40 protein-coding genes, 4 tRNA genes and 2 pseudogenes are annotated in these 43209 nt (G+C 60.5%); 24 read left to right on the forward strand and 22 right to left on the reverse strand.

Annotated elements, in window-relative coordinates:
* The 3 genes from ctaD (at nt 1) to ACXIUA_RS02160 (ending at nt 3878) form a co-directional block, all read left to right on the forward strand.
* Nucleotides 1-1737 (forward strand): aa3-type cytochrome oxidase subunit I, encoded by a 1737-nt coding sequence (ctaD, locus tag ACXIUA_RS02150; RefSeq protein ID WP_457975983.1) that lies wholly within the window; start codon nt 1-3, stop codon nt 1735-1737.
* Nucleotides 1738-1863: 126 nt separating this feature from the next.
* Nucleotides 1864-3129 (forward strand): phosphoserine phosphatase SerB, encoded by a 1266-nt coding sequence (gene serB / locus ACXIUA_RS02155; protein ID WP_457975984.1) that lies wholly within the window; start codon nt 1864-1866, stop codon nt 3127-3129.
* A complete protein-coding gene (locus tag ACXIUA_RS02160; protein ID WP_457975985.1) occupies nt 3126-3878 on the forward strand; it encodes a peptidyl-tRNA hydrolase in 753 nt (250 codons plus the stop codon). Before serB ends, ACXIUA_RS02160 begins: the two co-directional genes overlap by 4 nt.
* Here the strand turns inward: ACXIUA_RS02160 and ACXIUA_RS02165 are convergent.
* Together ACXIUA_RS02165 and ACXIUA_RS02170 are read right to left on the reverse strand one after the other, a co-directional pair.
* Nucleotides 3841-5802 (reverse strand): ATP-dependent DNA helicase, encoded by a 1962-nt coding sequence (locus tag ACXIUA_RS02165; protein ID WP_457975986.1) that lies wholly within the window; start codon nt 5800-5802, stop codon nt 3841-3843. The genes ACXIUA_RS02160 and ACXIUA_RS02165 overlap by 38 nt on opposite strands.
* A 15-nt stretch (nt 5803-5817) precedes the next feature.
* The gene (locus tag ACXIUA_RS02170; protein ID WP_457975987.1) at nt 5818-7155 is read right to left on the reverse strand and encodes a nicotinate phosphoribosyltransferase; all 1338 of its coding nucleotides are present in this window, start codon (nt 7153-7155) and stop codon (nt 5818-5820) included.
* A gap of 118 nt (nt 7156-7273) precedes the next feature.
* Between ACXIUA_RS02170 and clpS the strand changes: the two genes are divergently transcribed.
* From clpS to rdgB, 7 genes are all read left to right on the forward strand, one after another.
* Nucleotides 7274-7573 (forward strand): ATP-dependent Clp protease adapter ClpS, encoded by a 300-nt coding sequence (gene clpS / locus ACXIUA_RS02175; protein WP_071565662.1) that lies wholly within the window; start codon nt 7274-7276, stop codon nt 7571-7573.
* Between the two features lie 24 nt (nt 7574-7597).
* Nucleotides 7598-8140, forward strand: coding sequence for a DUF2017 domain-containing protein (locus ACXIUA_RS02180; RefSeq protein WP_070361986.1), 543 nt, complete (start codon nt 7598-7600; stop codon nt 8138-8140).
* A gap of 4 nt (nt 8141-8144) precedes the next feature.
* Nucleotides 8145-8936, forward strand: a complete 792-nt coding sequence (locus ACXIUA_RS02185) for a rhomboid family intramembrane serine protease (RefSeq protein WP_457975988.1) — start codon at nt 8145-8147, stop codon at nt 8934-8936.
* 6 nt (nt 8937-8942) lie between these two features.
* Nucleotides 8943-9749 (forward strand): glutamate racemase, encoded by an 807-nt coding sequence (murI, locus tag ACXIUA_RS02190; RefSeq protein WP_070361988.1) that lies wholly within the window; start codon nt 8943-8945, stop codon nt 9747-9749.
* A gap of 95 nt (nt 9750-9844) precedes the next feature.
* The gene (locus ACXIUA_RS02195) at nt 9845-10621 is read left to right on the forward strand and encodes an MBL fold metallo-hydrolase (RefSeq protein WP_070361989.1); all 777 of its coding nucleotides are present in this window, start codon (nt 9845-9847) and stop codon (nt 10619-10621) included.
* 23 nt (nt 10622-10644) lie between these two features.
* A complete protein-coding gene (gene rph, locus ACXIUA_RS02200; RefSeq protein ID WP_070478462.1) occupies nt 10645-11376 on the forward strand; it encodes a ribonuclease PH in 732 nt (243 codons plus the stop codon).
* Nucleotides 11373-11996 carry an RdgB/HAM1 family non-canonical purine NTP pyrophosphatase gene (gene rdgB, locus ACXIUA_RS02205; protein ID WP_457975989.1) on the forward strand — a complete coding sequence of 208 codons (624 nt, stop codon included), beginning with the start codon at nt 11373-11375 and terminating at the stop codon, nt 11994-11996. Before rph ends, rdgB begins: the two co-directional genes overlap by 4 nt.
* Nucleotides 11997-12005: 9 nt before the next feature.
* Here rdgB and ACXIUA_RS02210 read toward each other — a convergent pair whose 3' ends face one another.
* Together ACXIUA_RS02210 and ACXIUA_RS02215 are read right to left on the reverse strand one after the other, a co-directional pair.
* The gene (locus tag ACXIUA_RS02210) at nt 12006-12374 is read right to left on the reverse strand and encodes a DUF3817 domain-containing protein (protein ID WP_256007924.1); all 369 of its coding nucleotides are present in this window, start codon (nt 12372-12374) and stop codon (nt 12006-12008) included.
* 13 nt (nt 12375-12387) lie between these two features.
* Nucleotides 12388-12873: a hypothetical protein gene (locus ACXIUA_RS02215; protein ID WP_070478458.1), complete on the reverse strand. Its 486-nt coding sequence runs from the start codon at nt 12871-12873 to the stop codon at nt 12388-12390.
* Between the two features lie 366 nt (nt 12874-13239).
* Between ACXIUA_RS02215 and ACXIUA_RS02220 the strand changes: the two genes are divergently transcribed.
* Nucleotides 13240-13320, forward strand: a tRNA-Leu gene (locus tag ACXIUA_RS02220).
* Between the two features lie 643 nt (nt 13321-13963).
* On the opposite strand, the gene ACXIUA_RS02225 is transcribed toward ACXIUA_RS02220, so the two are convergent.
* Nucleotides 13964-14182, reverse strand: a complete 219-nt coding sequence (locus ACXIUA_RS02225; RefSeq protein WP_071573756.1) for a hypothetical protein — start codon at nt 14180-14182, stop codon at nt 13964-13966.
* 18 nt (nt 14183-14200) lie between these two features.
* Nucleotides 14201-14692, reverse strand: a complete 492-nt coding sequence (bcp, locus tag ACXIUA_RS02230; RefSeq protein ID WP_070975250.1) for a thioredoxin-dependent thiol peroxidase — start codon at nt 14690-14692, stop codon at nt 14201-14203.
* 70 nt (nt 14693-14762) lie between these two features.
* Between bcp and ACXIUA_RS02235 the strand changes: the two genes are divergently transcribed.
* Entirely contained in the window at nt 14763-15038 is a 276-nt protein-coding gene (locus tag ACXIUA_RS02235) for a DUF3618 domain-containing protein (protein ID WP_070361996.1), read from the forward strand.
* Nucleotides 15039-15089: 51 nt separating this feature from the next.
* On the opposite strand, the gene ACXIUA_RS02240 is transcribed toward ACXIUA_RS02235, so the two are convergent.
* Complete coding sequence (locus tag ACXIUA_RS02240) at nt 15090-15653, reverse strand: isochorismatase family protein (RefSeq protein ID WP_256007926.1); 564 nt, start codon at nt 15651-15653, stop codon at nt 15090-15092.
* 131 nt (nt 15654-15784) lie between these two features.
* Nucleotides 15785-15860, reverse strand: a tRNA-Lys gene (locus ACXIUA_RS02245).
* 217 nt (nt 15861-16077) lie between these two features.
* Between ACXIUA_RS02245 and ACXIUA_RS02250 the strand changes: the two genes are divergently transcribed.
* Nucleotides 16078-17250 (forward strand): L,D-transpeptidase, encoded by a 1173-nt coding sequence (locus ACXIUA_RS02250; protein WP_457975990.1) that lies wholly within the window; start codon nt 16078-16080, stop codon nt 17248-17250.
* 544 nt (nt 17251-17794) lie between these two features.
* Here the strand turns inward: ACXIUA_RS02250 and ACXIUA_RS02255 are convergent.
* The 8 genes and pseudogenes from ACXIUA_RS02255 to ACXIUA_RS02290 form a co-directional block, all read right to left on the reverse strand.
* On the reverse strand, nt 17795-18226 hold the full coding sequence (locus tag ACXIUA_RS02255; protein ID WP_311475575.1) for a hypothetical protein: 432 nt from the start codon (nt 18224-18226) through the stop codon (nt 17795-17797).
* A gap of 103 nt (nt 18227-18329) precedes the next feature.
* Nucleotides 18330-18614 (reverse strand): annotated as a pseudogene (locus tag ACXIUA_RS02260) (transposase); the annotation flags it as partial.
* Between the two features lie 598 nt (nt 18615-19212).
* Entirely contained in the window at nt 19213-20301 is a 1089-nt protein-coding gene (locus ACXIUA_RS02265) for a DDE-type integrase/transposase/recombinase (RefSeq protein ID WP_457975991.1), read from the reverse strand.
* Entirely contained in the window at nt 20301-20504 is a 204-nt protein-coding gene (locus ACXIUA_RS02270; RefSeq protein WP_457975992.1) for a hypothetical protein, read from the reverse strand. Before ACXIUA_RS02270 ends, ACXIUA_RS02265 begins: the two co-directional genes overlap by 1 nt.
* Nucleotides 20505-21568: 1064 nt before the next feature.
* A tRNA-His gene (locus ACXIUA_RS02275) sits at nt 21569-21641 on the reverse strand.
* A gap of 43 nt (nt 21642-21684) precedes the next feature.
* Entirely contained in the window at nt 21685-22320 is a 636-nt protein-coding gene (orn, locus tag ACXIUA_RS02280) for an oligoribonuclease (RefSeq protein ID WP_457975993.1), read from the reverse strand.
* Complete coding sequence (cmrA, locus tag ACXIUA_RS02285; protein WP_457975994.1) at nt 22321-23127, reverse strand: mycolate reductase; 807 nt, start codon at nt 23125-23127, stop codon at nt 22321-22323.
* An 85-nt stretch (nt 23128-23212) separates the two neighbouring features.
* The gene (locus ACXIUA_RS02290; protein WP_457975995.1) at nt 23213-23833 is read right to left on the reverse strand and encodes a hypothetical protein; all 621 of its coding nucleotides are present in this window, start codon (nt 23831-23833) and stop codon (nt 23213-23215) included.
* 341 nt (nt 23834-24174) lie between these two features.
* Here ACXIUA_RS02290 and ACXIUA_RS02295 point away from each other — a divergent pair.
* Nucleotides 24175-24247, forward strand: a tRNA-Ala gene (locus ACXIUA_RS02295).
* A 20-nt stretch (nt 24248-24267) separates the two neighbouring features.
* On the opposite strand, the gene ACXIUA_RS02300 is transcribed toward ACXIUA_RS02295, so the two are convergent.
* Nucleotides 24268-25131, reverse strand: a complete 864-nt coding sequence (locus tag ACXIUA_RS02300) for an RluA family pseudouridine synthase (protein WP_457975996.1) — start codon at nt 25129-25131, stop codon at nt 24268-24270.
* 35 nt (nt 25132-25166) lie between these two features.
* Between ACXIUA_RS02300 and ACXIUA_RS02305 the strand changes: the two genes are divergently transcribed.
* Both ACXIUA_RS02305 and ACXIUA_RS02310 read left to right on the forward strand, forming a co-directional pair.
* The gene (locus ACXIUA_RS02305; protein WP_457975997.1) at nt 25167-25658 is read left to right on the forward strand and encodes a methylated-DNA--[protein]-cysteine S-methyltransferase; all 492 of its coding nucleotides are present in this window, start codon (nt 25167-25169) and stop codon (nt 25656-25658) included.
* Nucleotides 25642-26397 (forward strand): fructosamine kinase family protein, encoded by a 756-nt coding sequence (locus tag ACXIUA_RS02310; protein WP_457975999.1) that lies wholly within the window; start codon nt 25642-25644, stop codon nt 26395-26397. Before ACXIUA_RS02305 ends, ACXIUA_RS02310 begins: the two co-directional genes overlap by 17 nt.
* Here ACXIUA_RS02310 and nadE read toward each other — a convergent pair.
* On the reverse strand, nt 26394-27242 hold the full coding sequence (gene nadE / locus ACXIUA_RS02315) for an ammonia-dependent NAD(+) synthetase (protein ID WP_457976000.1): 849 nt from the start codon (nt 27240-27242) through the stop codon (nt 26394-26396). The genes ACXIUA_RS02310 and nadE overlap by 4 nt on opposite strands.
* Before the next feature lie 35 nt (nt 27243-27277).
* Here nadE and ACXIUA_RS02320 point away from each other — a divergent pair, with 35 nt between their 5' ends.
* The 4 genes from ACXIUA_RS02320 (at nt 27278) to ACXIUA_RS02335 (ending at nt 31452) form a co-directional block, all read left to right on the forward strand.
* The gene (locus ACXIUA_RS02320; protein WP_256022265.1) at nt 27278-28639 is read left to right on the forward strand and encodes a sugar porter family MFS transporter; all 1362 of its coding nucleotides are present in this window, start codon (nt 27278-27280) and stop codon (nt 28637-28639) included.
* Nucleotides 28640-28753: 114 nt separating this feature from the next.
* A complete protein-coding gene (gene ykgO / locus ACXIUA_RS02325; RefSeq protein WP_018020497.1) occupies nt 28754-28876 on the forward strand; it encodes a type B 50S ribosomal protein L36 in 123 nt (40 codons plus the stop codon).
* Between the two features lie 69 nt (nt 28877-28945).
* Entirely contained in the window at nt 28946-29785 is an 840-nt protein-coding gene (locus ACXIUA_RS02330) for a serine hydrolase (protein ID WP_256022263.1), read from the forward strand.
* Nucleotides 29786-30231: 446 nt separating this feature from the next.
* Nucleotides 30232-31452: an HNH endonuclease signature motif containing protein gene (locus ACXIUA_RS02335; RefSeq protein WP_457976001.1), complete on the forward strand. Its 1221-nt coding sequence runs from the start codon at nt 30232-30234 to the stop codon at nt 31450-31452.
* A gap of 18 nt (nt 31453-31470) precedes the next feature.
* Here ACXIUA_RS02335 and ACXIUA_RS02340 read toward each other — a convergent pair whose 3' ends face one another.
* From ACXIUA_RS02340 to ACXIUA_RS02350, 3 genes are read right to left on the reverse strand one after another with little or no spacing between them, the layout of a single operon-like run.
* Nucleotides 31471-35121 carry a putative Ig domain-containing protein gene (locus ACXIUA_RS02340; RefSeq protein WP_457976002.1) on the reverse strand — a complete coding sequence of 1217 codons (3651 nt, stop codon included), beginning with the start codon at nt 35119-35121 and terminating at the stop codon, nt 31471-31473.
* Between the two features lie 31 nt (nt 35122-35152).
* Entirely contained in the window at nt 35153-36703 is a 1551-nt protein-coding gene (gene crtI / locus ACXIUA_RS02345) for a phytoene desaturase family protein (protein ID WP_457976003.1), read from the reverse strand.
* Nucleotides 36700-37521 carry a phytoene/squalene synthase family protein gene (locus ACXIUA_RS02350; RefSeq protein WP_457976004.1) on the reverse strand — a complete coding sequence of 274 codons (822 nt, stop codon included), beginning with the start codon at nt 37519-37521 and terminating at the stop codon, nt 36700-36702. Before ACXIUA_RS02350 ends, crtI begins: the two co-directional genes overlap by 4 nt.
* Nucleotides 37522-37789: 268 nt before the next feature.
* Between ACXIUA_RS02350 and nrdH the strand changes: the two genes are divergently transcribed.
* The 3 genes and pseudogenes from nrdH (at nt 37790) to nrdE (ending at nt 40829) form a co-directional block, all read left to right on the forward strand.
* Nucleotides 37790-38017 carry a glutaredoxin-like protein NrdH gene (gene nrdH / locus ACXIUA_RS02355; protein WP_070361976.1) on the forward strand — a complete coding sequence of 76 codons (228 nt, stop codon included), beginning with the start codon at nt 37790-37792 and terminating at the stop codon, nt 38015-38017.
* Nucleotides 38018-38086: 69 nt separating this feature from the next.
* Nucleotides 38087-38509: pseudogene (nrdI, locus tag ACXIUA_RS02360) on the forward strand (class Ib ribonucleoside-diphosphate reductase assembly flavoprotein NrdI); the annotation flags it as partial.
* 208 nt (nt 38510-38717) lie between these two features.
* Nucleotides 38718-40829 carry a class 1b ribonucleoside-diphosphate reductase subunit alpha gene (gene nrdE / locus ACXIUA_RS02365; protein WP_457976007.1) on the forward strand — a complete coding sequence of 704 codons (2112 nt, stop codon included), beginning with the start codon at nt 38718-38720 and terminating at the stop codon, nt 40827-40829.
* 23 nt (nt 40830-40852) lie between these two features.
* Here the strand turns inward: nrdE and ACXIUA_RS02370 are convergent, their stop codons facing one another.
* Nucleotides 40853-41575, reverse strand: coding sequence for a FadR/GntR family transcriptional regulator (locus tag ACXIUA_RS02370; RefSeq protein ID WP_457976005.1), 723 nt, complete (start codon nt 41573-41575; stop codon nt 40853-40855).
* A 271-nt stretch (nt 41576-41846) separates the two neighbouring features.
* On the opposite strand from ACXIUA_RS02370, the gene nrdF reads away from it, so the two are divergent.
* Nucleotides 41847-42836: a class 1b ribonucleoside-diphosphate reductase subunit beta gene (nrdF, locus tag ACXIUA_RS02375; RefSeq protein ID WP_457976006.1), complete on the forward strand. Its 990-nt coding sequence runs from the start codon at nt 41847-41849 to the stop codon at nt 42834-42836.
* The last annotated feature ends 373 nt before the right edge of the window (nt 42837-43209 follow it).

A 43209-nucleotide genomic window follows, 5' to 3' on the forward strand; every position in this document is an offset into this window, starting at 1 on the left:
ATGACCGCTGCGGCGCCAAGGCTGGAGACAAAAGTCCAGTCGACACGTCCAGAGCCAACTGGCAATGGCCGGATCGGCTCTCAGATTTATAAGCAGCTCACCACGACAGACCACAAAGAGCTGGGCATCATGTACATCATCATGTCCTTCATCTGGTTCTTCGTTGGTGGCTTGATGGCTCTGCTGATCCGTGCTGAGTTGTTCAGCCCGGGCCTGCAGTTCCTGTCCAACGAGCAGTTCAACCAGCTGTTCACCATGCACGGCACCGTGATGCTGCTCGCATTCGGTACGCCAGTCGTATGGGGCTTCGCCAACTACGTCCTGCCTTTGCAGATTGGCGCGCCGGACGTGGCGTTCCCACGTCTGAACGCGTTCGGCTTCTGGATTACGTCCGTCGGTGTTTTCGCGATGCTGGCTGGGTTCTTGACCCCGGGTGGTGCGGCTGACTTCGGCTGGACCATGTACATGCCGCTTGCTGACGCAACGCACACCCCATCCGTATCCGCGAACCTGTGGATCGTCGGTGTGGGCGCAACCGGTATCGGTACCGTCGCATCCGCGATCAACATGCTGACCACCGTGCTCACCATGCGTGCGCCAGGCATGACGATGTTCCGTATGCCAGCGTTCACCTGGACCGTGTTCGTCACCTCGATCATCGCGCTGATGATCTTCCCGCTGCTGCTCGCTGCTGCACTGGGCGTGCTGTACGACCGTCTGCTGGGCGGCCACATCTACGACACTGCAAACGGTGGCGCAATCCTGTGGCAGCACCTGTTCTGGTTCTTCGGACACCCTGAGGTGTACGTCCTGGCGTTGCCGTTCTTCGGCATCATCTCTGAGATCATCCCGGTCTTCTCCCGTAAGCCAATGTTCGGCTACATCGGCCTGATCTTCGCAACGCTCGCGATTGCTGGCCTGTCGATGGCTGTGTGGGCACACCACATGTTCGCAACCGGTGCCGTTCTGCTTCCGTTCTTCTCCTTCATGACCTTCCTGATTTCCGTCCCGACCGGTGTGAAGTTCTTCAACTGGGTGGGCACGATGTGGAACGGACACATCACCTTCGAGACTCCGATGCTGTGGGCGATGGGCTTCCTGTTCACGTTCCTCTTCGGTGGTCTGACCGGTATTATGCTGGCTTCGCCACCGCTGGACTTCCAGCTGCATGACTCCTACTTCGTGGTTGCGCACTTCCACTACACCCTGTTCGGTACCGTGGTGTTCTCCGCAATCGCTGGTGTCTACTTCTGGTTCCCGAAGATGACCGGCCGCATGCTGGACGAGCGCCTGGGCAAGATCCACTTCTGGTTCACGTTCATCGGCTTCAACATGACCTTCCTGGTCCAGCACTGGCTGGGCAACATGGGTATGCCACGCCGCTACGCTGACTACCTGGATACCGACGGCTTCACGCTGCTGAACCAGATCTCCACGGTCGGTTCCTTCATCCTGGGCATCGGTATGCTGCCGTTCATCTGGAACGTCATCAAGTCCTGGCGTTACGGCGAGATTGTCACCGTGGATGACCCATGGGGCTACGGCAACTCGCTCGAGTGGGCAACCTCCTGCCCGCCACCGCGCCACAACTTCACCGCGCTGCCACGTATCCGCTCCGAGCGTCCTGCGTTCGAGCTGCACTACCCGCACATGGTGGAGCAGCTGCGCCGCGAGGCTCACAGCAACCACAAGGCTGATACCCCAGCAACGTGGAAGGGCACGAACTCCGGGAAGTAACCAGATGGTGAACCCCTCATCCTGACAGATCAAACCCCTCATCGGTTCTCCGATGAGGGGTTTTGTGTTGTCAAAAGGTGCTACCCTCATCACAGTCAGCCAGTAACACGAAGGAGTACACCACCAATGACGGCGTTTGAGGTAGAGCTGCAAGCAGGTCTCAAGCCTGCGGTTATCACCGCGTCGGGCCCAGACCGCCCAGGCGTATCGGGATCGTTCTTTACCACCCTGTCGCGCCATAACGTGCAGCTGCTCGATGTGGAGCAGACGGACTTCCGGGGAAGCATGATGCTGGCAGCCTTCGTGGGCATGGACCCAAACGACTTGGTGGACATCGAGCGCGAACTGCGCGTTGCCCTGTGGGACTACGGGCAGCGAGTCACAATCGAGACGGATGTGTCTGAACGCTCCGAGCGTCGCCCCCGCTCTACTCACGTGGTGGTGGTCCTTGGCAATCCGGTCACAGCGGAAGCGGTTTCCAGGTTGGGGACGGAGTTGGCGTCGGTAGGCGCCAACATTGACACGATTCGTGGCATCGCGCAGTACCCGGTGACGGGCCTGGAGCTGTGCATCACGATGCCGAATTACTCGCCGGGCGACGGGCAGGAGATTCGTAAGAAGCTTGCGGAGATTTCCGCTGAGCTGGGCATCGACATCGCGATGGAGCACGCGGGCCTGCACCGCAGGATGAAGCGCCTGGTGTGCTTCGACTGCGACTCAACCTTGATTACTGGTGAGGTCATCGAGATGTTGGCGGCGCACGCGGGCCGTGAGGCAGAGGTTGCCGCGGTGACAGAGCGCGCGATGCGCGGCGAGCTCGACTTTGAGGAGTCGCTGCGTGAGCGGGTGAAGGCGCTCGCGGGTCTCGACGCGTCCGTTATTGACCAGGTGGCGAAGGACATCGTGCTCACGCCTGGTGCAAGGACCACGATTCGTACGCTGAACTCGATGGGGTTCCGCACCGCAGTGGTGTCCGGTGGATTCATCCAGGTGCTGGAGGGGCTGGCGGGGGAGCTGGAGCTCGACTACGTGCGCGCGAACACTCTCGAAATTGAGGATGGGAAGCTGACGGGTCGGGTGATCGGCAAGGTGGTGGACCGCCAGGCGAAGGCGGAGTTCCTGCGCGAGTTTGCTGAGGACAGCGGCCTGCGCATGGACCAGACGATCGCGGTGGGAGATGGCGCGAACGATATTGACATGCTGTCGGTCGCTGGCTTGGGCATCGCGTTTAACGCGAAGCCGGCACTGAAGGAAATCGCGGACGCGTCGGTCAACCACCCGTTCCTGGACGAAGTGCTCTACATGATCGGCATTCCGCGCGACGAAATTGATGACTCGAACGAGCGCCAAGGTATCGACGGCCGCGTTGCGCTGACGAGCCCTGAAGCATGAGTAGAGAGCTAGCCTGGCAGCTTCTGCACGAATGCACCAGCGCTGACTACCGGCAGCGCAGCGAGGATCCGCGCAACCTTGAAACGGTGCAGGCGATGCAGCTAGTGATCAACCTGCCGAAGCAGGATCCGCCGCCGCGAAACGCCATGCTTGTCGACGCCGCCCGCGCCACCGTCGCCGTCTGCCTCGCGGAGCAAGCGGGCCAGGCTGGTCCGTGGCGGGAGCACCTGCGGTGCTGGTACGACCACCGCATCCGCAAGGTCACGCGCCGTGCTCGGAACAAGGCATGGCGGGACGTGCAGTCTGTCCCGGGTGTGACGGTTGGGTCGGTGCGGGCGTTCGTGCCGACCGCGGTGTGTGATGTGCCGCATGAGGTGGCGAAGCTGCAGATAAAGGGAACGGACCTGCCTCTGGAGTCCGTGGAGGGGCAGGTGGGGGCGTCGCTACCTGTGATTGTGGTGGATGCCGGGCTCGAGATGTCCGCGGGGAAGGCGGCGGCGCAGGTGGGGCATGCGTCGATGCTGCTTGCAGCGCAGCGCCCGCTCGAGTGGGTGCAGGCGTGGGCCGAGGACGGCTTCCCGTTGAGCGTCCGCGAGGCGGACAGCGACGTGTTCGCGGAGTGCCTCGCGTACGCACGCGAACACGACGGCGTGGTGGTTGCCGACGCCGGCTTTACCGAGGTCGCGCCAGGTTCGGTGACAGCGCTCGCGTTTAGCGAGCCGCCACTAAGCGTTGCAGCGCGCCTCTGACGGTATCTGGGTTCGTGGTCTCCCAGAAAGCTGGGAGACTGCGGCGCAGGAAGGACCCGTAGCGCTTCGTCACTAAGCGGTTGTCGAGCACGGCGACGACGCCGCGGTCACTGACCGAGCGCAACAGGCGGCCCGCGCCCTGCGCCATGAGGAGGGCGGCGTGTGTGGCGGAGACCTCCATAAACCCGGAGCGCCCGGCAGCATCCGCGGCGTTGGCGCGAGCCTGCAGCAGCGGGTCGTCGGGGCGGGGGAATGGGATGCGGTCGATGATGACGAGGGAGAGGGCGCGGCCGGGGACGTCGACACCCTGCCAGAGGGTCAGCGTGCCGAACAGACAGCTGTTCTCGTTGCGGGCGAACTTGTCCACGAGCGCGCCGGTCGAGTCCTCGCCCTGCAGCATGATGTCGAAGGGGAGCCGGGTGCGCATCGCCTCCGCGGCCTGCTGGGCGGCGCGGCGCGAAGAGAACAGACCGAGTGTGCGGCCACCAGCGGCGGTGATGAGCTCGGCGATCTCGTCGAGCGTCGCATCCGACAGGCCGTCGCGGCCCGGGGCAGGCAGGTGCTTGGCGGTGTAAAGGATGCCCGACTTCGCCGGGTCGAAAGGAGTGCCGGCGTCGAGGCTGTCCCAGGTCTTGTCCGGAAGCCCCCAGGAGGCCGCCATGGCGTTGAAATTACCGCCGACAGTCAACGTGGCGGAGGTGAGCACCACTGTGTGCTCACCGAAGAGCTTCTCCCGCAGCAGCGCAGCGACGGAAAGGGGTGCGACGGCGACGGAGTCGTCGTACTTGTCAGAGCGCGTCAGCCACACTACGTCGTAATGTTTGGCAGGGTCGTCCTCGTCGAAGACCTCGAGGATGCGGACGGTGGCGTCGTGCAGGTCCTCGAGGTGGTTCTTGAGGTTGCCGCGCTCGGCGGCGGTTTCCGGGTCGTTCGCGGCCTCGCCCTCGGGGGCGTCGGCGATGGCGTTGCGGGTGCGCCACAGTGCGTCGCGCACCCCGGTGAAGGCGCCGCGCGCGGGATCGGAGATGCGTTCCCAGCGGCCGGGCTCCTCCAGGGCGAGGGCTGCGCTGAAGTCGTCGGCGACGTCTTCGAGCACCGCCTTGTCCGCGCCGAGCTTGCCCGCACGCCGTGCAGCGAGCGTCAGCGCGCGGGCGGACAGTTCGTTGGTGGCCACGGAAGTGATACGCCCGTCGAGTTCGTGGGCCTCGTCGATGATGACGACGTCGTGCTCCGGCAGCACGTCCACGTCGGCGAGTGCGTTGATCGCCAACAGCGCGTGATTCGTCACCACCACGTCGACGGAGCGGGTCTTCTCCCGCGCAAGCTCCGCGAAGCACTCCTCGCCGTGCGGGCAGCGGCTGGCCCCCAGGCACTCGTTGGAGGTGACGGACACCTGGCGCCACGCAAGGTCGGGCACACCGGGCTCGAGGTCGTCGCGGTCGCCGGTCTCGGTGTCCTGCGCCCACTCGGCGACGCGCTTGACGTGCTTCCCCAGCCAGGAAATGTCGTCTTCCTCGATGAGCGCTTCAGGGGTCTCCTCGTCTAGCCCGATCTTGTGTAAGCAGACGTAGTTGTTGCGCCCCTTCTGGATGGCGAAGGTGGGGCGGCGCTCCAGAAGCGGTTCGAGGGCGTCGGCGAGCCGGGGCAGGTCACGCTCGACGAGCTGGCGCTGTAGCGCGATGGTGGCCGTCGATACGACGACCGTGCTGTCCGACTGCTGCGCGTGCCGAATTGCGGGGATGAGGTAGGCGAGCGACTTGCCGGTGCCTGTGCCTGCCTGGACGGCGAGGTGCCGGCCGGCGTCGATCGCTTTGGTGACGGCCTTCGCCATCGCGACCTGCCCGGGGCGCTCTGCGCCACCGAGAGCGGCGACGGCGGCCGCGAGCAGGTCTTCGGTCGTTTGGGCGAAAGGCTGGTCACTCACGTCGGGAAAGTCTACCTACTCGGTGGGCTCAGGGAAGCCGACGAAGCGCGTCGGGATCGCCGCGTCGCCCTTCGCCAACGCCAGGCCCTCCCACGGCAGGGTGGTGCGCGCGGTGTTGTGCAGCTCGCGGGCGGTCTCGAGCTCGTCATGCTTGTCGACGACCTCTCCATCCCGAATCAGCGGTACCACCAGGTCGCGGTACTCGAGGGCTGGCTTGGTGTCGATCTCCGCGCGCAGTGGGTAGATGAGCTCCGCCACCGCGACGCCGGAGGCGCGGTAGGCGCGCTTGGCCAGCTTTGCACCGCCGTAGGTGCGCTTCCCGGAGGAACGCTTGGCCACGGGGTGGCCGTCGACCTCTACAAGCTTGTACACCAGCGTGGCCGTCGGTGCGCCGGAGCCGGTGACCACCGAGGTGCCGACGCCGAAGCCGTCGACAGGGTCGCCGCGCAGGCCCGCGATGGCGAATTCGTCGAGGTCGGAGGAGACAATGATCTTGGTGTTGAACGCGCCGGCCTCGTCGAGCTGGGCGCGCACGCGGCGCGAGACGATGCCTAGGTCGCCGGAGTCGATGCGGATCGCGCCGAGCTCAGTGCCCGCGACCTCGAGCGCGTGCTCGATACCCTTGGTGATGTCGTAGGTATCGACGAGCAGCGTGGTGTCCTTGCCCAGGCTTTCGACCTGCGCCTTGAACGCGGAGACCTCGTCGGGGCGGCCCTCCTCGTCGACGTGCAGCAGCGTCCACGCGTGGGCGGCGGTGCCGGAAGCTGGGATCCCGTAGCGGTGGGAGGCTTCCATGTTGGAGGTGCCGACGAACCCCGCGATGTAGGAGGCACGCGCAGCAGAGACCGCTGCCTGCTCGTTGGTGCGGCGCGAGCCCATCTCGATGATCGGGCGGCCATCAGCTGCCGTGACCATGCGGGATGCAGCGGAGGCGACCGCGGAGTCGCCGTTGAGGATCGAGAGGATGACTGTTTCTAAGATCACGCACTCGGCGAAGGTGCCGCGCACCGTCATGATGGGGGAGTAGGGGAAGTAAATATCGCCCTCGCGGTAGCCGTCGACCTGGCCGGAAAACGAGTAGTCCCGTAGGTATTCCCTGGCCTCGTCGGAGAGGAAGTCGAGCGCCTCGATCTGGGCGTCGGTGAATCGGAAGTTCTGAATCGCGTCGACAACTCGGGCGGTGCCTGCGACGACGCCGTAGCGGCGGTCATTCGGCAGGCGGCGGGTAAAGACCTCGAAGGCGCACTGTCGGTATGCGGTGCCGTCTTGCAGGGCAGCGTCGAGCATCGTCAGTTCGTACATGTCCGTCAGGAATGCCGTCGAGTAGTTGGGGTGGGCCTGGTTTTGCATCATGTTCGATGAGTGTAGTGGGTCGACGGGCTTGGTTGGCGTATTAGCACACAATGCGGGCGGGCGTCGTGTTTCCGAAGCAGGTAAGGTGGTGCACATGAAAAAGACAGGAATTGTAGCGATGAGTTCGCCGATGGCGTCTCCTGAGCTCGACGAAGCCATCGACGTCGAGGTTGCGACGAGCGAAAACCTGCCGTGGATGTGCATAGTGTGGGACGACCCCGTCAACCTGATGAGCTATGTCACCTACGTTTTTCAAACAGTCCTGGGCTACGACCGCAAGCGCGCTCAGGAGCTCATGATGCAGGTGCACACCGAGGGGAAAGCGGTGGTGTCCTCTGGTGAAAAAGACAAGGTCGAGGGCGACGTGAAGAAGCTGCACACCGCTGGCCTCTGGGCAACAATGCAGCAGGCCGGATAGGCCAGGGCAAGGAGAGAGTAGCGAATGCAAGCTTGGCGGAAGAAGAAGGGCCTGTTGCGCTCAGGCATCAAATTTACGACGCTGTTTGACCCCCTCGAGCGCGAGATCATCGGGGACTTGACGGCGACGGTGTCCGAGGCGTTGATCGCTAGGGCGCAGTCCGCGCCGCGCGACGAGTTCTCGGAGATGATGGGGCTGTCTGTGGGCCACTCCGAGGCGCCGACGGACCCGAAGCTAGCCCGCCTGCTGCCGGACTTTGAGCGGGAGCAGGACGAGGAGTTCGAGGGCGACAACGGCCTGCTTCGCAGCTTGCACGAAAACGACATCATCAAGGCGAAGCTGACCAACCTGCAGGTGGTCAACGAGGCGCTGGGCCCAACCGGTGGCGTTGAGGTGACCATCGAGGAAGAGGAGGCACACCAGTTCCTGGCGGCGCTCAACGACATGCGCCTGTACGTCTCGGCCGACGACCGCGGCGGCGAGGCCGCCGAGCAGCAACGCGCGCAGCTCATCGAGTGGCTGGCGTTCTGCCAGGAGTCGCTGCTGCAGGCGATGATGGGCGAGTAAGCATATGACGCAACCTCCACACGCACCGAGGCCAGGCTGGGGCTACGGCCAGACTGGGCAGCCGGGTTACGGCAAGCCCTTCGACCGGCCGTTCTCGCACCCGGACCAGCAGCTTGCCGCGTTCGGCGTCGACCCTGCGATGGACCCCGCCGCGCAGCGCAAGAGCAAGTTCAAGCAGCAGCGCAGAACCGGGCTGCTGTTCGCCCTTGGCTACATCGCGATTATCTGGGCCGTGCACATCCTGAACATGGCGGTGTTCGGCGGGGCGCTCAACGACTTTGGCGTGCACCCGCTGGATCTGACCAGTATTTGGCACATCTTCACTTCGCCGCTGCTGCACGCTGACCTGGACCACTTGATCGGCAACACCGGATTGGGTGCGCTCTTCGCGTTCTTGGTGGGGTACTCCGGTAAGCGGGTGTTCTGGGAGGTCACGGCCTTCGTGGTGCTGATTGGCGGCATCGGAACCTGGTTGTTTGGCGGTATCGGCACGAACCACATTGGTGCCTCGGGCCTGGTCTACGGGTGGCTGGCGTACCTGCTGGTGCGCGGCTTCTTTAATAGGTCGGCGGGCCAGGTGTTGCTTGGTGTCATCCTCGGGTTTACGTACTCGGGTCTGATGTGGGGTGTGCTCCCACTGGTCGAAGGCGTCAGCTGGCAGGCGCACCTCTTTGGAGCGATTGGCGGCATGGCGGCGGGCATGATTATCACCTCGGACGACCCGCCGGAGCTTGCGATGAAGAAAGCGCAGAAGAAACAGCGCAAGAATCCGAATCAGCCCTATGGGCTAGGATGATGTGACGTGAAAACGCTCGAGAACAATGCTCCTATCGGTCTTTTCGACTCTGGCGTGGGCGGACTGACGGTAGCCCGCGCCGTCATAGACCAGCTGCCCAACGAGTCGATGATCTACATCGGCGATACCGCGAACAGCCCGTACGGCCCGCAGCCGATTGCGCAGGTGCGCCAACACGCAATGCGTATCGCCGACGAACTCGTCGCCCGCGGCTGCAAGATGCTGGTCATCGCCTGCAACACGGCCACTTCCGCATTCTTGCACGACGCCCGCGAGCGCTACGACATCCCAGTTGTTGAGGTGATTCAACCAGCGGTGCGGCGCGCAATCGCGACGACGCGAAATAACAAAATTGGTGTCATCGGTACGCAGGGCACCATCACCTCCGGGGCATACCAGGACCTGTTCGCGCTCAACTCAAATTTGGAGGTGACGGCCACTGCCTGCCCGCGGTTTGTCGAGTTCGTGGAACGTGGCGTGACGTCGGGCCCGGAGATCCTCAGCATTGCCAAGGAGTACTTGGCGCCGCAGCGCGAAGCGGGCGTCGATACGCTGGTGCTGGGCTGCACCCACTATCCGCTCCTCTCTGGCATCGTGCAGCTTGCCGTAGGGGACGACGTCACACTCGTGTCCTCAGCGGAGGAGACTGCGAAGGACGTGCTCCGCATCCTCACTGAGCGCGACTTGCTGGCGGATCCTGAGGTGGAGCCAACGAGGACTTTCGAGTCCACCGGCGACCCGGCAGTGTTTGACTCCCTCGCGACGCGCTTCCTTGGGCCGATGGTGCACGCCGTAAACCACCCCATGAGCTAGGCCACAGCTGCCGGTTTTTACTGACATGGCTACAAAACTGAGCGTTTTTAGTGGAAACGTTAGAAATTGCGTAGTTTTCATGGCACAGTAATTCCATGAAGTTGACCATTCTCGGGTGTTCAGGGAGTTTAGGCGCCCCCGGTAATCCCGGCTCGTCCTATGTGATCAGTACTCCGGGCAACCCGGACATACTGATGGACTTTGGGCCAGGCGCCTTGGCTGCGATGCAGACGCGCGAAGAAATGGATCCTTCCAACGCGCACCTGATTTTTTCGCACCTGCACGCGGATCACTGCTCTGACGTGCCCTCGCTGCTGGTATGGCGGCGCTACCACCCGGAGAAACCCGCGGAGTGCGCGCATAAGCTGTACGGCCCAGGCCACGCTGCGACGCACTTTGGCCGCATGGCCGCGAACACCGCCGACGAGGTCGACGACATCAGTGACACCTTTGACGTACACACGTGGAGCCCACGAACCCCGGTTGAGATAGATGGCGTGCAGGTCACCCCGTTCCCGGTGGATCACCCGGCGCAGGAATCGCACGCGCTGCGGGTCACGTGCAAGAAGACCGGCGCGACGCTGGTCTACTCGGGCGATAGCGGGGTCACGCCTAACCTAGTCGAGGCGGCCCGCGACGCAGATCTCTTCCTCTGCGAGGCCGCCTGGGGTCCGACATCCGAGGGGATGGCGCCCGGCATGCACCTGTCTGGTGAAGAAGCGGGGCGGATTGCGCGCGAAGCGGGCGTCAAGAAGCTCGTGGTTGTGCACATCCAGCCGTGGGCGGACCAGCAGGCCACGCTTGAGGCCGCTGCGCGCGAGTTCGGCGGGCCGACGGTGCTCGGCGAGCCCGGCGCCTGCTTCGAGCTGTAACGCAGTGCGTTACCCTGGAGGGCATGACAACTTCTGATTTTCTGCGCGCAGACGGGCGCGCGCTCGACGAAATGCGCCCGGTGCGTATCACCCGCTCATTTACCTCGAACCCGGCAGGTAGCGTCCTTGTAGAGTTCGGCAACACCCGCGTCATGTGCACCGCCTCCATCGAGGAAGGCGTGCCGCGCTTCAAGAAGGATTCCGGCGAAGGTTGGCTGACCGCCGAATACTCCATGCTCCCGGCCGCAACCCACGAGCGCATGCCACGCGAATCGATGCGCGGCAAGGTGAAGGGCCGCACCCACGAGATCTCCCGCCTGGTCGGGCGTTCGCTGCGCGCTGCGGTGGACCTGCGCCAGCTGGGGGAGAACACGATCCAGCTCGACTGCGACGTCCTCCAGGCCGATGGCGGTACCCGCACTGCCTCCATCACCGGCGCGTACGTCGCGCTTGCGGACGCCATCTCCGTCCTCAAGGAGCGTGGCGTCGTACCGGGTGAGCCGCTGCTCGCACCAGTCGCCGCAGTCTCCGTAGGGATTATCGACGGCCGTGTTTGCCTCGACCTGCCGTACGAAGAAGACTCCCGCGCTGAAGTTGACCTCAACGTAGTCATGCAGGAGGGCGACAACTTCGTCGAAATTCAGGGCACCGGCGAGCACGGCCTGTTCGGCCGCGAGGAGCTCAACCAGATGCTCGACGTGGCACAAAAGGGCTTGAACGAGCTCATCCAGGCGCAGAAAGCCGCGCTAGCATGACGGTAAGGGTGCTGGTTGCGTCCAATAACGCAAAGAAACTCAAAGAACTCCAGCAGGTGCTCGACGACTGCGGCATCGACGGCGTGGAACTCGTCGCGCTCGGCGAGGTGGAGCCGTACCCGGAGCCGAAAGAAGACGGGCTGACGTTTGAGGAGAACGCGCTGATCAAGGCGCGCGCCGGGGTAGCAGCCACCGGGCTGCCGTGCGTGGCGGACGATTCCGGCCTGGCCGTCGCCGCGCTCAACGGGATGCCGGGTGTGCTCTCCGCCCGCTGGTCTGGGCATGCTGGGCAGCACGGCGCCGTAGACACCGACACCGCGAACAACAACTTGTTGCTCGCACAGATGGCGGACATCGCTCAGCGTGACGCGGCGTTCGTGTCCTGCTGTGCGCTCGTGACCCCGCAAGGTGAGGAGTTCACCGCCGAGGGCCGCTGGGAGGGTAGCCTGCTCGAAGCGCCGAAGGGCGAGCACGGCTTCGGCTATGACCCGATCTTCCAACCAACCGACACCCCCGGTCGCTCATCAGCGCAGCTCACACCGGAAGAGAAAAACGCCCGCTCACACCGTGGGACGGCGTTGCGGGCGCTGGCACCGCGCATCGCGGCGCTTTGTAGCTAGCGTGGGCAGCTAGCGTAGCTGGAACGTGCGCGTGACCTCCTTGCGGCGCTTCGCCTCCACCCAGAAAGACAAGAAGGGGACGACGCCAGAAATCGCGGTCACCGCCCACGTCTGCGCAGCCCAACGGGCCTTCAGCCCCAGGTTCAGCGATGTGACCAGGAACAGGATGTACGCCAGGCCGTGCACGCGCGCCACCCACTCCAGCATGGACACGTCCATGTGCAAGAGGTACTGCATGATCATGCGCGCACACAGGAGCAGCAGCAGGATGCCTGTTGCCCACGCTGCGACAGAGAACGCCGTGAGTGCCTGCTTTACTCGGCGCTGGCGCTCCGGGTGAATCTTGGGTGCTGCTGCGTTTGGCTGCGGCTGGGTCATGCTTTCAGGCCTCTCACTTTCTGTTCGGTTCGCTCTTCGGCTCGCTGTTTGGTTCGCTGTTTGGATCCGCCGAACCACGACGGCGTGGTGCGAGCATTGAGTTGTATTCTTCCACATCGAGAGTAGGACGCTCCGGCAGGAAATCCTCATCAATCTCCACCGGATCACGGTTGCCGTCCGCACCGTAGCGTGCAAGGTCCGCCTCGTAGAGCTCATCCATCGACCCCGATGCGTTCAGCGCATCAATCTTTTCGTTCTCCATCTTTAACCCCGCCTTGTAGGCGTAGACGAAAAACGCACCGAAGAACGGCCACTGCAACGCGTACCCCAGGTTCTGGAACGTTCCTGTCCCAGACTGGTAGCGGGTCCACTGCCAGTACGCCAGCAGACAGCACGTAATCACCGCGGCGAAGAGCAACACGACGTGCCATGCGCGAACCCGAACGTGCCGACGCTTCGGCGCGCCCTCTTCACCTGGGAAACTGTTTTGCTCGCTCACAGTGCTTCAGTCTAGCAACAACACTTATCGACGCCCCCTCCGACAAGTTTTGCGGCCCCGATACTTGTTCTGCGGTTGCGTGTGTCCGCGGGGCGGAAACATTTGGCGTCTTGCCGCTGACAGGTGGAGCAGATCGCGTGTCCGCGCGGCGGACAACGGGGGAGTGGATCCTGTGTCCGCGGGGTGGAAGATGAAAAGGGGGTTGTGTGTCCGCGCGGCGGAAACATTTGATGTCTTGCCGCGGACAGGTGGAGCAGATCGCGTGTCCGCGCGGCGGACACCTCCGCCAACCTGGTAGCAGCAGCCCCGGTCCTTCCTGCTAGTTTGTGCCCACTTGTGCAGTGTGTAGGATGAAAGGCGCTTTATGCGCCCGTGGCGGAATTGGCAGACGCGCTGGATTTAGGTTCCAGTGTCTTTGACGTGTGAGTTCAAGTCTCACCGGGCGCACAAGAGGAAAGAGCCTCCGGGATTGCAAATGACGCAGTGTCGGAGGTTCTTTTGTGCGCGCCGCAAAAGCCAAAAGCTGGGCTTAAGGGACATTTTGTGTGTAACTAACTGTGTCCAGCCCACCCTTTTCTCACGCCTAAGCTGGGGTTCCACTGATGATCAATGCCGGTACCGAATTCTTTCGGTCCGTCGACCTTTTCCCGTTGACCTCTTCCGGTCGACCTACTCCGGTTTACCAACGCAGGTCAGCGCAAAATCGGCAAAATAGCCCCAAAACCATCCAAATCGGGCTGACCTGGGTTGGTCGACGCAATGAGGTCGACCGGAACACCCGAGCGCCTCGATGCGACCAGAATTGTGCACGTCAAGGGCTTTGCGCGTCCCCCTGGCTATATGTGGCCGCGCAACGCGCAGGCGGCTGGTTCTAGTCCCCTAGAGCCCTCGATGCCGCGGGTCCCTGCGCTACCCGCAGACTCCAGATCACACACCAGGCGTCATTCGGTGTTGATTTCTCAAAACGGGCGAATGGAACTGTTTTGAAAACCATATCTGGTTGTTGGCCGAGGTCATCCCGGGAAACCAGATAGATTTATACACACAAAATGTCCCTTAAGCCAAAAGCTGAGTAGCGGAAGCCGCAAAACTACGGCGCGTCGATCGGGAACTGGACGGAGCCGTCCGTCGACTGGGTGGGTGCTTCGTCCTGCTCCGGCCCGTAGATGAGCCAGCCGCCGAGGGCGACCAAGGCCGCGATCGCGATGGTCGCGATGACTGCGCGCTGCTTCTTGGGCTCGGCAGGGCGGTCGGGGTTGTACTCGTCTTTGAGGTAGGGGTCTTGGTTTGGCGTCGTATTCTTATCCACGGCGCCAAAGATATCATCTTATGCGCCGGTGGTTGCATTCAGGTCCCAGTCGCGCAGGATGCGCTCGACGTGGCCGGTTGCACGAACGTTGTACTGTGCCTGCTCAACCTTGCCGTCGGCGCCAACGAGAATGGTGGAGCGGATGACGCCCTGCACGATGCGGCCGTAGTTGTTCTTCTCGCCGAATGCGCCGTAGGCGGTCATGGTTTCCTTGGACGGATCGGAAAGCAGGGTGATCTTCAGATCGTGGTCTTCGCGGAACTTCGCCAGCTTTTCTGGCTTGTCGGGGCTGATGCCGACGACAGCGATGTTGGCGTCGTTAAACACTTCGAGGTGCTCGGTGAAGTCGCAAGCTTCCTTGGTGCAGCCCGGGGTGTTGGCGCGTGGGTAGAAGTAGACAATAACGCGCTTGCCGGCGAAGTCTGCAAGCGAAACGGTTTCGCCTTTGTCGCTGGTCAGGGTGAATGCGGGGGCGGTGTCGCCTTGTTCGAGTCGAATGTTGTCAGTCATAATTCCCCGTTTTACACTAGATTGGTTGGAAGTTCTGTAAATAGTTAACACATCTAGGAGTATGTAGATCGTGGCACGAGATATTCATGACATTGAGCGCAGCCTTGCAGAGACCCGCTCGAAGCTCGCTAGCACCCTCGATGAGCTCGCAGACCGCGCTCAGCCATCCAACCTTGCAGACAGCGCGAAGAGCGAAGCTGCTAACTGGCTGCAGGATGAGACCGTCCAGAAGGTCCTGATTGGTATCGGCGTTGGTGTCGCAGCACTTGTTGGCATCAAGGTGTTTAACAGCCGCAAGCGCAAGAGCGAGCTGAAGAAGCTGCAGGAGCTGCTCTCTCAGCGCTAAAACGCGCAGAAGAGTGCCCCGCCCTCCACGTTGGAGGAGCGGGGTTTTCTGTTACTTGGCGACGATCGTCGCACCTGCCGCTTCCATCTCACGCAGTGCGGCCTGCCCACGCTCCTCGTCGACGGGGGAGCACAGGTCGGCGAGGACGCGGACGTCGAAACCCTCCTTGCGGGCATCAAGCACCGTGGCGCGCACGCAGTGGTCCGTAGCGATGCCGCACACATCAATGGCAGTGACGCCGTGCTCGCGCAGCCAATCGCCGAGCAGTACATCGCCGTCAGTGACGCCCTCAAACCCGGAATAAGCAGCGGTGTAGTGCCCCTTCCGGAAGTACTTGTCAATACTTATCGACGCCAGCGGCGCGCGCAGCTGTGCGCCATCGGTGTCAGCAACGCAGTGGACTGGCCACGTATCCACAAAATCCGGGTCCTGCGAGAAGTGGGTGCCAGGGTCGATGTGCCAGTCCTGCGTGGCGAGCACGAAGTCGTAGTCGTCTCTGTGTTCTTCGAGCAGTGTGTGCACGCCTTCGGCGACGAGATCACCCTTCGCGGTGCCGAGGGAACCGCCGGGGCAGAAGTCATTTTGGATATCAACAAGGATGCAAGCGACAGTCATGCCGATAGCCTAGCCGGTGGCGCGCCTGCTCGGGGCGTTTCAAAGTATGGGGGAATTTATGGGGGATTTGGGTTAAGATACGAAAAAGCCCCTGGCCTGCGGTACTGTTCCCGCTGGTCAGGGGGTTAAGGTGGTGCGCCATCAGGGAATCGAACCCCGAACCCACTGATTAAGAGTCAGTTGCTCTGCCAATTGAGCTAATGGCGCTTGTTGTCTTGGAGGCTGTCCTCGTTGGCAACGTTGAATACAGTAACACTAAGGTTTGCAAGGTGTAAAATCGCCTGGTCAAGGTGGTTATTTTCGATCGTTATGGAACGGTTATCGTTTCGGGTCGTTGTAAAGTAGCGTTTCGTTGTGCTGGGGCGATAGTGTTGTTGGTTGCTAAAACTTCGGGTGTTGTGAGGAAGCGAGAAACGTGACAAGCATGCGGCGGTCTCTCATTGGTGTTGGCCTTGTCGCTGTGTTGGCGGCGGGTGTAGTTGGGTGCTCGTCGGAGGCGGGCAAAGGCATCAACCAGGTGGCGGAAACCACTGGTCAGACGACCGTCAAACCAGAGCCCCCGGCGTTTTCGGTGAAGGACGAGGCGACAGACGTCGAACCCCTCGACCCGATTACGGTGAAGTCCGAAGCCGGGCTCGAAGAAGTCGAGATGACCAACGAGGCAGGCAAGGTTATCGAATCGTCCTTCAATGATGACCGCACCGAGTGGGAGGTCACCGAACCGCTTGGGTACGGCCGCTACTACACCATCGTGGCGAAGGATAAGGCTGGCCAGAAGAAGACCGTGAGCTTTTCCACGGTCGTCCCAGCGGCAACTACGAACGTCTACATGGGCCCGCTTGAGGGATCGACTGTTGGTGTTGCGCAAGCAATCACGTTCCGTTTCGACGTCCCCATCCAGGACACGAAGGCGCTTGAGGAGCTCATCGACGTTGAGACCTCGAACGACACCGAGGGCGGCTTCTTCTGGCTGGACCCATACGAGCTGCGCTGGCGCCCGAAGGAGTTCTGGGAGCCAGGCACCACGGTGAAGGTGACGGCCGACCTCTACGGCAAGGACCTCGGCGGCGGCGTCTACGGCGCGCAGGATAACGAGACCACCTTCGAAATTGGGGACGAGGTGAAGACAGTCATCGACAACAACGAAAAGGTGCTGCGCGTCTACCAAAATGGTGAGCAGATCCGCTCGTTCCCGGTATCGCTGGGTACCGACTTCCAGTACGACACTCCGAACGGCACCTACGTCGTCGGTGACGAGCACACCTCACTCGTGATGGACTCCCGCACCTTCGGCCTCGGGCTGGGGCAGGGCGGCTACGTCACCCCGGTCGACTACGCCACCCAGCTGTCCTACTCGGGCATCTACGTCCACTCCGCACCGTGGGCGGTATGGGCGATGGGGGCCACGAACCAGTCGCACGGCTGCGTCAACGCTACGTATGCGGACGCGCAGTGGTTCCAAGAGACCGTGAAGCGGGGCGACCCGGTCGTTGTGAAGAATACGAACGGTGGCACCCTCAACGGCTACGACGGCCTTGGCTACTGGAACCTGGACTGGGAGCAGCGCTCCGGCGGTTCAAAGGACCCGAACGCTTAAGTCGGTCTGTTAGAAAAAGTTCCCGAGCAGGACTCGAACAAGATGCACCTACCCTACAAGGCAGCGGAATCGCTGGAGGTAATGACTACACTGATGACGTGGTGCTGTCTACTCGGGACAGGTGCGGGACCCCTGTGGTACTACGACGCGGTTGGTACACCCCGGATGCTAAAAGGGGAAAAGGGGGTCCTTGGGGCTATGGCAAGATCAGGCATAAGCACGGAATTTGGAACCTATATACGATAAACAAGTACTTTAAAGGGCTCTGCGAAGCGAGGATGGAAGGTACCGACCGTATCTATGAAACTCCTATCTATGAGGCTGTCCGCACTAATGATAGAAAAAGGTTGGAACTGGAAGATCATTTGAACTTCGAGCAGTAATAGAAACTACAGTGTGGGTCCCTGGAGGACTAGAGCCACGTGGAGTGAAGACAATGTTCCCGCTACGTGAGTCCAATGATGGCAGCGACGTGGTTCCCCAGTGGTTCAATATGGAGAAAAACATAGATTAAAATAGGCGCGGTGAGGCAGGGGGTAAATGATTAACCGTGGCCGGTTCGTGGAATATAAAGCTCTGTGCCCATCTTTTTGTCTGCCTTCGCTCTCCTCAATTCTATAAAGCGTTGAGGCGTGTTGTCGCTAACGGTTCCGAGCCATTTTATTTTATCTCCGCAACCGTAGTCTAAATCCCCGGCGAATGGATCACCGGCAAGCTGATCTGCCCAGGCCTTGACAGCAGTATCTTCTTCCGATGAGACTCCCCCAGTACTCGGTATTGGGGGCATTTCCATGCCAACATACGCAAGTCCTTTCGTGGACATTACTGAGAATACGCAGTAGACGTACTGAGCCGTTCTCCAAGCTGCCCGTAGCTCGACAGCTCCGGAAGAAATGAGGTTTTCTTGAGCAAAATACCGCTTTAAAAGCGAATTCATGTAATAGGCAAAAGACGTTATGTTCCAATTGTCTACCATGTTTTACTCCTCGTATTCGCGCTACTGACAGTCAATGCAGCTTCCGCAGTCCATACCAACTGCATAGTACCTCTGAGTACTTTAGTGCCCAGAGGCTTATCTACATGGTACGTTCGCTACAGGTTCGTCGTTCTAACAGCCAGTCAGACAAGAAGGAACCGTGGCGTAGTTTCGGGATAGCCACATCGACGGTGCTGACCCGTGTATCCAGTAGTCGGTGGCGGTAGCCGTTGCGGTGGTTGACGCGGTTGTCGCTGGTGGTGCCGTAGTCAGCGCTGCCGACAGTATCGTCTTGGGAAGATAGAATTTGGTTGATGAAATCACCGAGCATCTGACGCGTCAGATCGGGTGATGCTTGAGTGAGTAGCTCTTCGAGGTATGCTTTTGGTTGCCAGTTGTGTCGGCACCGGGGGCTTAACTGTGAGAAGCGGGTCGAATAGCGGAGTTCTCCGCTAGGAGGTGTAAAAATTCCTCTGGGTCTTTAACCGTCAAGCGAATGGGTCTTCCGATATTGCGGTGTAGGAGGATATTTGCAGAACCGGCATGGAATGAAATAGTGCCATCCAGGAAGTGAACCCCAAACGTTTGGGATTCGAGTATGGGGCCCGAGGGAAGGATCTCCGCCCCCTTCAGAGATTCCAAACGAACGTTGCTAACTGGAATGCCAAGAACTGAAATCCGAAGGATTTCATCATTCAGCAACACCCCGACATTAAAGAAAATTGCCAGAGACACTAAAAGACCGCATGTGATAAAGGCGGTTTGATCTCTTCTGGTCAAGAAGTAGACACACAATAAGAGTACTGCGAAGATAAGTACGATCCGACTAAAATTATATCCAAATACTCTTGATCGATAACTTGAACCAGTCATGAATATCACTCAACTTCCTTCCAACTATCTTCATGGGTAGTAAGGCGAAAATCACCACTGCGCCGCCCGCCGTTGAGTTGTGAACCCCCGCCAACTCGTTCGAATAAAACTTACTATACCCGCTGGTAAACGGCAAGATCACGCCCTATATTAATCCCCACCAACTGCGGTGGGGCCTTATAGGCTGATACCGCCGGGCGCTGAGTCGGGTGCGCCTGATAGTACCGCTGCTCCTTCGCACGGCGGTGTGCAAGGATCTGTTTCCACTTACCCGTATACACCTCATCAGGCGTGTAATAGTTCAACCCACTGTGACGATCCCGGTGGTTGTACGCCTCAATAATCCTGGCAACCACCTGCTCTGCTTGAGCGATATCACGGTAGGACTCCAACGCGTAACGATGATGCTTCAAGGTGCGATGTGATGACTCCTCATACGGGTTATCGTTTGAAACATTCGGCCTGATCAGCGAGAGTTCCACACCGTTTTCATCCAGCATCGTGCGCATCGAATGCGACGTCATCACACCACCATTATCAGTATGAACAACCCGCACATCATGACCATGCAATCGCTGATCTTTGATAACAGCCTTGATTAAGTCTGTGGCAACCGATTTAATCTGACGCGGCTGGATGGTCCAGCCAACAATCTTTCGCGAAAACAAATCCAACACCGTATACAGGTGAAACCCCTTCGACATAAACGATGCTGGCAACCAAGTAATATCCCAGCACAACACCTGACCAGGCTTACTTGCTGCAACAACAGGCACACCACGCGTGCTATGTCGCGGGGTCGGCACATAGGCAATCGGGTTTTGTGCACGCAGTTGAGCATGCACCCGGTAGAAGGTCCGAAGACTTGCCACCATCTCACCATCGCCATCAAGGTGATCGAAAAAGATCCTGGCAACACTATGCTGCTTGCGTTTGCCAGCAACAAGCAGTGAGGCAACCGTCTTGCGCTGCGCAGCAGTTAACTGCTTCGGGCTGACATGACAAGCACTACCATCGTCGCGTTTACGCCGACGTGGGTGATGCCGGTAATGCCAGCTTGATTTGGATAACCCGACAATTTCCAACGCGGCTTTCAGCGTGTACTTGGCAGCAACTAACGCATCAACGATGCTGTTTTCTGCGGCGATAAACGCCTCGTAGTCGTGTTTTTCATCCCCGGTTAAACGTCGGCCACCACGCATTACTTGTCGGTATATTTTTGCATGATGGCGATGGCTTTTCCCAAGGAATCCACCGGTCTAGCATGTGCAGCATTTTGTTCGTCTTTAATGCTGAGTTGTTTGTCTTTTTCTTCGAGTGCGCCTTCAAGTTCGGCTACTCGTTGTTCAAGGGACTTCGTCAGATCCTTCAGGCGGCGGATCTCGTTGACGTCAGAGGAATCCATACGCACATTCTTCCTTGGGGTAAGTCCTGTGTCGATATCACCTGCGATGAATTGTTTGTTCCACCGGTTTAAGACTTTGTAGGTGATGCCGATTTTTGCGAGGTATTTTCTTTTTGCCTCCGTAGGGTATCTGCGCGTAGGTCATGATGATTTCGCGTTTTTGTTCTGTGGTGAACTCCTCTGATGCGCGGTTGGTGGGAGGTATGACTACCGTCATTGCTGTGTGTCCTTCCTACCCGGTGTTACACCGGGTGACCTGGGGAGTTCACAAGTTCAACGGTACGAGGGGAGCCCGGGAACTTTTTGGGTTTCAGGCCCATTTCGGTCGACTAGTACATGTGTTTTCCCAGGTCGCGACGCCTGTCCATGAAGAACGCTCCCCGCTCATCGAAAGCTCCGGGAACAATTCTTGGCTTAACGTACCTGCCGAAGAAAGGGCTTAAGGGACATTATGTGTGTATAAATCTATCCGGTTTCCCGGGATGACCTCGCCTAACAACCCGATATGGTTTCCCAAACAGTTCCATTCGCCTGTTTTCAGAAATCAACACCGAATGACGCCAGGTGTGTGGTATGGAGTCTGCGGGTAGCGCAGCGACCCCAGCAAGATCGAGGGCTCTAGGGGGCAAGAACCAGCCCGCCTGCGCGTTGGGCGGTCGCATACGGTCAGGGAGACGAACAAAGCCCTTGACGTGCACAATTCCGACCACGTCGAGGGCAGGGCTGGGTATTGCCACCCTCCGTGTACCTACAACAGCCCCTATACCGTTTAACGGTAAGAGCGGCTTCTAGGCATGTCCTTGAGCGAGCTGGCATACAGCTTGGGGCGAGAGGTGAGCTTGCGTGCGCGGTGTCCTGGATGGGCGGTCGAAAGAATTCGATACCGGCATTGATAGTCAGTGGAACCCCGGCGTAGGTGTGAGAAAAGGGTGGGACGGACGCAGTTAGTTACACACAAAATGTCCCTTATCGCGACACGCCGTGTTTACACACAAAATGTCCCTTAAGCCGAAGAAAGCAATGTGCCCCGCAACCTATTTGTACAGGTCACGGGGCACTCTCGGGGTGGCTGACGGGGCTCGAACCCGCGACACCCAGGATCACAACCTGGTGCTCTACCAGCTGAACTACAGCCACCATCGCTGTTTTTCAACAGCGGGAACTACTTTACAATGAAAGCCTAGGATTGCAAAAACCGCTGGTAGTGGGCGTGTGCGGCGGCTGCGGCGTCGACAGCTTGCTCGGAATCCGGGCCTGGGTCCGGCGTGAACACGGAACGGCGGTAGTAGTCGAGCTCCTGGATGGATTCCACGATGTCGGCGAGCGCGCGGTGCGCCAGACCTTTCTCGGGCTGGTTGTAGTAGGCGCGCGGGAACCAGCGGCGTGAGAGCTCCTTGATGGTGGAGACATCGATCATGCGGTAGTGCAGGGCGGCGTCGAGACGCGGCATCTGCTCCCGGATGAAGGATCGGTCGGTGGCGATGGAGTTGCCCGCAAGCGGCGCCGGGTGTTCCGGGTCGCAGTGCTTTGCAATCAGCGCGAGGACGGCGTCCTCGGCCTCCTTGATGGACACTGAGGAGGAGCGGATCTCGTCGAGAAGCCCGTTTTCGGTGTGCATGTTCAGCACGAAGTCGTCCATTTCGGCGAGCTCATCCTCGGTGGCGTGGACGACCAGGTCCAGGCCTTCGTCGAGAATCTCAAGCTGGGCATCAGTGACGAGCGCTGCGACCTCCACGATGACGTGGCGGGACGTGTCTAGGCCCGTCATCTCCAGGTCGACCCACACGATGCGGTCGTTTTTTGCAGGGACATCCATCTATTCTTCTCCCATCTTTGCGTAGAACCGCCCCATGATCGGGGCGAGGGCGCCGCGCGGAGCGTACGTCGATACGAAATCCATCACCTTGGAAAGCGGGCCCGGCACCACGCGGCGCTTGTTGCTACGCATCGCGCTGATGGTGTCTTTCGCGCAGGACTCGTACGTGGTCCAGAGGAAGTCCGGCACGACCTTGTCCACGATCGACTGCTCCTCCTCAGGAACTTCTGCCTCTCGCACCGGCCCCGGCGCGAGCAGAGTGCAGTGTACGCCGCTGTCCTTGAGCTCATAGTGCAGGGCCTCCGTAAACGTATTGACGCCCGCCTTTGTAAACACGTACGTGGCATTGTTCGGGATCGGCGTGTTGCCCGCTGCCGAGCCGACGTTGCACAGCGCGCCCGCGCCGCGCGGCACCATTTGGTCGAGCACCGCCTTCGTGATGCGGAACACCGCCGTGGCGTTGAGGTTGAACTGGTCCGTCTCGTAGTTCCAGTCCTGCTTCATAAACGGTCCGAACGAAGCGATGCCAGCGGAGTTCACGCAGATGGTGATCTTCTTCTGCCCGATGTAGTCCAGCAGCGCGCTCACGTCGCGCTCCTTGGACAGGTCTGCCGCGAAGACTTCGGCGTTGATACCGTGCGCATGCGCCAGCTCTTCGGCAAGCTGCATCAGCACCGCTTCTCGACGCGCCACCAGCAGTACGTTATATCCAGCAGCAGCAAGTTGGCGCGCAACTGCCTCACCGATGCCCTGTGAAGCGCCGGTAATCAGCGCGAACGAATCAGTAGTTGGGGAGGGAAATGTCATGCACCTCAGGGTACCCGACTGCCCGACTCCGCAATCGAGCGCAACTCCTCGATACAGTCCTGGTATGCGCGGGCACCGGTAGCGGTCAGAGAGACCCAGTCCACGTTCTTGTCCGGGTTCGCCTTGCGGTCCGTGTCAAGCCAACCACGTCTACAAAGTCGGAGCCGAGCACGACTGCGGAGCCGGAGCCAAGCGTGAAGCCGAGCACGACTGCGAAGCCGGAGCCAAGCGTGAAGCCGAGCGCGACCGTGAAACCGGAGCCGACGGTGGTGAAGCCGGAGCCGACGACGACGGTGAAGAGTTCTACAAAGGCAGTGCCGTCACCGAGCACGTCTGTCAAGCCAACCACGTCTACAAAGTCGGAGCCGAGCACGACTGCGAAGCCGGAGCCAAGCGTGAAGCCGAGCGCGACCGTGAAACCGGAGCCGACGGCGGTGAAGCCGGAGCCGACGGCGGTGAAGCCGGAGCCGACGACGACGGTGAAGAGTTCTACAAAGGCAGTGCCGTCACCGAGTGCGTCTGCCACACCAACCACGTCTGCCAAGCCGGAGCCAAGCACGAGCGTGGAGAGTTCTACAAAGGCAGTGCCGTCACCGAGTGCGTCTGCCACACCAACCACGTCTGCCAAGCCGACGCCAACCACGAGCGCTAAGCCTGACTCGAGCAGTAATTCAAGTTCCGAGTCACGTGGAATATGCTCCAGCAATTCTTCCAGCCAAAGTAGTAAGGGAGACAATGGGAGCAGCACTGGTGCAGCCGTGTGTGGAGTGGTCTTTACCGGGCTCCTGCTGATCGCACTGGGCATCCTTGCCACAGTGCCCCCACTGAAGGACCAAATCGATCGGTGGTTGCGTAGTTTGTGATGCATTGAACTGCCTAGAGATGGCAACCTAGGTAGTTTTCACGCTGTACCAATTTGAGTGATTTGTTCCCGCTCGCTTGAAGGAGAGGCTGTTTCCTCAGGAGAGCGGGAAGGTCCTCTGTATGCATTTGCCTCACATTAAACGCACGGTATAAGCTGGCACCTACGCGTGTTTTAGCGTGCGCGGGGCTATGGCGCAGTTGGTAGCGCACCACACTGGCAGTGTGGGGGTCACGGGTTCGAATCCCGTTAGCTCCACAGAAAAGACCGCAGGTTGCTTAAGACCTGCGGTCTTTGTGTTCCCGGACCGGCGCCGTCACTGCGACGTGCTCGCCGTTGCGCAGCGTGAACTCCAGCTGGTACGCGTGCAGGAACATGCGCTGCGCGCCCGTGCGCGAGCCGTACGCGCGGTCGCCGACGATGGGGTGGCCTTCGTGGGCGGCGTGTACGCGGATTTGGTGGCGTCGTCCAGTAATGAGCTCGGCCTCGACGAGCGTGTTCGGCCCGCGGTTTTCCACGCGGCGGAATCGTGTGTGGGCGTCGTCGCCGTCGGCACGTACGACCATGGTTTTCGGTGTTCGCGCGATCGGGGCCTTTACGTCGCGTGTACCCGCCCAGCGTCCCTCCACGACTGCGCGGTAGATGCGGATCACGTTCTGCTCGCGGAAGGCTCGCTGCAGGTGGCGCAGCTCTGCATGGTTGAGCGCGATCAGCAGCGCCCCGGACGTCTCCTTATCGATGCGGTGCGCAAGCTCAGCGTCGGGGTATACGTCGCGGATGCGCTCGATAACGCCCCGCCGCGTCCCGGTTCCCGCATGCACCGGCACCCCCGCCGGCTTATTTACTACCAGTGTCGTCGGCCCCTCCCACAACACTTCAAACCCGTGGTTTTTGCTTTTCGACGCCCTCTTCGTTTCCTGACAGAACTCACCCGGCAACGTGATCACGTCCCCAGCTCGGACGCGGTAATCCTGCTTGATTCGTTTCTGGTTGACCCGCAGCGCCCCCTTGCGTGCGAGCTTGAACAGCATGGTCGCCGGGCACGTGGTGTAGCTGGCGAGGAACTTGTGTATCCGCCGACCGTCGTGGTCCTCCGGGACCGTGATCGCCGTGTAGTCGGGTGGGGGAATGTAGGTGGTCATGGCTGGCACCATAGCAAGGTGCTAGTACTGGTGCCATGTGTGAAACATCATTCGCTACCGTCGAGACGCAGGTAGGCCCCTTGACAATCGTCGTTTCGCCGCGCGGAGTACGCCGGATCGCGTTGCCGACGGACGACCCCGCTGAGGTAATCCACGCCACAGGCGCGCGCCCCGGACCGATTGGTGCCGTCCGCGGGCAGCTCGAGGAATACTTCGCCGGGGCGCGAACGTCTTTCGATGTCCCGCTCGACCTTGAGGGCCTCCCGCCGTTTCGGATGAAGGTGCTGGGCGCGCTCCAACACGTGCCGTTCGGTGAGACGATAACGTACAAGGAGCTTGCTGTGGACGTCGATAATCCGGGGGCGGTGCGTGCCGTCGGCACTGCGTGCGCGCGCAACCCGCTGCCGCTGCTCATTCCGTGTCACCGGGTCGTGCGTAGCGACGGCCACCTCGGGCGCTACCGTGGTGGGGAAGACATGAAGCGATTCTTGCTTGCATTGGAGGGTCACCATGAACGATTTCAGTAAGCGTTGTACCGCGCCGGGCCAGGCGAGCAGCGAGGCCGCCGGCCTGCGCTGGCTGCGCGAGGGCAGCGAGGCAGTCGTGGAGGTCTGCGGCGTGGACGAGGAGCAGCGGACGCTACGGATAGAACGCGTCGAAACCGTGCGTCCCACCCGCGACGCAGCGCGCCGGGCTGGGGAGGAGCTGGCGAAGATTCACGCGATGGGCGCGGAAGCCTTCGGTGTGCCGCCGACCGGTTGGGATGGCCCGAACTTCATCGGCCGGGTTGAGCAGGACTGCGTGCCGGAGCAGCGGTGGGCGAAGTTTTATACAGAGCAGCGCGTGCTGCCGTTCGCTAGGAGCGCACATGTGGCGGGAAATATTTCGAAGCAGCAGCTAGAGCTCGTGGAACGCGCCTGCGCTGCGCTTGTTGAGGGGGACGAGGACGCCCCGCTGGCGCGTATCCATGGGGATCTTTGGGCGGGCAACCTGCTTTTCGACGAGTCCGGCCCGAGGTTCATCGACCCGGCGGCACACGGTGGGCACCCGTTGACGGACATCGCCATGCTGGCGTTGTTCGGCGCGCCGTTTTTGGAAGATATCCTTGCGGGCTACGAGTCGCGGGCAAGCCTGGGGGAGGACTGGCGTCGGCGCATCCCGATTCACCAGCTTCACCCGTTGGCCGTGCACGCGTTGACGCACGGCCCGGCGTACGCGGGGGAGCTTGCCAACGCCGCGCAAGCGACGTTAGACGTGACGGGCTAAGCCTTCCACCAGGAGGAATCTGGCCCTGGCGGCAGGTGTCGTTTGTGCTGGCCGATGCGCCACAGGTGCTCGATGCGTTCCGCCGCCGCGGACGGAACGGTTTTGCCTTCGAGGTAATCGTCGATGTGCTGGTAGGTCACGCCGAGCGCTTCTTCATCGGGCAAGGCCGGGCGGTCCTCTTCCAGGTCGGCGGTGGGGACTTTCTCCCAGAGGCGAGGGTCGGCGCCGAGCTCGCGGAGGAGAGCTGCGCCTTGGCGTTTGTTGAGGCCGGCGAGGGGGGTGAGGTCGGCGGCGCCATCGCCGAACTTGGTGAAGAAACCGGTGACGTTTTCCGCCGCGTGGTCAGTGCCGATGACCAGGAGGTTGCGCTCGCCAGCAAGCGCGTACTGCGCCACCATCCGAAGTCGGGCCTTCACGTTGCCCTTGTTGAAGTCGCTGAGGGGCGCCCCCAACGCGTCAGCGGCCTCGTCGCTGAGCGCTTTCGTTGCAGGTGCGATGTCGACGGTCACCGTCTCATCCGGTTCGATGAAGCGGAGCGCCAACTGGGCGTCGTCCTCGTCGACTTGGACACCGTGGGGGAGGCGGACGGCGAGGAAGTGGGCGTCGACACCCGAGTCCCGCAGCCGCTCGACAGCGATCTGCGCGAGGCGACCTGCGAGCGTCGAGTCCTGGCCCCCGGAAATGCCGAGCACGAAACCTGCTGAGGAGGCGGAGCGGGCGTAGTCACAGAGGAATGCGACGCGGCGCTCAATTTCTCGCGCGGGATCAATCGAAGGTTGGACCCCGAGCGTGTCGATGATCTCTTGCTGTTTGCTGCTAACTTGCGGTGAATCTGGCCGAGACATAGGAACCAGCGTACCCACGGTGCATATTGGTATGCATGCAACAACTCACCACTGCCCAACGAAGCTACGTCCGGAAAGTTGCGGGCGTCGCCGCGCTGGGCGGGCTGCTCTTCGGCTACGACACCGGCGTGATGAGCGGCGCGCTGCTCTACATCACCCCCGAATTCCAGCTCACCCCAGGGCAAGAAGGGCTTGTGACCTCGATGTTGCTCGTCGGTGCCGCGGTCGGCGCGCTCAGCGGCGGAGCGATCGCGGACAGGCTCGGCCGCAAACGCACCTTAATAATGGGCGGCCTCGTGTTCATCGCGGGCTCGCTGTGGTGCGCGCTTGCGGGGTCGGTGGAAGCACTCGCGGCGGCCCGAACGTTCTTAGGGGTCGGCGTCGGCGGAGTGTCTATCGTGGCGCCGATGTACATCTCGGAGATGGTGCCCGCCCGGGTGCGCGGCAAGATGGTGTCACTGAACACGCTGATGATTGTGGTGGGGCAGCTGCTCGCGTACTCCGTGAACTCGGTGCTTGCGTCCACCGGCAGCTGGCAGCTGATGCTTGGACTCGCCGCAGTGCCCGGAGCCGCGCTGGCCGTCGGCATGGCATTCCTGCCTGAAACACCCCTGTGGCTCGCCCGCCACCAGCGTATCGACGCAGCCCTCACCATCGGCGACCGCGTCGGCATGACCCGCGAAGAACTCACCCTCGAAACCACCGAAGACGCCGAGCTTCGCGCCCAGCGCGGCGGCGAGTGGGCACGCCTACGCAACGTTCGGTGGCTACGCATGACCGTGCTGATCGCCGCGCTGCTCGGCATCACGCAGCAGGTCACGGGCGTGAACGCCATCGTCTACTTCGCGCCAACGATGATGAACAAAGTCGGCCTCTCCACCGAAAACGCCGTCTACACCTCTATGGTGATCGGGCTCGTCTCCGTCGTCGCGTGCTGGGTCGGACTGCAGGTCATCGACAGGATCGGCCGCAAACGACTACTGCTCATCGGCCTGAGCGGCAACGTCATCTTCCTCTTCGCGCTCACGCTCACGTACCGTGCCGCGGAAAACAACGCCGCACTCGCGTGGGTCTCACTCGCCTGCATGGCGCTGTTCATTGCGTCGCAGCAAGCAGCAGTTTCGCCCACGACCTGGCTGCTTATCTCTGAGCTGGTCCCGCCACAAATCCGCGGCGCCGGCATGGGCCTCGCAGGGCTTGCACTGTGGGTCATGAACTGGATCGTCGCCCAGTTCTTCCTCCCACTTGTCGACGCCCTCTCCGCCACCGCCACCTTCTCCATCTTCATCATCTGTGGCATCCTTGCAGCAGGATTCGTCCGCTACTTCGTCCCCGAAACAATGAACCGGAGTCTGGACGAAGTGGCGTCGGAAATGGAGCAACGCTACACCAAGTAGCACCGGCGTTTTGGTTTCCCCACGTGATGGGGTAATATAACGCGACGTGTCGCGACCAGACTGTTTCCAGTGGTCGCACGAAGATGAAGATCCTCGATTAGAAAGGAGCGCCCGATGAAGGTCCGCAAGTCGCTTCGGTCGCTGAAGAACAAGCCGGGCGCCCAGGTTGTGCGCCGCCGTGGCAAGGTTTACGTCCTGAACAAGAAGGAGCCACGCTTCAAGGCTCGTCAGGGCTAATTCAGCACTCGTGAAAACCCGCACCTCGTGTGCGGGTTTTTTCGTGCCCGGGGCACTAGGGTGGTGGAGGTGAAACGAGCATGCTGCGCCCTCCTCGCCGTGACCGCCCTCGGGGCCTGCGGGACACCCACTAACGACGCCCCGCCGACCATCACCGTCACCTCAACGACAACGCACCCGAACGCTCAGCCGCCTGCACCAGTTGACGAACCGGTGGGCGAAGAGGACGTCGATAAGCTGCTTTCCGCCATCGCTGATGCTGTTGCCAACCAGTTCGGAGGCACCGTCGCAGTCGCCGCGGGCGGGGTCGGCAGCAGCGACGACCCAGCGATGCCTGCCTGGTCAACCATCAAAGTCCCCCTCGCAGTTGCCGCGTACCGCGTGGCGCCCGACACCGCGCAGCTCGCAGCACCCGCCGCGATCACCGCCTCAGACAACGACGCCGCGCTGCAACTCTGGAACGCCCTGCCACCCGGCGCCGGCGATACCGTCTTGGCCGAGGGTGGCGTACCAAAAACCATCAACACCGAACGCATCCGGCCCGAGTTCTCAACCTTCGGCCAAACCATGCTCACCGCCGCCGAGGAGTCCACCTTCATGTCCAATCTGAGCTGCCTGAGCGACGCCGACCCCGTCCTTGAGTTGATGGGGCAAATCGTGCCCGGGCAGGACTACGGCCTCGGCCAGCTTCCCAATGCGCGGTTCAAAGGCGGGTGGGGGCCCTCGGAGACTGGTGGATACGAAGTGCGCCAGATGGGACTCGTGTCAAATTCCGTAGAGCAGGACGTTGCTTTGGCTTTGGTCGTTGTCCCCGCCGACGGCAGTTACCAAACCGGCCAAGCCATGGCCAACGCCGTTGCAGAACAGCTCCGCGGCCGACTGGATCAGCTGCCGGTTGCGGCCTGCTGATTGTTTGATGAGGGTGTCCGCGGGACGGACAAACAGCTGGCGAAGCTTGGCTCAACCCACCTCTCAATAAGTAAGGTTTCCGCGGCGCGGACACCGCTTCGTGATTTGTACGGACGATTCCCGCATTCCGCGGGGCGGACAATCTATCCGTTGTTACAACCCAACCTCCCGCACAGTCCGCCGCGCGGACTCCAACGAAGCTTTAGTCGACTCCAGTAGCATTCCGCGGCGCGGACAGAGCGAGTTCAGCTCAAGACCCCAACGATTGCATCAAGGTGTCCGCCGCGCGGACACCCACCCACACACCCGTGCTCGAAAGTGGCGTCGCAAAGCACCCCGCGCACTGTCCGCCGCGCGGACACCCACCAACAAATATTTGAATAAACCTCTTGACACCACTATTCGAACACGTATACTAAACAACAACCAAAACACCAGGGGGAACCATGCACACCACCATCGACGCCGACACCATCATCAACACCATCGTAGAAAGCGCACGCCTGTTCGCATACTCACACGCAGAAATACTCACTGCGATCGCCGAATTCGACACCCACAACCTCGCCGAAGCCTACGGGTGTGCCTCAACCGGGGCATGGCTTGCCAGAGTGCTAAAAATGAAACGCACCCGTGCCTACGAATACGCCGCCGTCGCACGCAAACTCACAAGCTTTCCCACCATCCTCGACGCGCTGCGACAAGGAAGCATCGACTACACCAGTGTGCGCTACATGCTCGACTACGCCACCGAGGCAAACCAACACGAACTCGTAGAGATAGCCGCCGAATCTGGCTACCAAGGCCTCGTACACGCCCTGGCAGGCGCAACCCCCACCGACAAACAGCCCGAGGATGCTGGTGCACACTGCGGGCTGACCATCCGCGAAGACGGCCAATACCTACGCGGCTGGTTTTGCATGAACGCGACCGACGGTGTGGCCTTTCAAGCAGCCCTGCGCGCAGGAGCACACGCCTATGCGGATGACAACGCGATGGATGAGGCGGATGCGCAGATGATGCGCTCGACCTTCGGGCTGCCACCGGCACGATTAATGCTGCAATCACTCATGGGGATGGTGCACATGGTGCGCACCGGGGCCGCCACACACGCCACGATGGCGCCGGCGGCACAGGTGATGGTGCATATGACATCAGATGGGCGAGCATTTTTGCCGAATCACATGGCGGCGCCTGCCACACGGCTTGCCAACTTGGTAGATCATGCAGATTTGATGGGTGTGCTCTATGACGCCCAGGGGCAGGTGATTAGGTTTGGGCGCAAACGCCGTTTGGCAAGTAGCAAGCAGGTGCAGGTGTTGTTGGGGATGTGGGGGCATAAGTGTGCGGTGCCGGGGTGTGGGCATACCAGGTTTTTGCAGATGCATCATATTAGGGATTGGGCTGAAGGTGGTGCGACGGATGTAGAGAATTTGGTGCCGTTGTGCTCGAGGTGTCATTCGTTGGTCACGGATGGGTTTATTCGGGTGGTCAAGCCGGGACCTGTGTTGTATTTCCGGTTTGCCAGTGGTGAGCAGTGGGTGTGTGAGCCTGGTCGGGTGGGGTATCGCGATGATGCTGCCGAGATTGAGTTGGATGGGTGGGGTGTGGATTCGTTTGCGGATGAGATTGCACCGACGTGGGACTGGGACCGTCCCACAGTCTAAGCACGTCGGTGCATCTTCCTACGGCAGCATTGACTGAATCTGCTTCATCAGCTGAGGGTTCGTAGCGACGACGCCACCAACCAACGCGATGATACCCAGGATTACCAGTGCTGCGATTCCGCCTTTCGAGGAACCGGAGGCGCTGCCACCTTCTTCAGTTGGGGGCTCGGACTGCGTGCTAGCCGCCGGAGTTGTTTCGGACGGGGCTGTAGGCGTTGTTGCCTCGTCGGACGGCTTGGCTGGGACCGAAGTTTGACGCGGAGACTCGGCAGCTGGGGTCGTCCCCTTCGGCTTCTGCGGGGCTGACGTAGCTGACGTCGAGGGCACCGTCGTCTTAGATGGTCTTGCCGGGACCTTTGTTTGCGTTGACGGAGCTGCGGGAGCTGTCGTCTTGGCTGGGCGAGGCTTCGGCACTGAAAGGGTGATCGTCTCGGAAGCTTGATTGCCGGCTTCATCCGTGGCGGTGATGACTACACGGTGTGTGCCCGAATCTTTGGTCGAACCAACAATCCGGTTCCCTTTATGTCGCAGTCCGGCTGGCAGGCCGGTCACGGACAACGCGGTCTTGGTTGCGTCCTCGACTCGGATCGGCAGGTCGAACTTAGTTGCCGCAGGCGGGTTGTGGTCAACCAAGATGCGAGGCAAGACGGTGTCCACCACGCGGAATTCGATGACACCGTCTCCAGTATTTCCAGCCCTATCAGAAGCTGTGACAAAAGCTTGGAAGTATCCAAGCGATGAAGGAGTACCGCTGATTGTGCGAGAGTTTTCGTCGAAGCGCAGGCCGTGAGGGAGGCCCGAAACGGTAACCCGCTTTAGTTCCACGCTGTCTGTTGCATTAACAACATACGAAAACGGTGAACCGACTTCGGACGAAAACTCAGCGTTTTGCACTGTTGGGGAGGTGGTGTCTTCCACAATCAATTCGAGCCCAGCTTCGGACGTATTGCCGCCGGCATCGGTAGCGATGACGGTGACGGAATGCGTACCAACCGCGTCGGTGACGCCATCGATGGCTCTGTTGCTTTCGTCATAGAAAAGTCCGCGGGGAAGACCCTCGACGCGTACGTCGACAGGTGTTGCGTCGTCAACCTCAATGCTGATGGAGTCATTGAATTCCGAATTGGCTTCCCAGCGAGCGTTGCTCCGCACGTTGATGGTCGGCTTCTTCGTGTCGCGCACCTCGAGCTGAACTGTTTCCGTTGCAGTATTGCCAGCGGGGTCCGTGGCGGTTACGTAGATGTCGTGCGTTCCGACTGCGTTGGTCTGCCCGTGAATGTGTCCCTCATATGACGTGAGGTCATCGGGGAGAGCGCTGACTGTCACGTTGGGGGAATAGCCGCTGTTGTCGGTTACTGGAATCTCAAGGTCGGCGTACTCGCCGGCCTCCAAGATCAACGGAGTGGTATCGATGACGGGCGCAGTGGCGTCGGCAATCCAGAATTCGAGGTTGCGTGAGGTCCCGTTCCCGAGGGCATCTCGCGCTGTTACATTCGCGTATTGCCAACCAGGCTTCGTCGGTGTCCCTCGAACAGTGACGGTGGCGCGGAGCCGTGGTTCGTCGTACTGAATGTCCGCATACAGACCTTCTGGCAGGTCGGTTACCTCGACGGTCAGCTCGTTGTACTCGTCCGTGATGGTGAATTCGAAGGGTTCAATCTCGGCATCGGAGTCGAATTCTTTCTTTTCGACGTCCTCAACCACGGGAGCGGTCTTGTCAGTTGCCTTCGCGTATTCGTAGAGAAGGTTTTCCTGCCAGCCCTCTGGAAGCTCAATCGGATTAGTCTCGAGAAGGCTCTGAACTTCAATGCCTTTCACGTTGCCGTTCTCGTCGTAGTAGATCCCGGAAACAAGGCCGGCAACGTTGTCGCCGATGGTAACTGGTGTGTTGATCTCTGGAGCGAAATCGCCATAGGGGAGAAGTAGGATCGCGTCGCCGACTGTGCCTGCCACCGTCAATGAACGCCAGTCAACGCTAGCTGCGTCACCCAGGTGTACCTGGCCGGTCGATAGGAGCGCTCCAGGAGCACCAGGGTTTTCGCCCAACCGTGTGCCATTTGGGGCCTGGATGTAGGGGAGCTGCGCATCATAGAAGCTACCGATTTCGGCCAGTGCCCAGTGCTTGGGCCACCCGTATGTCGTAGAAACTCCGCGCGCCCCGCCCGGCCCGGTGCACGCGGGGCTGGTGTAGATCCGCTGGTGGACGTGATCGATGTATTTCGCTGTGCACTCCTGGTCGAGGAAGAGGTCGCGGTCATTGTCGTCGAGACCCACGGTGTCGCCCTGGTTGACTGGAACGGGTTGCTCGGCCTCTTTCTGTGCCTTTTGGTATGCGTCCCACTGTTGCATCGCGAGGCCCGAGTAGTTGACGTACTCGTCGCTAGTTGGAGTTTCTTCCCATCCGACAGCTATCCCATACCGCTCGGCCTCGCCTTCGTTTACTCGTTCGTTTCCGGAGTTCACGCCGATAAAGTGACGCTTGCCGTCTTCATCAATGACCCAGTTCGGCCCACCGGAATCTCCCTCATGCATCGGGCTTTGTTGTGTGAGGAGGATGACGTTATTAATCACGCCCATGACGTAGTTCTGCATCACGTGGCCGGTTGTTTGACCGAAGCCGTACACCATCTGACCGACCCGGAGCATTGACGGCAACAGAACGCTGTCGGAGGAGTAGCGATTCTCCCCGAGCAATGCCGAGCGGTTTTCTGGGATATCGATATAGCCCCAGTCTTTGCTCATGGTGCTGTTGGTGAGACTTCCCTCGAAGTCGAACTCAGTCACCATCGCGCCCAGGTAATAGTTCCTGTTTTGTGTGTCGGTGAAGTAGAGAGGGCCGCCATCGCTGCAGTGACCAGCTAAGAAAATACGGCTGTTGGGCTTATCGATGTATCCGACGGTGCAACGATGACCGTTGTTAAAAATTTTGTCACCTTGGTTAATCGTGCTTACTTCGCCCGGAGCATATGACAGCATGGATTCACGCTCGAGGAGTAACGACACTTTGTTCGGTTCGCTTGTCGGAGGAACTTCTGGGTCTGCGAGGAGGACGAGTCCCTGTCTGTGGTCGTCGTTGCTAAAGACGCTCTCATACATCCCGAGGTAGCGGCCGCCGACTGAAACTGGGGCGCCATGTGTCAAATACGCATGGCTCGGAAGCGTAATCGCCAGGAAACCATCGGTGGTGTTCTCAATCGTTGCATCGTAGTCTTCCCGTGGGCCGTGAACGGTCACGGTATTCCCGGCCGAGAGGTACGAACCGAGAACTGGCTCAGCTGACTCACCGACTTGTGGAAGCAGCGAGTCCGGGATCGCGTAGGAAGCGAAGCGATTCAGGAAGAGATCTTTGTTGCGAGAAAAATCGGTCTGCCTGTCCTCGAAGTAGTGTATGGAGCCCTCGGAGTCGCGGTAGTACAGGGAATGCCCTTCGCCGCAAAGCGCGTCGGTATACACACGCCCATCCGCGATGTGGGCAACCTGGCAAAAGTACTCAGCGCCACCCTTTGAGAATGAGAGCTCATCCCGCTGCTCGAACAGCTCCTCATGCTGATCGGGCACCCACTGACTTGTCGTCTGGGCTGTGGCGTCGGGCGGGGAGAAGACAGTGGCGCTCATCGCGAAGGCTGTGAAAAGGGCGATAAGCGTCTTACCAGGTCGGAAGCTTCGCATGAATTAAATGTACAGAATCTTCACGAGCTTCTCACAGTTTTGGTATAGGAGATGCGTCACGAAGTCCGAGCATGCGCTTGACCACGTTCTCGGCAGAGATGAGGCACATGGGCACACCGACGCCAGGAACGGTGGTTTGCCCCGCGTAGTACAGGTTGTCCACTTTGGCGGAAATGTTGCGACCGCGGAAGAACGCGGATTGCCGCAGGGTATGTGCAGGCCCGATGGCGCCACCTGCGAAGGAGTAGTAGCGTCCGGCGAAGTCGGCGGGGCCGATAGTTCGCTTCACGACGACCCGTTCCCGCAGGTCAGCGACACCAGTGCGTGCGACGATGAGGTCCAGTGTCGCGTCAACGATGGCGGCGACGCGCGGGGACTCTGCAGCGCCGTACGCGTCCCCGTGACCGATCGACGGGTCAGCCGCAACCGGGATGAGCACGAACAGATTCTCACACCCGGCGGGCGCGACAGTCGGGTCCGTGGCGGAGGGCTTGCACACGTAGATCGAGCGCGATGCGTCGCGCGAGCCGCTGCTGTCAGCAGGGAACACGGCGTCGAAGTCTTCGCCCCACTCCTCGGAAAAGAACAGCGTGTGGTGAAGCAGTTCCGGCAGCGCACCGCGCACACCAATGAGCGCGAGTACGCAGCTCACACCTGGGTTGTGGTGCTTAAAGTGCGCCTCGGAATAGGTGCGAGCAGACGCGGGGAGCAACGAAGTCTCGGTGTGGTGCAAGTCTCCGGCGGCGACGATGGCGTCGGCGGGCAGGAAGCGTGTCCCGCTTTCGCTGAGCACGTGGACGCCGGTGGCGGAACCGGCGATAACTTCGATGCGGGTCGCCTCGTGCTCGAGCAAAAACTCGACGCCGTGCGCGCGGGCGAGCCGCTCGAGCGCCGTGACGATGCCGCTGAATCCGCCTTGCGGGTAGCGCACGCCGAGAGTCAGGTCGGTATGGCTCATCAGGTGGTACAGGCTCGGGGTGTCGCGTGGTTGCGAGGACAGGAACACTGCCGGGTACTGCAGGATCTGGCGCAGGCGAGGGTCGCGGAATCGTTTGTTCACGTAGCGCTGCAGCGGCTGGAGCAGCAACACCGCGAGGGTGAATGCGCGGGAGACGACGTCGCTGTGCAGGAACGGCCGCAGCGAACTGAACGTGGTGTAGAGGAAGCGGTCGAGCGCGATGTTGTAGACGTCGGCCGCGCTGGCGAGGTAGTCGCGCAGCGCGTCGCCCGCGCCGGGCTCGAGGGACTCGAAGAGGTCGGCGACGGCGTCGGTACCGAAGGGGACGTCGAGAAGCGGGCGGTGTTCGGGGTAGATGCGGTAGCCGGGGTCGAGAAGTTGCAGGTCGAGCTCTGCCGCGGTGGAGGTGCCCATGAGCTCGAAGAAGTGGTCGTAGGCCTCGGGCATGAGGTACCAGGAGGGGCCGGTCTCGAAGCGGAAGCCGTCGATGCGCAACTCGTCCGCGCGCCCGCCGAGGTGCCCATTCTTCTCGACGACCACCACCGCCGCACCGCGCTTCGCCAGCAGGCACGCTGTTGCCAGGCCTGCGATTCCCCCGCCGATGATGACAACGCGCTCCGTCACTGCAGCCTCCTTCCCGTCGCCGCCGTCCGCGCGATGATGGCTGCTTTCCGCGGCGCGGACACCCGGACTCGTTCGGTGAGGATGGCTTCTGGTGGCGTGTCCGCGAGCAAGTCGGTGAGCGCTTCGAACAGGTTCGCCGCTACCGCGACGGCGACACCGCAGCGCTTGGGCAGCGCGGGGATGGCGGACCACGCGGCGTCGAAGTCGTGGCGGATGTCCGCGACGATCGCGTCTCGGCCGGCCTTGGTCAGCGGGTAAGAAGCCTGCGGGAAGTAGTTACGGGCGAGCCGGTTGGTGTCGTCGGCGTAGTCGCGCAGGAAGTTCACCTTCTGAAACGCAGCCCCCAACGCCCGTGCCCCTTCCTGCAGCTTGCCGTACTCGGCCTGGGGAGGGCGTCGGCCCCCGAAGAAGACATCCACGCACAGCAAACCGATGACCTCGGCGGAGCCGTAGATGTATCGCTCGACGGACTCCTCCGTGTGCGCCTCGCCGGTTACGTCGTGGCGCATCGAGGTGAAGAACGCGGCGAGGTGGGCGTCATCGAAGTTGCAGCGGCGCGCGGTATCGGCGAAAGCGTGCAGGATCGGGTCGGTGTGGAACGTGGTTGCTGTGGCGCTGCGGACGCGCTGCTCGTAGCATTCGAGGATTGCTGCGCGCTCGGGGGAGGGGGCGGCACCGTCCACAATTTCGTCGGCGATGCGCACCACCGCGTAGAGGTTGCGGATGTCGGTTCGCTGCGGCTCGGGAAGTAGTCGCGTGGCGGCGCCGAAGCTCGTCGAATAGCTGCCAATGACCTCGCTCGCGGCGCGCCGTGCCATGTGGCTGTAGCGTTGCTGCGGGCTGGGGCGGGAGCGAAACATTGGTGGGCTTTCAGGTCATCGGAAGTGATTTTTCATAGTCTAGGCTACATGTGGACCCGCGGTGGGAGCCGTGCTGGGAATACCACGCGTGTAACTACTACATGTAGTATTACTTGCAGAAATATCACCCAAGGTATAGTGTCTTCTCTTGTAGCGCCGATCAAGACGGCGCGGGGAAAACTCCCGAAATAGTCTTCATTTTATGTAGAGAGAGAGCCCACAGGTTATGTCTATTACCGTTTACACCAAGCCGGCGTGCATGCAGTGCAAAGCAACTACCAAAGCACTCGAAAAAGCAGGGCTGGAGTACGACCTCGTAGATATCTCCGTCGACGACGAAGCGCGTGACTACGTCCTCGCGCTCGGCTACCTCCAGGCACCAGTCGTTGAGGTAAACGGCGAGCACTGGTCTGGGTTCCGCCCGGAGCGCATCCGTGGCCTGGCTGCGGCTTAACTCTTCCGACGTCTCACGCCGCTAGTGTTTTACACATTGGCGGCTCTTTTTATGTAGAGGGCATCCAACATGTTGATCGTGTACTTCTCGTCGTTGACGGAGACGACGAAGCGGTTCGTCGATAAGGTGAGGCTTCCGGCGCAGCGTATTCCGTTGCGGCGCACGGACCCAGCACCAATTATCGACGAGCCCTACGTCCTCATCTGCCCGACCTATGGCGGGGGCGTATCGATGACGCACGTGAACACCAAACCTGTCCCGCCGCAGGTCATCAAGTTTTTGAATGACGAACACAACCGCAGCTATATCCGTGGCGTCATCGCGTCTGGCAACTCCAACTTTGGCACGGACTACGGCCTGGCTGGTGACGTAATATCGGAGAAGTGCAACGTCCCGTACCTTTTCCGCTTTGAGCTGCTGGGTACTGATGACGACGTGCTTCGCGTGCGCAACCAGCTGATCGAGCACGCCGACCGCCTCGGTTTGCTGCCGCTGACCCCCGAGCAGGAAGACGCGCTAGAGTCGGTTGGGCAGCTGCCGGGGCAGGAAAACGCACAACGCTTAGCGCAACTGCGCGAGAAATATACAAATAAATACCGTAACGCCGATCGTTAATTAACACTGAAGCATCAAGAGGATATCTGTGTCTACGAACCCTATTCATGGCAAGAATGTGCCGGAGCCGGTCAACGAGGCTGACATGCTGGACTACCACACGCTCAACGCACTGCTGAACCTGTACGACGAAAACGGTCAGATCCAGTTCGATAAGGACCGCGAGGCTGCGAATCAGTTCTTCCTGCAGCACGTGAACCAGAACACGGTGTACTTCCACGACCTCGAAGAGAAGATGAAGTACCTGGTGGACAACAAGTACTACGAGCCCGAGGTTATTGAGGCATATGACTGGGAGTTCGTGAAGGACACGTTCAAGCGTGCGTATGCCTTTAAGTTCCGCTTCAAGTCCTTCCTGGGCGCGTACAAGTACTACACCTCCTACACGCTGAAGACATTCGACGGTCGCCGTTACCTCGAGCGCTTCGAGGACCGCGTGGCGATGACCGCGCTCTTCCTCGCCGACGGTAGGGAAGAGGTCGCATCCGCGCTCGTCGACGAGATTATGACGGGCCGCTTCCAGCCGGCGACGCCGACATTCCTCAACGCAGGCAAGGCGCAGCGCGGCGAGCTCGTGTCTTGCTTCCTGCTGCGCATCGAGGACAATATGGAGTCCATCGGCCGTGCGATTAACTCCTCGTTGCAGCTGTCGAAGCGCGGCGGCGGCGTAGCGTTGCTGCTGTCGAACATTCGTGAGGCCGGCGCGCCCATTAAGCACATCGAGAACCAGTCGTCTGGTGTGATTCCAGTGATGAAGCTGCTGGAGGACTCCTTCTCCTACGCAAACCAGCTCGGCGCACGCCAGGGCGCAGGTGCTGTGTATCTCAACGCGCACCACCCTGACATCATGAAGTTCCTGGACACCAAGCGCGAAAACGCTGACGAGAAGATTCGTATTAAAACGCTCTCGCTGGGCGTCGTCGTCCCAGACATCACCTTTGAGCTGGCGAAGCGTAACGACGACATGTACCTGTTCTCGCCGTACGACGTCGAGCGCGTCTACGGCGTTCCGTTCGCCGACATCTCCGTCACCGAGAAGTACGAAGAGATGGTGGAAGACCCGCGCATCCACAAGTCGAAGATTAATGCGCGTCAGTTCTTCCAGACGCTGGCGGAGATCCAGTTCGAGTCCGGCTACCCGTACATCATGTTCGAGGACACCGCGAACCGAGCGAACCCGGTCAAGACTGGCCGCATTAACATGTCCAACTTGTGCTCCGAGATCCTGCAGGTCAATTCCCCGTCGGAGCTCAACGCTGACCTGACGTACGCGAAGGTCGGCCACGATATTTCCTGCAACCTTGGCTCCTTGAACATTGCGATGGCGATGGATTCCGACGACTTCTCCCGCACCGTCGAGACCGCAATCCGCGGTCTTACGGCGGTGGCGGACAAGACGTCGATTGACTCGGTGCCGTCGATCCGTGAGGGTAACGACGCCTCCCACGCCATCGGCCTGGGCCAGATGAACCTGCACGGATTCCTTGGCCGCGAGCACATCCACTACGGCTCAGAGGAAGGCCTCGACTTCACGAACGCCTACTTCGCGGCCGTGATGTACGAGTGCATCAAGGCATCGCACAAGATCGCAGTGGAGACGGGCAAGAAGTTCGAAGACTTCGAGCACTCCGAGTACGCCACCGGCGAGTTCTTCGACCGCTACAACCCGGAGGATTTCCAGCCGAAGACGGAGAAGGTCAAGGCGCTGTTCGAAAAGTCGACGATTGCAGTGCCGACGGCCGAAGAATGGGCAGCACTGAAAGAAGCGGTCGCTCGCGACGGCATCTACAACCGCTACCTGCAGGCAATCCCGCCGACCGGCTCGATTTCTTACATCAACAACTCAACCTCCTCGATCCACCCGATCGCGTCGAAGATTGAGATCCGTAAGGAAGGCAAGATCGGTCGCGTCTACTACCCGGCGCCTCACCTGAACAACGACAACACCGAGTACTTCGACGACGCCTACGAGATCGGCTTCGAGAAGATCGTCGACACCTACGCTGTCGCTACGAAATACGTCGACCAGGGCCTGTCGCTGACCCTGTTCTTCAAGGACACGGTGACGACGCGCGACCTGAACCGCGCACAGATCTACGCATGGCGTAAGGGGATTAAGTCCCTGTACTACATCCGACTGCGCCAGATGGCCCTCGAGGGCACCGAGATCGAAGGCTGCGTGTCCTGCATGCTGTAGTGCTGGTTGAGAACAGCGCTGGCTTAGAACTCGACGAAGCCGTCCACTCCGCGCAGTAGGTTCCAGGATGCGTTCTCCGCTCCTGTTGAGTCGCCGGATTGGACGGCTTCCGCGACTTTCAGGTGGTACGCCATTGCATCGAGGTGTGGGTCGTTCGGCATGATGCCGTAGCGGGTGCGGCCCTCGAGCACGTACAGAATCGGAAGGGCAAGGGTGCGGAACATCTCGTTGCCGGAGCACTCCAATATTAAGGTGTGAAAACGTTTATCCGTCTCGAGGAAGGCTTCCGTATTGCCTTCGCCTGCTTCGGAGAGCTCCATGAGCTGCTCGGCCAATGCCCTGAGCTCCTGCGCCTGTTCCTTCGTCGCATTCGTCGCTGCGAGTGCTGACGCGACCGGTTCGATCGCCTTTCGGAGTTGGTCCAGCGACACGATCTGCTTCGCACGATGCGCCTCGCTGCTGAGTCGCCAGCGGATTACAGCCTGGTCAAAGACTGCCCAGTGCTCCTCGGGCAGTACCTTAATGCCAACTCGGCGTGAAGAACTTACAAGACCGAGTTGCTCGAGCGCGCGCATTGCCTCGCGTGCGACCGTGCGGGAAATCCCGAACCGGTCGGAGAGATCCTGGAGTGTGAAGCGTTCCCCGGGAGCCATTATCCCCGATACAATCTCGCCCCCAAGCTCGTCGAGCACCTTGGTAAGGAGAGGTCCTTCAGTGGATTCCGCAGGATCGAGGGTGAGAGGCATGCTGTTCATCCTTCATGTATCGGTGTTTTCACAGTATTCATAATGGGATTATTAATCAGCATAACCCCGACTGTGAACTAAAACGCAACGAGTCGGGCACTATCGGGGGTGGTCGGGGGTGGCGTGTTCGGGAGAGGGGGCTGCCAGAGGTGCGTCGCGTTTGCTAAAACTCACACCCTTCTGTCCGGAATGTACCCCCGTGAATTGTCCGCCGCGCGGACAATCGCGACCGGAGCCGCTGTGTAGAGGTGCTCGCGCTAAGATGGGAGCCATGACTGAAGAGTATCTTGCCTACCTGCAGGCCCATAAGGAGCCGATGAAGGCGATTAACTGGAACGAAATCCCTGATGAGAAGGACCTTGAGGTGTGGGATCGCCTCACGGGTAACTTCTGGCTGCCGGAGAAGATCCCGGTGTCGAATGACATTCCGAGCTGGAACACGCTGACCGATGATGAGCAGCTTTCCACGATGCGCGTGTTCGCAAACCTGACGCTGTTGGATACGCTGCAGGGCACCGTCGGCGCGGTATCGCTGCTGCCGGACGCGAAGACACTGCACGAAGAGGCCGTCTATACGAACATTGCGTTCATGGAGTCGGTGCATGCGAAGTCGTACTCGAACATTTTCATGACGCTGGCGTCCACCCCACAGATTAACGACGCGTTCCGCTGGACGGAAGAAAACAAAGAGGTGCAGCGCAAGGCGAAGATTGTCGAGTCCTACTACCGTGGCGACGACCCAATGAAGAAGAAGGTCGCCTCCGTTATGCTGGAGTCCTTCCTCTTCTACTCGGGCTTCTATCTGCCACTGAACTGGGCGGTGCACTCGAAGCTGACGAACACCGCGGACATTATCCGCCTGATCATCCGCGATGAGGCCGTGCATGGTTACTACATTGGTTACAAGTATCAGGTTGGTCTGCGCGACGAGTCCCCGGAGCGCCAGGAGGAGCTCAAGGAGTACGCCTTCGATATTCTCTACGACCTGTACGAGAACGAGATTCAGTACACGGAAGATATCTACGATCCGCTGGGCTGGACCGAGGACGTGAAGCGTTTCCTGCGCTACAACGCGAACAAGGCCCTCAATAACCTGGGCTACGAGGGGCTTTTTCCGGTCGATGAGGCTCGCGTTTCGCCGGCGATCCTGGCGTCGCTATCGCCAAACGCGGATGAGAATCACGACTTCTTCTCTGGCTCGGGTTCCTCGTACGTCATTGGCAAGGCCGAGGAGACCGAGGATGATGACTGGGACTTCTAACCCTGTCAGCTGAGTGCTTTTGACGCCACTTCGTGCCACCGCAGCAGTTTGCGGTGGCACGTTTTTCGTTTTCGGGCGTAAACGTGCCCAAACTTTGGGTTGATACTAAACGGGGGACGTGTGTGGGGGAGTTTCGAAACGCGGTGAGTGGAGTGGCCTGTGCTATATGGCCGGTAACTGCTGTGACTGTTGGTGTTTGAGCTGGTAAGTCGTGGTGGGGTTTGCGCGATGCTGATCAGGGGAGGGTGTGGACGTTGGGGAAAGGCCCGGAAAGGCTGGCAAATGTATGGGCGCGTCACTTAAGATGATGCGGTATCAGAATTAGCTTTCGTGTACCTGTTTTGTGTGCGAAAGTTACAGTCAGGAGGAACGA

It is taken from the genome of Corynebacterium sp. UMB8791 (genome assembly GCF_054166365.1).

Bases quoted from the DNA above. Each gene is read 5' to 3' on its own strand.
- ACXIUA_RS02185 (WP_457975988.1), top strand. From the start codon at position 8,145: ATGACGCAACCTCCACACGCACCGAGGCCAGGCTGGGGCTACGGCCAG.
- ACXIUA_RS02240 (WP_256007926.1), bottom strand. From the start codon at position 15,653: ATGACTGTCGCTTGCATCCTTGTTGATATCCAAAATGACTTCTGCCCC.
- ACXIUA_RS02370 (WP_457976005.1), bottom strand. From the start codon at position 41,575: ATGCCTCTCACCCTCGATCCTGCGGAATCCACTGAAGGACCTCTCCTT.
- ACXIUA_RS02160 (WP_457975985.1), top strand. From the start codon at position 3,126: ATGAGTAGAGAGCTAGCCTGGCAGCTTCTGCACGAATGCACCAGCGCT.
- serB (WP_457975984.1), top strand. From the start codon at position 1,864: ATGACGGCGTTTGAGGTAGAGCTGCAAGCAGGTCTCAAGCCTGCGGTT.
- nadE (WP_457976000.1), bottom strand. From the start codon at position 27,242: ATGTCTCGGCCAGATTCACCGCAAGTTAGCAGCAAACAGCAAGAGATC.
- nrdE (WP_457976007.1), top strand. From the start codon at position 38,718: ATGCTGGACTACCACACGCTCAACGCACTGCTGAACCTGTACGACGAA.
- ACXIUA_RS02250 (WP_457975990.1), top strand. From the start codon at position 16,078: ATGCGGCGGTCTCTCATTGGTGTTGGCCTTGTCGCTGTGTTGGCGGCG.
- ACXIUA_RS02350 (WP_457976004.1), bottom strand. From the start codon at position 37,521: ATGGCACGGCGCGCCGCGAGCGAGGTCATTGGCAGCTATTCGACGAGC.
- clpS (WP_071565662.1), top strand. From the start codon at position 7,274: ATGAGTTCGCCGATGGCGTCTCCTGAGCTCGACGAAGCCATCGACGTC.
- ACXIUA_RS02340 (WP_457976002.1), bottom strand. From the start codon at position 35,121: ATGCGAAGCTTCCGACCTGGTAAGACGCTTATCGCCCTTTTCACAGCC.
- rph (WP_070478462.1), top strand. From the start codon at position 10,645: ATGACAACTTCTGATTTTCTGCGCGCAGACGGGCGCGCGCTCGACGAA.
- ACXIUA_RS02300 (WP_457975996.1), bottom strand. From the start codon at position 25,131: ATGACCACCTACATTCCCCCACCCGACTACACGGCGATCACGGTCCCG.
- ACXIUA_RS02255 (WP_311475575.1), bottom strand. From the start codon at position 18,226: ATGGTAGACAATTGGAACATAACGTCTTTTGCCTATTACATGAATTCG.
- orn (WP_457975993.1), bottom strand. From the start codon at position 22,320: ATGGATGTCCCTGCAAAAAACGACCGCATCGTGTGGGTCGACCTGGAG.
- rdgB (WP_457975989.1), top strand. From the start codon at position 11,373: ATGACGGTAAGGGTGCTGGTTGCGTCCAATAACGCAAAGAAACTCAAA.
- nrdF (WP_457976006.1), top strand. From the start codon at position 41,847: ATGACTGAAGAGTATCTTGCCTACCTGCAGGCCCATAAGGAGCCGATG.
- ACXIUA_RS02180 (WP_070361986.1), top strand. From the start codon at position 7,598: ATGCAAGCTTGGCGGAAGAAGAAGGGCCTGTTGCGCTCAGGCATCAAA.
- ykgO (WP_018020497.1), top strand. From the start codon at position 28,754: ATGAAGGTCCGCAAGTCGCTTCGGTCGCTGAAGAACAAGCCGGGCGCC.
- ACXIUA_RS02265 (WP_457975991.1), bottom strand. From the start codon at position 20,301: ATGCGTGGTGGCCGACGTTTAACCGGGGATGAAAAACACGACTACGAG.
- ACXIUA_RS02310 (WP_457975999.1), top strand. From the start codon at position 25,642: ATGAACGATTTCAGTAAGCGTTGTACCGCGCCGGGCCAGGCGAGCAGC.
- ACXIUA_RS02305 (WP_457975997.1), top strand. From the start codon at position 25,167: ATGTGTGAAACATCATTCGCTACCGTCGAGACGCAGGTAGGCCCCTTG.
- bcp (WP_070975250.1), bottom strand. From the start codon at position 14,692: ATGACTGACAACATTCGACTCGAACAAGGCGACACCGCCCCCGCATTC.
- ctaD (WP_457975983.1), top strand. From the start codon at position 1: ATGACCGCTGCGGCGCCAAGGCTGGAGACAAAAGTCCAGTCGACACGT.
- ACXIUA_RS02195 (WP_070361989.1), top strand. From the start codon at position 9,845: ATGAAGTTGACCATTCTCGGGTGTTCAGGGAGTTTAGGCGCCCCCGGT.
- ACXIUA_RS02320 (WP_256022265.1), top strand. From the start codon at position 27,278: ATGCAACAACTCACCACTGCCCAACGAAGCTACGTCCGGAAAGTTGCG.
- ACXIUA_RS02210 (WP_256007924.1), bottom strand. From the start codon at position 12,374: ATGACCCAGCCGCAGCCAAACGCAGCAGCACCCAAGATTCACCCGGAG.
- nrdH (WP_070361976.1), top strand. From the start codon at position 37,790: ATGTCTATTACCGTTTACACCAAGCCGGCGTGCATGCAGTGCAAAGCA.
- cmrA (WP_457975994.1), bottom strand. From the start codon at position 23,127: ATGACATTTCCCTCCCCAACTACTGATTCGTTCGCGCTGATTACCGGC.
- ACXIUA_RS02170 (WP_457975987.1), bottom strand. From the start codon at position 7,155: ATGATGCAAAACCAGGCCCACCCCAACTACTCGACGGCATTCCTGACG.
- ACXIUA_RS02270 (WP_457975992.1), bottom strand. From the start codon at position 20,504: ATGGATTCCTCTGACGTCAACGAGATCCGCCGCCTGAAGGATCTGACG.
- ACXIUA_RS02335 (WP_457976001.1), top strand. From the start codon at position 30,232: ATGCACACCACCATCGACGCCGACACCATCATCAACACCATCGTAGAA.